Source organism: Candidatus Providencia siddallii (assembly GCF_964026685.1).
GTDB lineage: Bacteria > Pseudomonadota > Gammaproteobacteria > Enterobacterales > Enterobacteriaceae > Providencia_A > Providencia_A siddallii_A.
Genome location: NZ_OZ034688.1, coordinates 692,055 through 749,725 on the forward strand (window position 1 = coordinate 692,055; position 57,671 = coordinate 749,725).

The 57,671-nt window shown below is 21.3% G+C and carries 46 protein-coding genes, 5 tRNA genes and 2 pseudogenes (1 of these 53 only partly in view); 25 read left to right on the top strand and 28 right to left on the bottom strand.

All coding sequences use genetic code 4. From position 1 onward, the window contains the following. Window positions 1–65: 65 nt before the first annotated feature. On the top strand, window positions 66–1,508 hold the full coding sequence (gene pyk, locus AAGD61_RS02995; RefSeq protein WP_341764960.1) for a pyruvate kinase: 1,443 nt from the start codon (window positions 66–68) through the stop codon (window positions 1,506–1,508). A 168-nt stretch (window positions 1,509–1,676) separates the two neighbouring features. Here the strand turns inward: pyk and AAGD61_RS03000 are convergent, their stop codons facing one another. Next, on the bottom strand, window positions 1,677–2,357 hold the full coding sequence (locus AAGD61_RS03000; protein WP_341764961.1) for a metal ABC transporter solute-binding protein, Zn/Mn family: 681 nt from the start codon (window positions 2,355–2,357) through the stop codon (window positions 1,677–1,679). Continuing rightward, the gene (locus AAGD61_RS03005) at window positions 2,329–2,595 is read right to left on the bottom strand and encodes a hypothetical protein (RefSeq protein ID WP_341764962.1); all 267 of its coding nucleotides are present in this window, start codon (window positions 2,593–2,595) and stop codon (window positions 2,329–2,331) included. The genes AAGD61_RS03000 and AAGD61_RS03005 overlap by 29 nt, the downstream gene beginning before the upstream one ends. Before the next feature lie 112 nt (window positions 2,596–2,707). Here AAGD61_RS03005 and znuC point away from each other — a divergent pair, with 112 nt between their 5' ends. Continuing rightward, the gene (znuC, locus tag AAGD61_RS03010; RefSeq protein ID WP_341764963.1) at window positions 2,708–3,418 is read left to right on the top strand and encodes a zinc ABC transporter ATP-binding protein ZnuC; all 711 of its coding nucleotides are present in this window, start codon (window positions 2,708–2,710) and stop codon (window positions 3,416–3,418) included. Between the two features lie 41 nt (window positions 3,419–3,459). Continuing rightward, window positions 3,460–4,251, top strand: coding sequence for a zinc ABC transporter permease subunit ZnuB (gene znuB, locus AAGD61_RS03015; RefSeq protein WP_341765307.1), 792 nt, complete (start codon window positions 3,460–3,462; stop codon window positions 4,249–4,251). A gap of 46 nt (window positions 4,252–4,297) precedes the next feature. On the opposite strand, the gene aspS is transcribed toward znuB, so the two are convergent. Further along, entirely contained in the window at window positions 4,298–6,046 is a 1,749-nt protein-coding gene (gene aspS / locus AAGD61_RS03020; RefSeq protein WP_341764964.1) for an aspartate--tRNA ligase, read from the bottom strand. A 237-nt stretch (window positions 6,047–6,283) separates the two neighbouring features. Here aspS and argS point away from each other — a divergent pair, with 237 nt between their 5' ends. Next, complete coding sequence (argS, locus tag AAGD61_RS03025) at window positions 6,284–8,014, top strand: arginine--tRNA ligase (protein ID WP_341764965.1); 1,731 nt, start codon at window positions 6,284–6,286, stop codon at window positions 8,012–8,014. Window positions 8,015–8,055: 41 nt separating this feature from the next. Here argS and murJ read toward each other — a convergent pair whose 3' ends face one another. Further along, on the bottom strand, window positions 8,056–9,594 hold the full coding sequence (gene murJ / locus AAGD61_RS03030) for a murein biosynthesis integral membrane protein MurJ (RefSeq protein ID WP_341764966.1): 1,539 nt from the start codon (window positions 9,592–9,594) through the stop codon (window positions 8,056–8,058). A gap of 588 nt (window positions 9,595–10,182) precedes the next feature. On the opposite strand from murJ, the gene AAGD61_RS03035 reads away from it, so the two are divergent. Next, window positions 10,183–10,267, top strand: a tRNA-Ser gene (locus AAGD61_RS03035). Between the two features lie 312 nt (window positions 10,268–10,579). Here AAGD61_RS03035 and kdsA read toward each other — a convergent pair. From kdsA to asd, 14 genes are all read right to left on the bottom strand, one after another. After that, window positions 10,580–11,461: a 3-deoxy-8-phosphooctulonate synthase gene (kdsA, locus tag AAGD61_RS03040; RefSeq protein ID WP_341764967.1), complete on the bottom strand. Its 882-nt coding sequence runs from the start codon at window positions 11,459–11,461 to the stop codon at window positions 10,580–10,582. 260 nt (window positions 11,462–11,721) lie between these two features. Further along, entirely contained in the window at window positions 11,722–12,552 is an 831-nt protein-coding gene (gene prmC / locus AAGD61_RS03045; protein WP_341764968.1) for a peptide chain release factor N(5)-glutamine methyltransferase, read from the bottom strand. Next, window positions 12,552–13,631, bottom strand: coding sequence for a peptide chain release factor 1 (gene prfA, locus AAGD61_RS03050; RefSeq protein ID WP_341764969.1), 1,080 nt, complete (start codon window positions 13,629–13,631; stop codon window positions 12,552–12,554). The genes prmC and prfA overlap by 1 nt, the downstream gene beginning before the upstream one ends. Before the next feature lie 363 nt (window positions 13,632–13,994). Continuing rightward, on the bottom strand, window positions 13,995–15,080 hold the full coding sequence (ychF, locus tag AAGD61_RS03055) for a redox-regulated ATPase YchF (RefSeq protein WP_341764970.1): 1,086 nt from the start codon (window positions 15,078–15,080) through the stop codon (window positions 13,995–13,997). 73 nt (window positions 15,081–15,153) lie between these two features. Next, on the bottom strand, window positions 15,154–15,732 hold the full coding sequence (gene pth / locus AAGD61_RS03060) for an aminoacyl-tRNA hydrolase (RefSeq protein ID WP_341764971.1): 579 nt from the start codon (window positions 15,730–15,732) through the stop codon (window positions 15,154–15,156). 120 nt (window positions 15,733–15,852) lie between these two features. After that, on the bottom strand, window positions 15,853–16,800 hold the full coding sequence (locus AAGD61_RS03065; protein WP_341764972.1) for a ribose-phosphate pyrophosphokinase: 948 nt from the start codon (window positions 16,798–16,800) through the stop codon (window positions 15,853–15,855). An 18-nt stretch (window positions 16,801–16,818) separates the two neighbouring features. Further along, entirely contained in the window at window positions 16,819–17,682 is an 864-nt protein-coding gene (ispE, locus tag AAGD61_RS03070; RefSeq protein WP_341764973.1) for a 4-(cytidine 5'-diphospho)-2-C-methyl-D-erythritol kinase, read from the bottom strand. After that, window positions 17,649–18,308, bottom strand: a complete 660-nt coding sequence (gene lolB / locus AAGD61_RS03075) for a lipoprotein insertase outer membrane protein LolB (RefSeq protein WP_341764974.1) — start codon at window positions 18,306–18,308, stop codon at window positions 17,649–17,651. The genes ispE and lolB overlap by 34 nt, the downstream gene beginning before the upstream one ends. Before the next feature lie 743 nt (window positions 18,309–19,051). Next, window positions 19,052–20,251: an enoyl-ACP reductase FabV gene (gene fabV, locus AAGD61_RS03080; RefSeq protein WP_341764975.1), complete on the bottom strand. Its 1,200-nt coding sequence runs from the start codon at window positions 20,249–20,251 to the stop codon at window positions 19,052–19,054. Between the two features lie 395 nt (window positions 20,252–20,646). After that, a tRNA-Leu gene (locus AAGD61_RS03085) sits at window positions 20,647–20,730 on the bottom strand. Between the two features lie 2 nt (window positions 20,731–20,732). Then, window positions 20,733–20,803: transfer RNA gene (locus AAGD61_RS03090), tRNA-Cys, on the bottom strand. 108 nt (window positions 20,804–20,911) lie between these two features. Further along, window positions 20,912–21,451 (bottom strand): CDP-diacylglycerol--glycerol-3-phosphate 3-phosphatidyltransferase, encoded by a 540-nt coding sequence (gene pgsA, locus AAGD61_RS03095; protein WP_341764976.1) that lies wholly within the window; start codon window positions 21,449–21,451, stop codon window positions 20,912–20,914. A 764-nt stretch (window positions 21,452–22,215) separates the two neighbouring features. After that, window positions 22,216–25,545, bottom strand: a complete 3,330-nt coding sequence (gene mscM, locus AAGD61_RS03100; protein WP_341764977.1) for a miniconductance mechanosensitive channel MscM — start codon at window positions 25,543–25,545, stop codon at window positions 22,216–22,218. A 36-nt stretch (window positions 25,546–25,581) separates the two neighbouring features. Continuing rightward, complete coding sequence (asd, locus tag AAGD61_RS03105) at window positions 25,582–26,469, bottom strand: archaetidylserine decarboxylase (RefSeq protein ID WP_341764978.1); 888 nt, start codon at window positions 26,467–26,469, stop codon at window positions 25,582–25,584. Window positions 26,470–26,750: 281 nt separating this feature from the next. Here asd and orn point away from each other — a divergent pair, with 281 nt between their 5' ends. The 11 genes and pseudogenes from orn (at window position 26,751) to rplI (ending at window position 35,970) form a co-directional block, all read left to right on the top strand. Then, entirely contained in the window at window positions 26,751–27,293 is a 543-nt protein-coding gene (gene orn, locus AAGD61_RS03110) for an oligoribonuclease (RefSeq protein ID WP_341765308.1), read from the top strand. A gap of 110 nt (window positions 27,294–27,403) precedes the next feature. Further along, window positions 27,404–27,476: transfer RNA gene (locus tag AAGD61_RS03115), tRNA-Gly, on the top strand. Window positions 27,477–28,457: 981 nt separating this feature from the next. Next, a pseudogene (miaA, locus tag AAGD61_RS03120) lies at window positions 28,458–29,396 on the top strand (tRNA (adenosine(37)-N6)-dimethylallyltransferase MiaA); the annotation flags it as partial. 60 nt (window positions 29,397–29,456) lie between these two features. Then, window positions 29,457–29,681: an RNA chaperone Hfq gene (gene hfq / locus AAGD61_RS03125; RefSeq protein WP_341765309.1), complete on the top strand. Its 225-nt coding sequence runs from the start codon at window positions 29,457–29,459 to the stop codon at window positions 29,679–29,681. A 190-nt stretch (window positions 29,682–29,871) separates the two neighbouring features. Continuing rightward, a complete protein-coding gene (hflK, locus tag AAGD61_RS03130) occupies window positions 29,872–31,050 on the top strand; it encodes an FtsH protease activity modulator HflK (protein ID WP_341764979.1) in 1,179 nt (392 codons plus the stop codon). A gap of 3 nt (window positions 31,051–31,053) precedes the next feature. After that, window positions 31,054–32,046 (top strand): protease modulator HflC, encoded by a 993-nt coding sequence (gene hflC, locus AAGD61_RS03135; protein ID WP_341764980.1) that lies wholly within the window; start codon window positions 31,054–31,056, stop codon window positions 32,044–32,046. A 153-nt stretch (window positions 32,047–32,199) separates the two neighbouring features. Continuing rightward, window positions 32,200–33,507: an adenylosuccinate synthase gene (locus AAGD61_RS03140; protein ID WP_341764981.1), complete on the top strand. Its 1,308-nt coding sequence runs from the start codon at window positions 32,200–32,202 to the stop codon at window positions 33,505–33,507. 275 nt (window positions 33,508–33,782) lie between these two features. After that, window positions 33,783–34,532 carry a 23S rRNA (guanosine(2251)-2'-O)-methyltransferase RlmB gene (rlmB, locus tag AAGD61_RS03145; protein WP_341764982.1) on the top strand — a complete coding sequence of 250 codons (750 nt, stop codon included), beginning with the start codon at window positions 33,783–33,785 and terminating at the stop codon, window positions 34,530–34,532. A gap of 127 nt (window positions 34,533–34,659) precedes the next feature. After that, window positions 34,660–35,040, top strand: a complete 381-nt coding sequence (gene rpsF, locus AAGD61_RS03150) for a 30S ribosomal protein S6 (RefSeq protein WP_341764983.1) — start codon at window positions 34,660–34,662, stop codon at window positions 35,038–35,040. A 233-nt stretch (window positions 35,041–35,273) separates the two neighbouring features. After that, window positions 35,274–35,501: a 30S ribosomal protein S18 gene (gene rpsR / locus AAGD61_RS03155; protein WP_341764984.1), complete on the top strand. Its 228-nt coding sequence runs from the start codon at window positions 35,274–35,276 to the stop codon at window positions 35,499–35,501. A 19-nt stretch (window positions 35,502–35,520) separates the two neighbouring features. Beyond that, window positions 35,521–35,970, top strand: a complete 450-nt coding sequence (rplI, locus tag AAGD61_RS03160; RefSeq protein WP_341764985.1) for a 50S ribosomal protein L9 — start codon at window positions 35,521–35,523, stop codon at window positions 35,968–35,970. 133 nt (window positions 35,971–36,103) lie between these two features. Here the strand turns inward: rplI and AAGD61_RS03165 are convergent, their stop codons facing one another. From AAGD61_RS03165 to rplM, 3 genes are all read right to left on the bottom strand, one after another. Further along, complete coding sequence (locus AAGD61_RS03165; RefSeq protein WP_341764986.1) at window positions 36,104–36,667, bottom strand: LysM-like peptidoglycan-binding domain-containing protein; 564 nt, start codon at window positions 36,665–36,667, stop codon at window positions 36,104–36,106. A gap of 368 nt (window positions 36,668–37,035) precedes the next feature. Further along, window positions 37,036–37,428, bottom strand: a complete 393-nt coding sequence (gene rpsI, locus AAGD61_RS03170) for a 30S ribosomal protein S9 (RefSeq protein WP_341764987.1) — start codon at window positions 37,426–37,428, stop codon at window positions 37,036–37,038. A gap of 14 nt (window positions 37,429–37,442) precedes the next feature. Then, on the bottom strand, window positions 37,443–37,871 hold the full coding sequence (gene rplM, locus AAGD61_RS03175) for a 50S ribosomal protein L13 (protein WP_341764988.1): 429 nt from the start codon (window positions 37,869–37,871) through the stop codon (window positions 37,443–37,445). A gap of 443 nt (window positions 37,872–38,314) precedes the next feature. Between rplM and AAGD61_RS03180 the strand changes: the two genes are divergently transcribed. Both AAGD61_RS03180 and AAGD61_RS03185 read left to right on the top strand, forming a co-directional pair. Further along, window positions 38,315–38,668: a ZapG family protein gene (locus tag AAGD61_RS03180; protein ID WP_341764989.1), complete on the top strand. Its 354-nt coding sequence runs from the start codon at window positions 38,315–38,317 to the stop codon at window positions 38,666–38,668. A 109-nt stretch (window positions 38,669–38,777) separates the two neighbouring features. Beyond that, window positions 38,778–40,163, top strand: a complete 1,386-nt coding sequence (locus AAGD61_RS03185) for a Do family serine endopeptidase (protein ID WP_341764990.1) — start codon at window positions 38,778–38,780, stop codon at window positions 40,161–40,163. Window positions 40,164–40,272: 109 nt separating this feature from the next. On the opposite strand, the gene murA is transcribed toward AAGD61_RS03185, so the two are convergent. The 3 genes from murA to AAGD61_RS03200 all read right to left on the bottom strand — a co-directional run bounded on the left by murA (window position 40,273) and on the right by AAGD61_RS03200 (window position 42,744). Further along, a complete protein-coding gene (gene murA, locus AAGD61_RS03190; protein WP_341764991.1) occupies window positions 40,273–41,535 on the bottom strand; it encodes a UDP-N-acetylglucosamine 1-carboxyvinyltransferase in 1,263 nt (420 codons plus the stop codon). 21 nt (window positions 41,536–41,556) lie between these two features. Next, on the bottom strand, window positions 41,557–41,805 hold the full coding sequence (locus AAGD61_RS03195) for a BolA family protein (protein WP_341764992.1): 249 nt from the start codon (window positions 41,803–41,805) through the stop codon (window positions 41,557–41,559). Window positions 41,806–42,660: 855 nt separating this feature from the next. Next, window positions 42,661–42,744 (bottom strand) — tRNA-Leu (locus AAGD61_RS03200). Window positions 42,745–42,944: 200 nt separating this feature from the next. On the opposite strand from AAGD61_RS03200, the gene ampH reads away from it, so the two are divergent. Next, on the top strand, window positions 42,945–44,141 hold the full coding sequence (ampH, locus tag AAGD61_RS03205; RefSeq protein ID WP_341764993.1) for a D-alanyl-D-alanine-carboxypeptidase/endopeptidase AmpH: 1,197 nt from the start codon (window positions 42,945–42,947) through the stop codon (window positions 44,139–44,141). Between the two features lie 34 nt (window positions 44,142–44,175). On the opposite strand, the gene lptG is transcribed toward ampH, so the two are convergent. Then, entirely contained in the window at window positions 44,176–45,261 is a 1,086-nt protein-coding gene (gene lptG, locus AAGD61_RS03210) for an LPS export ABC transporter permease LptG (RefSeq protein WP_341764994.1), read from the bottom strand. Beyond that, window positions 45,243–46,364 (bottom strand): LPS export ABC transporter permease LptF, encoded by a 1,122-nt coding sequence (lptF, locus tag AAGD61_RS03215; RefSeq protein WP_341764995.1) that lies wholly within the window; start codon window positions 46,362–46,364, stop codon window positions 45,243–45,245. Before lptF ends, lptG begins: the two co-directional genes overlap by 19 nt. Before the next feature lie 803 nt (window positions 46,365–47,167). Here lptF and AAGD61_RS03220 point away from each other — a divergent pair. The 4 genes from AAGD61_RS03220 to fabB all read left to right on the top strand — a co-directional run bounded on the left by AAGD61_RS03220 (window position 47,168) and on the right by fabB (window position 54,004). Next, window positions 47,168–50,083, top strand: coding sequence for a valine--tRNA ligase (locus AAGD61_RS03220; protein WP_341764996.1), 2,916 nt, complete (start codon window positions 47,168–47,170; stop codon window positions 50,081–50,083). Between the two features lie 144 nt (window positions 50,084–50,227). Beyond that, window positions 50,228–51,163: a 50S ribosomal protein L3 N(5)-glutamine methyltransferase gene (gene prmB, locus AAGD61_RS03225; protein WP_341764997.1), complete on the top strand. Its 936-nt coding sequence runs from the start codon at window positions 50,228–50,230 to the stop codon at window positions 51,161–51,163. A 69-nt stretch (window positions 51,164–51,232) separates the two neighbouring features. Then, a complete protein-coding gene (gene aroC, locus AAGD61_RS03230) occupies window positions 51,233–52,309 on the top strand; it encodes a chorismate synthase (RefSeq protein WP_341764998.1) in 1,077 nt (358 codons plus the stop codon). A 477-nt stretch (window positions 52,310–52,786) separates the two neighbouring features. Beyond that, the gene (fabB, locus tag AAGD61_RS03235; protein ID WP_341764999.1) at window positions 52,787–54,004 is read left to right on the top strand and encodes a beta-ketoacyl-ACP synthase I; all 1,218 of its coding nucleotides are present in this window, start codon (window positions 52,787–52,789) and stop codon (window positions 54,002–54,004) included. A 106-nt stretch (window positions 54,005–54,110) separates the two neighbouring features. Here fabB and AAGD61_RS03240 read toward each other — a convergent pair. After that, window positions 54,111–55,253, bottom strand: a pseudogene (locus AAGD61_RS03240) (IscS subfamily cysteine desulfurase); the annotation flags it as partial. Window positions 55,254–55,426: 173 nt separating this feature from the next. Here AAGD61_RS03240 and AAGD61_RS03245 point away from each other — a divergent pair. Beyond that, window positions 55,427–56,212 (top strand): inositol monophosphatase family protein, encoded by a 786-nt coding sequence (locus tag AAGD61_RS03245; protein WP_341765000.1) that lies wholly within the window; start codon window positions 55,427–55,429, stop codon window positions 56,210–56,212. Window positions 56,213–56,254: 42 nt separating this feature from the next. Here AAGD61_RS03245 and AAGD61_RS03250 read toward each other — a convergent pair whose 3' ends face one another. Further along, window positions 56,255–56,896, bottom strand: coding sequence for an IbrB-like domain-containing protein (locus AAGD61_RS03250; protein WP_341765001.1), 642 nt, complete (start codon window positions 56,894–56,896; stop codon window positions 56,255–56,257). A gap of 517 nt (window positions 56,897–57,413) precedes the next feature. Between AAGD61_RS03250 and plsB the strand changes: the two genes are divergently transcribed. Further along, window positions 57,414–57,671, top strand: partial view of a glycerol-3-phosphate 1-O-acyltransferase PlsB gene (plsB, locus tag AAGD61_RS03255; RefSeq protein WP_341765002.1) — the beginning only. 2,175 nt of this gene lie beyond the right edge of the window; 258 of the gene's 2,433 nt are visible here — the first part of the coding sequence; the start codon lies at window positions 57,414–57,416; its stop codon lies beyond the right edge, outside the window.

A 57,671-nucleotide genomic window follows, 5' to 3' on the forward strand; every position in this document is an offset into this window, starting at 1 on the left:
AATATAACTATATTATAAAATATTTTTTATAAAAAAATCAAAATTATCTATAAATGGTATATTACATGTCAAATAGACTTAGAAGAACTAAAATTGTTGCAACACTTGGCCCATCTACTGATGATAACAACAATCTTGAAAAAATTATTAATGCAGGAGCAAATGTTGTTAGACTAAACTTTTCTCATGGAAGTCAAGAAAAACATATTAAACGTGCAAACAAAGTACGTAAAATTGCTAATAAACTAAATAAACATATTGCTATACTTGCTGATTTACAAGGTCCAAAAATCAGAATTTTAAATTTTAAAAAAAATAAAATTTTTCTTAAGATTGGTGATAAATTTATCTTAGATACAAAATTACAAAAAGAAGATGGAGACCAAAAAAAAGTTGGAGTTAATTATAAAAAACTTATTTTTGATGTTTTTCCTAATGATATTTTAATACTCGACGATGGCCATATAAAATTAAAAGTATTAAAAATAAAAAATTTTCAAATTATAACTGAAGTTATAATTGGAGGAAAACTTTCTAATAATAAAGGTATTAATAAATTAGGAGGGGGTATTTCTGCAGATTCATTAACAGAAAAAGATAAATCAGATATAAACGTGGCAGCTAAAATTGATGTTGATTATTTAGCTATTTCGTTTCCTCGTTCAAAAAATGATCTTGATCATACGCGTAATTTAGCACACAACGCTGGTTGTAAATGTCAAATTATAGCAAAATTTGAACGAGCAGAAGCAGTAGCAAATGATACAATCATAGATGAATTAATTTTAGCTTCTGACGCTATTATGGTAGCACGTGGTGATTTAGGTATTGAAATAGGTGATCCAGAATTAATTGCTATACAAAAAAAATTAATTAGACGTTCACGCCAATTAAACAAAGTTGTTATTACAGCAACTCAAATGATGGAATCAATGATTTATAATCATATACCAACAAGAGCTGAAGTAATGGACGTTGCAAATGCAGTTTTAGATGGTACAGATGCTGTTATGCTGTCTGCAGAAACTGCCATAGGGAAATATCCTGTAGAAACTGTAGAAATGATGTCACAAGTATGTTTTGGTGCAGAAAAAATGCCAAATTTAACTACATCTAAATATCGAATAGGTATATCATTTAATAATATAGAAGAAGCTATAGCAATGGCAACTATGTATGCAGCTAATCATCTTAAAAAAGTTAAAGCTATTATATCTATGACAGAATCAGGACATACAGCACGAATGATGTCTAGAATTAGTTCAGGATTGCCTATTTTTGCAATTTCTAGACATAAAAAAACTTTAAATCAATGTTCTCTTTTTAGAGGTGTTACTCCAATTTATTGTGATATTAATTTTAATGGTATTGCAGCTGCTAACAAAGCTATTACACGTTTATATAATGATAATTATTTAAAAAAAGGTGATTTGATATTAATTACTCAAGGTGACTTAATGGGGACTATCGGCAGTACAAATACTTGTCGTATTTTAGAAGTAAAATAAATAAAATTCACAAATTTATTAAATATTTTAATTAATTGCATCTTATAAAAAAATTACAATATATCACTCTAAAAATAAACTAATTTTATATTCGTAATTATAAAACATATATAACTATAAAAAAACAATAGCTATATATGTTTATATAAAATATTAATTTTTATATTTTTAATTTAAACAATTAACATATTGTTTTGATAATCTTATTAAAAATTTCATATAACTATCACGATATATTGGTAAACCTATACCTAGAGGATCTAAAATACCAATATTAATTTTTGTTTTTTTAATAATATTATTAATAACAGCAGAATTAAATTGAGGTTCTAAAAAAATACACTGTACTTTATTTATAATAAATTGATTTTGTATTTGATATATTTTTTTTATACCTGGTTGTATTTCTGGATTTATTGTAAAACAACCTAACGGGGATAATTTATAATATTTTTCAAAATAACTATAAGCATCATGAAAAACAAAATATTTTTTTTTTCTAGATGAATTTAAAATATTATTAACTAATATATCATTCTGCTTTATATTTTTTTTGAACTCATAAAAATTTAATCTTAATTTTTCTTTTTTTTCTGGATAAATTTTTATTAAATTATTACAAATACTTTGTGCAATAATACATGCAATTTTAGGTGAAAGCCAAACATGCATATTATATTGGTAATTAATACGATATTTATTATTTTTATCTTTATCTTTATTATTAAAATAATTATTTTTACTATAAAAATCAGTTATTAATAACGATTTAATACTATTTAATTCTGTTACTGCAATATGTTTATTTTTTGACAATCGACTAATAGGCTTTTGTAAAAACTTTTCCATGTCAGGCCCTATCCAAATAACTAAATCAGCTTGTTTTATTTTTTTTAAAATCACTAGGTTTTAGTGAATAATCATGCGGTGAAAAACCATCAGGAAGTAAAATTTGAATTGGCATGATTCCATCAACAACTCCAGCGGCAATAAAAGCTAAAGGTCTAATAGAAGTAATTATATTTGCAAAAACCAAAGAAGATGGTGAAAATATCATAAAACATATAATAGTATAAAAAATAAACATATAAAAAATATATTTTAATTTGTATATCATATATAGTCTCCTAATTGTTTTAATTTATTAAATAATATAACATTTTATTATACATATTATATAAAAAAAAAAAAAAAATAAAATGCAACAATTAATCAGTTTAAATAAAATTTCTATGTTTTTTAAAAATAAAGAAATACTTAGCAATATAACATTTAATTTAAAAAAAGGAGAAATTATTACACTTTTAGGACCAAATGGTGCTGGTAAAACAACAATTATACGAATCGTTCTTGGATTATTAAAACCTTCTTCTGGATCAATAAAAAAAAAGACTAATATATCTATAGGTTATGTTCCACAAAAATTATATTTAAACTCAACGTTACCTTTAACAGTTAAACGTTTTATAATGCTAAAAAATAACACATGCATTAAAAAAATAATATTAGCATTAAAAAAAGTTAATTCTTTAAATTTAATTAATAAACAAATGCAAGATCTATCAAATGGTGAAATACAACGTGTATTACTTTCACGAGCATTATTAAATAAACCAGATTTATTAGTTCTTGATGAACCAGCTCAAGGAGTTGATATTGCTGGCCAAATAAATTTATATAATTTAATTTATCAATTAAAAACAGAATTATTCTGTACCATTTTAATGGTTTCTCATGATTTACATTTCGTAATGGCTAAATCAGACAAAGTATTATGTATTAATAAACATATATGTTGTTCAGGAAAACCTAACACTATATATAAACATCCAGAATTTATTTCAATGTTTAAATATAATAATATTCATCAGCTTGGTATTTATAATCACAAACATAACAATTCTAACTAAAAAATAGATAATAAAATTATTAATAAGGTTATATTATGAATATAATAGAATTATTATTTCCAGGATGGTTAGCTGGAATATTATTGTCAATAATAATTGGACCATTAGGTTCATTTATTATTTGGAATCGAATGTCTTATTTTGGTGATACAATTGCACATTCATCTATATTAGGTATAGCATTTGGATTGCTTCTAAATATAAATCCGTTTTATACTACAATAGTAGTATTATTGATATTAACATTTATTTTAGTTTTTATTGAAAAACAATCTAAATTTAATATTGATACATTCCTTGGAATTATTGCTCATTCTTCATTATCATTCGGTCTTGTTATAATCAGTTTTATAAAAAATATTCGTATTGATTTTATGTCTTGTTTATTTGGCGATTTATTATCAATAAATTATAATGATATATTAATAATTAGTATTATGGTTTTTATTATTTCTATGTTAATTTTTATAAATTGGAATAAATTATTATCAATAACAACAAATTATGAATTAGCATTTGTAGAAAAAATAAACATTAAAAAAATTCGTTTATTATTATTATTAATGATTGCTATAACAATTGGTATAACTATGAAATTTATTGGAATATTAATTATTAATTCATTGTTAATTATTCCAGCAGCAATAGCAAGATTTTTTTCTAAAACCCCTGAAGAAATGGCAATTATATCTATAATAATCAGTATTATTTCAATTACAACTGGATTATTTTTTTCAACTTATTATGACACCCCAACTGGTCCGTCAATTGTTCTTTGTTCTACAATTTTATTTATTTTAAGTTTTATTATAAAAATTAAAAATATTAATTAAAATTCAAAATTAAAACAATTAAATTATTTTATTTTATTAAAAAATATTAAAATTTAAATAAATCAGATAACATATTTTTATTTATATCACTTGGTGCATTAACCATTAAACACGATGCTGAAGTCGTTTTCGGAAAAGCTATAACATCACGAATATTATCAGTATCAGTTAACAACATTACTATACGATCTAAACCAAATGCTATACCTGCATGTGGTGGGGCGCCATATTTTAAAGCATCAAGTAAAAATTTAAATTTTAAATTTTGTTCTTTTTTAGAAATTCCTAATATATCAAAAACTATTTCTTGCATTTTAGTATTATTTATACGAACAGAACCTCCACCAATTTCGTATCCATTTATAATTAAATCATAAGATTCTGAAATTACACTTTCTGGTTTTTTTATTAAATCTTTTAATGTTATTTTTTTTGGAGCAGTAAAAGGGTGATGCACAGATGTAAAAGTATTTTTTATATCATTTTTAAACATTGGAAAATCAACAATCCATAATGGACGCCAACTATCTGTTTTAATTAATTTTAAATTATATCCTATTTTTTGACGAATCATACTCATTAAATATGATACTTCATTATATTCACCAATACTAAAAAAAAGTATATCTCCATTTATTGCAGATGTACAATTTATTATTGTTTTTAAAAAATCAATATTTAAAAATTTAAAAACTGAACTTTGAATACCCTTTAATCCTTTACTACAATCATTTATTTTTATCCATCCAAATATATCAACATTATCAACAAAAATAACTTTAATAAAATCATTAAGTTGTTTATTAGTTAATAAAAAACTACCAGAAATTTTTAATGCTACACCACATTTTTCAATATTATTTTTTAATTTCAAAAACGTTGTATGTTCAAAATATTTTATAGAATCATATATATCAATTAATTCAATAGGATTACGTAAATCTGGTTTATCTGTACCGTAACGCTTCATAACTTCAGCATATGTCATCACTGGGAATACACCTAAATCAATATTTTTAAATTTAAACCATAAACTACAAATCATATATTCCATTATTTTAATAATATTTTTTGATGTAATAAAAGATGCTTCAACATCAATTTGAGTAAATTCAGGTTGACGATCAGAACGTAAATCTTCATCGCGAAAACATTTTGCAATCTGATAATAACGATCAACACCAGAAATCATTAATATTTGTTTTAATATTTGAGGTGATTGTGGTAATGCATAAAATTTACCTTTATATATACGACTAGGCACTATATAATCTCTAGCTCCTTCTGGGGTTGATTTACTAAGTATTGGTGTTTCAATATTTAAAAAACCATTTTCATCCATAAACTTATGTATAAAATTAGTAATTTTTGAACGAATATATAATCGTTTAAACATTTCTGGACGACGAAGATCTAAATATCTATATTTTAAACGATTTTCTTCCATATTGATTTGATTATTATCTAACGGTAAAGGATCTGATTTATTAAATACTTCAATATTTTCAGCAAATATTTCAATTTCTCCTGTATTAGTATTTTTATTTTGTTGATGTTTTTTACGAATACGTACAGTACCAATAATTTTTATACAAAATTCATTACGTAAGTCAACAGCTTTTTTAAATAATTCATTATTTTTTGAATCAAAAAAAACTTGTACTATACCTTCTCGATCACGTAAATTAATAAAAATTAACTTGCCTAAATTACGATAAGAATCTACCCATCCACAAACTATAACTTTTTGACCATCATTATTTATATTTAAATGTCCACAATAATTAGTACGCATTTATTTTCCTATAAATATTTTTTAAAAAATCAAAAAAAATTTTATATATAATTAAAAAATATTTTTTTATTTAACTTAAATAAATAAAATAAAATTATTCTTAAAAATATAATTTTACAAAATTTTATTATAAAAATATATTAAACACAAAAATTTTATAAAAATTTTTATATAAAAAATAAAATTAATGTTTTATAATAGAATTATTTATACATGTTAATTTTATATAAAATTTAAATGAATATTCATTATATACTTTCAAATAAAATAACCAAAGCATTACATTCTTTTGGAGCTCCAAAAGAATGTAATGCTTTGGTTGTTCGTCAAATATCAAAAAAACATATTGATTATCAAGCAAATGGTATTATAAACGCAGCAAAAAAAATGAATATATGCCCACAAGAATTAGCTAAAAAAGTTATTAGCAAATTAAATCTAAAAGATATTGTAAGTAAAATAGAAATTAGCGGAAAAGGATTCATAAATATAAAACTTAATTCATTTTGGATAGCTAAACAAGCTGAAAAAGCATTAATTAATAATAAACTTGGAATATCAAAAATAAAACCAGAAATTATAATTATAGATTATTCATCTCCTAACATAGCAAAACAAATGCACGTAGGTCATTTACGTTCAACTATTATTGGTGATGCAATGGCGCGTACTTTAGAATTTATAGGCCATAAAGTTATTCGTGCTAATCATATTGGCGATTGGGGTACTCATTTTGGTATGTTAATAGCATATCTTGAAAAATTACAAAATAAAAATTACAATAATTTTTTACTTACTAATCTTGACGAATTTTATAAAAAAGCAAAAAAAAAATACGATGAAGATGAAAACTTTGCAAAAAAATCTCGTATGTACGTAGTAAAACTTCAATCTGGTGATAAATATTGCATTGAAATGTGGCAAAAACTAGTAAATATTACAATTGAACAAAATCAAAAAATTTATTATAGACTTAATATAACATTAACTAAAAATGATATAATGGGTGAAAGTTTATATAAAGACATGCTACCTGAAATTATCTCGGATTTAAAATCTAAAGGAATAGCAATTGAAAATAATGGTGCAATAGTTGTTTTTCTTGATGATTTTAAAAATAAACACGGAAAAACTATGGGTGTTATTATTCAAAAAAAAGACGGAGCTTTTTTATATACAACAACTGATATTGCTTGTATAAAATACAGATACGAAAAATTACATGCAAATCGATTATTATATTATATAGATTCACGTCAACATCAACATCTAATTCAAGCTTGGACAATAGCAAAAAAAGCTAATTATATTCCTGATTCAATAAAACTTGAACATCATATGTTCGGAATGATTTTAAACAAAGATAAAAAACCATTTAAAACAAGATCAGGAACAACAATTTCTTTAACTAGTTTATTGGATGAAGCAATTAAACGAGCAAAAAATATAATTTATAAAAAAAAACCAAATATAAACAAAAGAAATTTATCATATCTATCTAACATTATAGGTATTGGGGCTATCAAATATTCTGATTTATCAAAAAATCGAATAACAAATTATATTTTTAATTGGGATAATATGCTTTCTTTTAATGGAAATACCGCACCATATATGCAATATGCATATACTCGCATTGCATCAATTTTTAAAAAAGGTAATATTAAAAAAAAAGAACTAACCTTACCTATTTTTTTAAATTCATCGTATGAAATTGCTTTAGCAACACGTTTAATCCAATTTGAAGAAACTATTTTTTTAGTTGCAAATGAAGGAACACCTCATATTATGTGTTCATATTTATATGATATAGCAGGATTATTTTCAAAATTTTATGAAAATTGTCCTATTTTATCAGAAAAAAATAAAAATCAACGTCAAAGCAGATTAAAACTTGCACTTTTAACACAAAAAACATTAAAAATTGGATTAGATACACTAGGCATTAAAACTGTAAACAATATGTAATTTATAATAAAATATATATAAATTTTATTATAAAATATCAATTATTTTATATTAAGTTTTATAAAACTTAAAAATCTAAAACCTAATATAAACAATGTAATAAAATAACTTATTCCACCAATAAAAATTACTAAAAATAAATAAAACATTCTTATTAACATACCTTTTTCATATATAAAAGGTATACAATCTATCATAATAGATAAAACAGATCCCATAACAAATAAAGCTATTAATAATTTTAAAAAAAATATTTTCCATCCAAATAAAGGTTTATATATTTTTTGTTTTAATAATTGCCAATACAAAAGACCAGCATTAAAACATGCTGCTACACCTGTAGAAAGAGCAAGGCCAACATGTTGTAATTTTATAACAAATATTAAATTCATCAATTGAGTTAAAATTAATGTAAAAATAGCTATTTTTACAGGAGTAACTGTATCCTGCCTAGAATAAAAACCAGGAGCTAATATTTTAACTAAAATAATTCCTGTTAATCCTATACAATATGCAATTAAAGCATATTGCGTCATTAATGAATCATAAGCAGTAAAATTACTATATTGAAATAATGATATAATTAATATTTTAGATAAAATAGCTAAACCTAATGCGCACGGCAAAGTTAATAATAAACATAAACGCAAACTCCAATCTATTAATTGATGATATTCAATTTTATTATTATTAATAAAACTTTTAGTTAATAAAGGTAATAAAATAGTACTAATCGCAACACCTAAAATACCTGAAGGTAATTCCATTAATCTATCTGCATAATACATCCATGAAATTGAACCAGGTTGTAAAAATGAAGCAAATATTGTATTTATAATTAATGAAATTTGCGCAACAGATACCCCAATAATAGCTGGCCACATCATTTTTATAACCCTAAAAACACCTTGATTTTTAAATGAAAAACGTGGTAAAACTAACATACCAATTTTTTTAAGATAAGGTAATTGATATAAAAATTGTAATAAACCTCCAAATAATACTGACCATCCCAACGCTATAATTGGTGGATTAAAAAATGATGTTGCAAAAATAGAAAATACAATCATACAAATATTTAATAATGTTGGGGTAAAAGCTGGCACTAAAAAACGATTCCAAATATTAAGAATTGCACCAACAAGAGCACTTAACGAAATAAAAAAAATATAAGGAAATGTAATACGTAATAATTTTATTGTTAATTCATATTTATTTAAATATTTACTAATACCTGGCGCTGCAAGATAAATTATTCAAGGAGCACTAATAAATCCAATAAAAGTTACAATTGAAAGAACTAAAGTTAACATTCCAGCAATATAAGAAATAAAAATACGAGTAGCTTCCTTTCCTTTTTTATTTTTATATTCAGTAAGTATTGGGATAAATGCTTGAGAAAAAGCCCCTTCAGCAAAAATTCTACGTAATAAATTAGGAAGTTTGAATGCTATAAAAAAAGCATCCGCTGCCTCCCCAGCACCAAATATTCTAGCAATTATAGCATCACGAATAAATCCAAAAATTCTAGACATTATCGTCATAAAACTAATTTTTGTTAATATTTTAAATAAATTCATAATTTATAATTCTAAAAATTAATATATCAAATAATAAATAGTTATTTATATTAAATAAATAAAACAAAATATTAAAAATAAAAAAAATATACTAAATATTTTTTTTAAAATTAATTAAATTAATTTTTAATAATTATATTTTCTTTAAAAAAAATAATTTTACATTTATTTTTTAAAACATAATTAATTATTATATTTTATATTTTTGTAATTTTTACAATATTTTATTAATTAATAATATAATATATTTTTATTTAATTATTTAACTATTAAATTTTAATTCTTTTAAAAAAAATATTATAAATATAATACTATTAATAAAATAAAATTATTTAAATATATAAATAACTTTAATTTATACTATTTTAAAAAAATATAATATATTATCTATAAAAATTAAAACTTTTTAAAAAAATTACTACTTAAATTATAAATTTTGTTTATCTTTTTATTTTATATAATATTATTTATTTAATATTTTTATTAAATTAATACTTAACTCATATAACTAAATATTAATTGTATAAAAACTAAACATAATATATATTATAAAAATTAAATATATATTATATTTTACTTTAAATATATGGTGAGATGTCCGAGAGGATGAAGGAGCACGTTTGGAAAATGTGTATACTAAAATGTATCGAGGGTTCAAATCCCTCTCTCACCGCATGAAATAAAATTAATTTTTTTAAAAATAAAAAAAACAAAAAATATTTTTATAAAAAATAAAATATTACAAATTATTATTAATAATATTCATTATATGTATATATTATAAATTATTATATAAATATAAATAAAATAAACATAAATAATATTTTATTATAAAAAATTTTAATATATTAAATATTTCCTATTAAAATTATATTAACAATAAATATAATTTTATAAAAAAATACTTTTTTACAAAATTATCTATTTTTATAAAACAAATATAAAAAATAATAGATTTTTAAAAATCTAAAAATAAAAATAAAATTTAAAATAAAAAAAATAAATATAAAAATCAATTATTAATATCTATTTTAGAAAAACTTTTTACCAATTCATCTATCGCTTTTATTTGTATTAAAAAAGGTTCTAACTTATCTAATGGTAATGCAGAAAAACCATCACATTTTGCATCATCAGGATTTGGGTGAGATTCTAAAAACAAACCAGCTAAACCAATTGCTATACCAGATCTAGCTAATTCTAATACTTGGGAACGACGACCACCAGAAACAAAAGAAAATGGTTCACGATATTGCAATGAGTGTGTTACATCAAAAATTACAGGATACCCATTAGAAACTTTCTTCATAACATTAAAGCCTAACATATCAACTAACAAATTGTCATATCCAAAACTTGTACCACGTTCACATAAAATAATTTTATCATTACCATTTTTAATAAATTTTTCAATAATATTTCCAATTTGATTAGGATTAATAAATTGTGGTTTTTTTATATTAACAACAACATTTGTTTTTGCTATAGATTTTATTAAATCAGTTTGACGTGCTAAAAAAGCAGGTAATTGAATTACATCAACCACTTCAGAAACAATTTTTGCTTGTTTTGGCTCATGTATATCTGTAATAATTTTTACATTAAACGTTTGTTTTAATTCTTGAAATATCTTTAAACTTTCTTCTAATCCTAAACCACGATAAGAATATATTGATGTTCTATTTGCTTTATCAAAAGAAGCTTTAAATACATAAAAAACATTTAATTTAAAAGTAACATTAACATAATGTTCACACACTCTCATTGCAATATCACGAGATTCAAGCACATTCATCCCGCCAAAAAGAACAAAAGGCAAATCATTTGCTACACTAATATTACCAATATTAATTATTTTATGTTGCATATTTAATTTATCAATTTTTAAAAAATATTAAAAAACAAAAAAACTTAATTTAATAAAACTATTAATATTTAATTAATATAATTATATTATTTTAATTATAAATTACTTAATTAATAAAATAATTATTTTATAAAAAAATATACTAATTTTAGTTAAAAATACTATTTATTAAATAATTAATAATTAAGTTCAATTTTTTATAAAATATTTGCTATATTTTAAAAATAAATATTTTACCCAAAAAAATCTTAACTGTTTTATTATATATATTGAGCTAATGAAACTCTATCGCATTTACTATAATCAACACATGTTTTAATATTACTATATCCATAAAACTTAAATAAATTACGTACAGACAAACCTTGCTTATAACCATGTTCAAGAATTACCCATCCATATTTTTTTAAATATTTTTTAGATTGTTTAATAATATAAGCTAAATTTGACATACCATTATCATATGCTACTAATGCAATAATAGGTTCAAATCTTAAATCACCTTTTTTTAAATGAATATCATTTATTTTAATATAAGGCGGGTTACTAACGATCATATCAAATCGCTGATATAACAAAGAAGAAAACCAATTACTTTTTAAAAAACATACATTAAATATATTTAATCTAAATTGATTCTTTTTCGCTAAATTAATTATTTCATAATTAATATCAACACCAATTATTAAACATTTTGGCAATTCAAAAGCAATTGATAAAGCTATAATACCTGTCCCAGTTCCTAAATCTAATATTTTATAACGTTTATTACTTAATCTAATTAAAGCTTGTTCAACTAAACATTCAGTATCCGAACGAGGTATAAGTGTAACCGGTGACACATAAAATGATAAAGACCAAAATTCATATTCTCCAATAATATAAGCAATTGGTTCTCCCTTTTCTCTTCTTTGTAAGAATAACTCAAGAGTTTTATATTCATTTATTGTCAATTTTATTTCATTAAAAGCAAAAATATAAGCATAATTATAATTAGTTACATATTTCAAAAGAATTTCAACATCTTTTATTGCAGTATTACTAAAACTTAACCTTATTGTTGCTTGTTTTATCCAATCTATACATTTCATTAATTTTCTAACAATTCCATTAATTTATCTGTTTGATATTCATCAATGATAGGACTAATTAATAAATCTAATTTTCCAGACATAATCTCATTTAAAGAATATAATGTTAAATTAATACGATGATCAGTAATTCGCCCTTGATGAAAATTATACGTACGAATACGATCTGAACGCGAACCTGATCCTAATAAATTACGCCGTTCAGAATCTTTAATTAATTGTCTTTTATCTTTTTCTGCTTGATAAATACGTGCAGCTAATACAGACATAGCTTTAGATTTGTTTTTATGTTGAGAGCGTTCATCTTGACATTCAACAACAATACCACTTGGCATATGTGTAATACGTATCGCAGAATCTGTAGTATTAACATGTTGACCACCTGCTCCAGATGATCTAAACGTATCTATACGTAAATCAGATAAATTAATTTTTGGAGACTCTATTTCTGATAGCTCAGGTAAAATTGCCACAGTACATGTAGAAGTATGAATTCTACCTTGAGATTCAGTTTCCGGAACTCGTTGAACTCTATGTCCACCTGATTCAAATTTTAATTTACCATAAACATTATCTCCTAAAATTTTTATTATAACTTCCTTAAAACCACCATGTTCTCCATGTTGAAAACTCATTAATTCAATTTTCCAATTTTTGTTTTCAGCAAAACGAGTATACATACGAAATAAATCACCAGCAAAAATAGCAGCTTCAGATCCTCCTGAACAAGCTCTGATTTCTAAAAAACAATTGTTTTCATCATTTATATCATTTGACGTTAAAAATAACTTAAGTTGTTTTTCGATATTTTTATTTTTTATTTTTAATTCTATTAATTCTTCTTGTGCAATTGTTTTTAATTCAAAATCATTTAACATTGTTTCTACTACTTTTATGTCTTCCTGTAAACTATTCCACCTCTTAATATATCTTATTATATTAGATATTTTAGAATACTCCATTGATAATTCACGAAAACGATATTGATCTGATATAATATTAGTATCAATAAGTTTTTTTTCAATTATATTATATCGTTCTTGAAGCACTTTTAATTTTTCTTTTATAGAAAATTTCATTAGTTATACAAAACCCACAAGAATAAATTATTATATAACAATAGTAATTTATTATAAATAATAATATAATCAATACAATTATATAAACTTATAATTATTTATAAAAAAAATAAATCTAATAATTATTAATAATATCTTTATTTATTTAAATTTTATATTGAATTATATATTTATTTTGAGTAAAATAAAATCAAAATTACTATTAAATATACAAAAAATATAATTTAAAAATATTAAACATAAAAAAACTGAATTATTTTTAATAATTATTAAAAAATAAAAAAATATATTAATTAATATATAAATTATATGTAATCATTTTAATTAATATATAATAAAAACAATATGCATATTTTAAGATAATTATACATTAAATAAAAATTTTAAAATATCACCATCTTTAACAATATAATTTTTACCTTCCAATCGCATTTTTCCTGCATTTTTTGCTCCATTTTCTCCAGAAAACTTAACAAAATCATTAAATGCAATAACTTGTACACGTATAAAACCTTTTACAAAATCACTGTGAATTTTACTAGCTGCTTGTAAAGCAGTCGAACCGACACATATTGTCCATGCACGTACTTCATTTTTTCCAACAGTAAAATAAGTTTGTAAATTTAATAATTTATATCCTGCACTTATAATTTTATCTAAATCTTCTTTAACATAAAAATCAAAAAAATTTTTTTTATTTTCTTTTTCGTTAAAATTGACTATATTTTTTTTTATTGAAGCACATATAGGTATTACAACAGAATTTTCAAGATTAGCAATATTATAAATTTCATCTAAATATTTTTTTTTAAAATAATTCTTATCAATATTAGCAATATACATTGTTGGTTTTAATGTTAAAAAATTTAAATAATTAATAATTAATTTATTTTCTAAAGACAAATTGATCGTACGTAAAAGTTTATTTTTTTCTAAATGAAACAAACATTTCATTAATACATCTAATTCAATTTCTATATTTTTTTTATTATTTTTTTTATTATTTTTTATACGATTAATTGCACGTTCACAAATATTAATATCTTCTAATATTAACTCTGTATTTACTATATTAATATCATTTAATGGATTTATACAACCATTAATATGAATTATATTATTATCATCAAAACATCTAACAACATGAATGATCGCTTCAGTTGTTCTAATATGAGATAAAAAATAATTACCAAGCCCTTCACCTTTAGATGCATTTTTTACTAAACCGGCTATATCTACAAATTCCATAGTAGTTGATATAATACGTTTTGACTTTACAATTTTAGCTAATTTAATAAGACGAGGTTCTGAAACAAATACAACACCATTGTTTGGTTCAATTGTAGAAAAAGGAAAATTAGCAACTTCAATCGATGATTTAGTTAATGCATTAAATAATGTAGATTTTCCAACATTAGGAAGACCAATAATACCACATTTAAATCCCATATCATTTTACCTTTATTGATAAATTAATATTTATTTTATATTTTTAAATAACACAAATTTAATACTACAAGTATTATAATGCTTTAAAAATACGTGAACAATTAACTAATTCATTAGATAAAAAAATTTTTGTATAATCAATTACTTTTTTCATTACAATTTTAATTAAATCATTCTCATATTTTGTAGGATTATTTAATACAAAATTAACAATATTATTTTTATCTATAGGCCTACCAATTCCAATACGTAATCTATAAAAATTTACACTATTATTAAAATTACTTTTAATGCTTTTTAATCCATTATGTCCAGCGAGACTTCCTCCAAATTTTAATTTTATAATTCCAGGTAATAAATCAAGTTCATCATGTGCTATTAAAATTTCATTTATATTAATAGAATAAAAATTAGCTAATGATATAACAGATATTCCACTTAAATTAACAAAAGTTGTTGGAACCAATAAAAAAACTTTTTTATCACATACATTTATACACGAAGTAAATCCAAAAAATTTTTTTTCTTGCTTTAATTTTACATTAAAACTATCTGCCAATAAATTTACGTATAAAGATCCAATATTATGTCTAGTTTTAATATACTTTAATCCAGGATTTGCAAGTCCTACAATTAATTTTATGTTATTCATTTTTATTAAAGTAACATTTTTTAAAAAATCTATATTTATATAATAAATTAACTCAACATTAAATTAATATTTTTAAAATTTTTATATAAAAATCATATTATTAATAATTTTTAAAATAATTTAATACTTAAACATTGCAGAAATTGATTCTTCATTACTAATTCTACGTAATGCCTCAGCAATCATACCAGATAACGATAATATACGCACATTATTAAGCATTTTTATTTCTTTAGAAAGAGGTATTGTGTCACAAACAACAACTTCATCGATAATCGAATTTTTAATATTTTTCGCAGCATATCCTGAAAATACTGGATGAGTAGCATATGCAAAAACACGTTTTGCCCCACGACCTTTTAAGGCTTTAGCAGCATTACATAATGTACTAGCGGTATCAATCATATCATCAATTAAAATACAATCACGATCATAAACATCACCAATAACATGCATAACTTGTGAAATATTTGCACGAGGTCTACGTTTATCAATTATAGCCATATCAGTATCATTTAAAAGTTTAGCAATTGCTCTAGCTCGAATTACTCCTCCGATATCAGGAGATACTATAATTGGATTTTTTAATTTTTTTCGAAAAATATCATCAATTAAAATAGAACTTCCAAAAACATTATCTACAGGAACATCAAAAAAACCCTGAATTTGTTCTGCATGAAGATCAACAGTAAAAATACGATCAACTCCAACATTAGATAAAAAATCAGCTACAATCTTAGCTGTTATTGGAACACGAGCAGAACGAACACGACGATCTTGTCTAGCATAACCAAAATATGGAATTACTGCTGTTATTCTACCAGCAGAAGCTCTACGTAATGCATCAACCATAACAATTAATTCCATTAAATTATCATTGGTAGGAGCACAAGTCGATTGTATTACAAAAACATCACTACCACGAACATTTTCATTAACTTGAACACTAATTTCTCCATCACTAAAACGACCAACAAATACATCCCCAAGATTAATATTCAAATTATTAACAACACGTTGAGCTAATTCTGGGATTGCATTACCAGTAAAAACCTTTATTTCAGACACATAAAACCCTTTATTATATTATATTATATTAGTTATTTTAGAACGAAACTCATGTAATGATGACTTATTTATTCCTTTTACTAAAAAACTTTTTATTCATGTTGGAAGATGATTTAATAAATTTAAAGCATCAGAACGTGTTTTAAATTCAGAAAAAATACAAGAACCTGTTCCTGTTAATCTAAAAGTTGCATATTTTAATAACCAAGAAATAAGTTTATCAATTTTATAAAAACGTTTTCTTACAATATTTTCACAATCATTTGTATAAGGATTAATTAATAACGTAGATAATTGTTGTTTTGGAGAATCTCTATCTAATAAAGGATCTAAAAAAATTTCTTTAGTTGATATTTTTATTTTATTATTAATAATTAAATACCAATTTTCTTTTAAAAAAACAGGAGTTAAAACATCACCTATTCCTTCAGCAAACGAAGACTTACCTTTTACAAAAAAAGGTATATCAGCTCCAATAGTTTTACCTAATTCTGCCAAAACATCATCAGAAACTTTTGTAGACCAATGTTCATTAAGAGCTATTAATGTTGTAGCAGCATTTGAAGAACCACCACCTAATCCTCCACCAATTGGCAATCTTTTTTCACAACTTATATCTGCACCTAATGCCTTAGTATATTTTAAAACATTATGACAATAATTCTGTAATAATTTTGCTGCACATAAAATTATATTATTTTTTACTCCAGGTATTTTATTAAGTATATTAATTTTATTATCTAATCTAGTAGATATAGTTATTTTATCACCATAATTAAAAAAATGAATTAAAGTTTGTAATTCATGATAACCATCTTTTCTATAGCCATTTATATATAAAAATAAATTTAATTTGCCAGGAGATGGCCATGTCAGAATCATTTTTTTAATACCCAATCATCTATTTTAAATTTTATAAAATTATTACCTTGACGTAATTCAAAAACACTTGGTAAATATGGAATTTTTATAATATTATATTTTATATAATTTATTTCTATTTGTTTATTATTTTTTTTAAATCTCATAGTTTTTAACAAATTATTTTCATTAAAAATAAAATCAATTGAACTACCAGGTAAACCTATTAACCATAAAACAAATTCATTAAACGGTATACTTATTCCTATTAACTTAATTAACATATAATCTACATCATCACCAACGTAAACTCCTTTGTTTTTTATATTTAAAAATGAAAAATTATCTTCAAATTTAAATTCTATTTCAACATTACCAATTGGATTCATTAAAAATAATTGATATTTTTCAGGATAAAATTGTCGTTGAAAAAAAAATTTAGAATATATTTTATTTTTATCATTTGAATATATTAAAGACCCACGAACTTGATAATTATGCAACTTTAATAAATTTTGTTTATGAATATCCCATTTTATATTTTTTTTATAAAAAACATTTTTATTAAAAACTGATGTACAACTTAATAGTAATAAACAAATAATTTTTAAAAAAATAAATTTATTACTAATAATAGTAGATATCATATATTTTATATATTAAATATTTGATAATACATAGTTAAACATTTCATTGTTGAAATAAAATAATTTTATTTACAAAATAATACTATTAATAAAAATAAAATACATAATTTTTATAACATAATGTAAATAATTATAAAAGTTATTATTTTATTTTCAAATAAATGTAATTATATATAAAGAATATTATGTAATCAATTAATTTAATTAATAAAAAATATTTTATCTTAAATTAAAATTAAAATTAATATTAATTTTAATTTATATATGATATACATATTAAAATACATAAAAAATTACATTTTTTTATATACTAATTTAAAAATAACGTATTAAATAATAATATATAATACAAAAATATTTTTTTTTAAAAAATTAATAAAAAAACATTAACTAATTATATTTAACTAAAATTATTTTAAAAAATTAATTTTAAAATTTCAAATAAATGTAAAAGTATGTTTTATTAACTATAAAACATTATATTTTATATAAAAATATAAATATAATTATATTTAAAATATTAAGTTCTATAAAAAAATAAATAAATTTATCTTAAATTTATACTATATATATTATAAAAATTAATTTTTATATAAAATATTATATTTATCTTATAAAATCATATATTTATATCAAAAAATATAAAACAAATGATATTAAATTAATAAAAATATTATTAACTTAAAAAATAAATAAATTATATTTTTATAATAAATTTAATTTTTTTATAAACATTAAATTTACTATAATAAATTATTTACTGCAAATTGTTTTTTTATAATCACATCAACATTATAATCAATATTTTCAAAACCAAATCCAAATAATTGCAAAAATTCTTTTTTATAACCTATATAATCAGTAAATTCACCAAAATTATCATTACTTATTTTATTCCAAATATCACGACAACTATTTTGTACATCATCGCGTAATTCTAAATCATCTAAACGCAATCGATTTTTATTATCAGTTATTAATAATTTATTACTATATAATTTAGTTGAAAACAAACGTTGTATTTGTTCAATACAACCTTCATTAATATATTTTTCTTTCATAATTTTAAGAATAATAGACATGTATAAAGGCATTACAGGAATAGCTGACGAAGCTTGCGTAACAACTGATTTTAACACAACTATATATGCAGAACCTTTTTTTGATTTTAATTTTATATCAATAACATTTGCTGCTCGTTCTAAATCTTTTTTAGCTTTTCCTATTGTACCATGCAAATAAATAGGCCATGTAATTTCACTTCCTATATAAGAATAAGCAATTGTTTTAACATTATTTGATAATAAATTTGCATTATTTAAAACATCTATCCATAACTCCCAATCTTCACCACCCATAACACTAATAGTATCAACAATTTCTTGTTTATTAGCTGGTTTTATATCAATTTTAAATAACATATTTTTATTAGTATCTAAAGCAATTGTTTTATAAGATTTACCAATTGGTTTCAAAGTTGATCGAACAATTTTACCAGTTTTAGGAATTTTACGTTGTGATGATGCTATTGAATAAACTATTAAATCTAATTTAATTGACTCCTTTTTACATAAATCAATAACACTTTTTTTACATTCATCAGAAAAAGCATCCCCATTGATATTTTTTACATATAATCCTTCTTTTTTAGCAGCATGACTAAAACTAGCTGAATTATACCAACCAGCAGAAGCTGTTTTATTCATACCTCCTTGTTTTTCAAAAAAAACACCTATCGTATTAGTTTTAGCACCAAACGCTAAACTAATACGAGAAGAAAGACCATAACCAGTTGATGATCCAATTATTAATGCATTCTTAGGGCCGTCTTTAAATTCACCGCAAGATTTTACATAAGAAATTTGATTAAGTACGTTAACTTCACATCCAATAGGATGCGAAGTTGTACAAATATATCCACGAATTTTAGGTTTTATAATCATATTTTTATTAATCAATGTAATTTAAAATTAAAATATTTTTATAATTATTTTAATATTTTTTAATAATTTTATATCTATATGTATAAAATTATCAATAAACAAATTATTAATTATCATTTTATTTTCTATAAAATTAATTTTAAAAAATTATTTATTTGTTCTAACAAAAATAATATAAATTTACTAAATTAATAAAAAATATACAAAATTAAAATTATAAAAACTTTTTAAAATTTTTAATAATTATGTTTTAATAAAATTATTTTAATATTAAAATATATAAAATATTACTATTTATCAAAAAAATAATATTTTTTTTAAATTTTAAAAAAAATACTCTTTATAATTACAATATAAATAACTTTTTCTTTGCTTTAATATTAATTATAATCTATTGCCCAGAGCGGGATTTGAACCCGCACAGACTAAAGTCTAAGGGATTTTAAGTCCCTTGTGTCTACCAATTTCACCATCTGGGCTTAGGCGCGTCCCGGAATCGAACCGGGCTATACGGATTTGCAATCCGACACATAACCACTCTGCTAACGCGCCATAAAACAAATTTAAAATTATTTTACTATATTATAAGAAATACATATTAAGTCAATAAATTTAATTTAAAAAATAATATTATTTATAAATTTTAAATAATTCTATTATCTATGAATTAGACAAAAAAATTTTTAAATATCTATACATTGACCAAAACGTTAATATAGTAGCAACATACATTAAAAATATCGAAAAGTTTTCAATAAATAAATTTGGTTTCCATAATAAACCAATTAATGATATCATTTGAACTGTAGTTTTAATTTTACCAATAAATGAAACAGAAATAAAATGTCGTTTGCCTACTTCAGCCATCCATTCCCTAAGAGAAGATACTACAATTTCTCTACCAATCATTGTTAATGCTGGTAAAGTAACATACCATACACTATAACTTTCAGTTAATAAAATTAAAGCCGTTAAAACAATAATTTTGTCAGCAACTGGATCTAAAAAAGCACCAAATTTAGTAGTTTGATTTAATTGTCTAGCCAAAAAACCATCAAACCAATCAGTAATACTTGAAATAATAAAAATAAATAAACATATAAATATCCCAAATCGACTAGAAAGATAAAAAAACAAAATAAAAAATGGTATTAAAATAACACGAAATAATGTTAACCATGTTGAGATATTTAATTTCATATAACTTTCAAGATATTAAATAATAATTTTCAATAGCATATTTATTTTTATATATTTTAAAATACATAAAAACAAATATACTATTGAAAATAAATATACTAATAAATAGTACACATATTATTTACTAAATAACAAATAAAATAAAATAATTATTAATAACGAATATATTTATATTAAATATTTATAACTATAAAATCATAACCTTTTATATTTTTTTATAAATAAACTTAAATTTATTTATTTTATAAAAAATAAAATCTTATATTTTTATAAATACATATAATAAAATTTACAAAATTATATATTTAATATACAAAACAAAATTAATTTTAAAAAAATTTTATGTAATTACTTTTTATTAAAAATCAATTGTTTTAAAATATATAAAATATTTCATATAAAAAAATATTAAATTATTTTTTAAAAAAATAATTCATAAAATATATTAAAAAACTAATATTTTAAAAAAATAACAAATTCAATTTTATTTATAAATAAAATTGATATTTATATTATGTAATATAAACAATAATTATTAATATATTAAAATAAATTAAATAATAAACATAAATAATATTTTATCATATAGATATATATTTTAAAAAAAAATTAAAAAATAAACAAAAATAAATACATTAAATAGTAAATCTATTATATTTTTACTTCATATAAAATATATATAATAATAAAATTATTAAAATATTTTTATTCAATATACAATATTTAATTATTTATTTTTTAAAAAAATAATTTTTTTATTTTTTTTATAAATCATTTGTTTTATAAACAAATTCACTATAATTTTTTTCATTTTTAAAAGAAAAATCAAATATATTAACTTTTGCTTGAAATGGTGGAAAAGGTAAATCAATATTTTGCTTTTTAAAAAAAATTAATATATTTTGATGTATTTCATGTCTAGCTGGCAAACGATGTCCAATTTCAGAAACATAAACACGCAACTCAAAAATTTGAATACCTTGTTGTAAATCAACTAAATAAACTTCAGATATTGGATTTTTTAAAACCAAAGTACAATGTTCTACTGCTTGCAAAATTGTATTTGTTACTAATTTACTATTTACATGTATAGGAGCGCACACAATCATAACAATGCGAGTTATTGTATCAGATAAAGACCAATTTATAAATTGTTCAGTAATAAAAGCTTTATTTGGTACTATAATTTCTTTTTTATCCCAATCTGTTAATATAGTAGCACGTGTTTTAATTTTTGTAACGTTTCCAGTTAAATTACGAATAGTTATTGTATCATTAATTCGAATAGGTTTTTCAAATAAAATTATTAATCCTGAAATAATATTAACAAAAATTTCTTGCAAACCAAAACCTAATCCAACACCCATAGCAGCTACAAGCCATTGTAATTTTGACCAATCAATACCTAATATTGAAAAAGCAATAATAATACCAATAATAGTAATTGTATATTTAGTTAAAGTACTAATAGCATATCCAGTACCAGGTGTTAAATCTAAATGTTGTAATATTGCTAATTCAAGTAAAGCAGGAAGATTACGAACTAGTTGAGTGGTAATAATAATAACTAATATAACAATAAATATAGATTTTATATTAATTGTTTTAATAGTATCAACCCCATTAACCATAGAAGTTACATCCCATAAATGAATATTTTCAAGAAATGCAAATGCAATATGTAATTCAGACCATAACAAAATTAGAGAGACCAAAGCAATCATAGTTAAAATAGAACGAACTAAACCAAGCGATTGAATACTAATCACATCTAAATCAATTAATTGTTCTTCTATATCAACACTTCCTTCGTTACTATTTACTAACTGATTGTCATCCTCATATTTAGCACGCATAGCTAAAATCTCTGCTCTACGTTGTTTAGCTCTATCAAAAGCTAATTTTCGTCGTTGTATTAACATCCAGCGACGAATTGTATAATATATAATTAAAATAACAAACCAAATAACAAGTGAAGTTTCTAAACGTATTAAAAGTATTTGAGAAGTTGATAAATAACCTAATATAGAAAAAAATAAAGCAACTATAGGAGACAATAAAATCACCAACCATAATATATGATTAATAATATTTTCTTTTGATCCATTTTTATCAATATATAATGGAATTTGTAAACTATATAAATGTTTTTTAATTACACTTAATGCAATACATAATATTATAAAACAAAAACGACCAATACCAGGGACAAACTCTCTATTACCATAATGTTCAAAAGTAATAATTAACATAATTAATGGTACAACAACAAAAATAGCAGTTCGATAATATCTCATTGCACGTTTAACATAATTTTTATCCCATCCAAAATGAGCAATAAATAAACCAGTTTGACGAGAAAATATTTCACTAATCATAAACAACCATAATAATGGAGTTGTTGAACTAACACCATAACCTATAGCTGCTACCATAGAATATTGCCAAGAATTTTTTAAACCATAACCAATAGCTGACCACATTATAGGTAATGGTAAAGCAACAATAATAGACCAAAAAATAATACGAATAGTCAAATAAAAATGATCTTGTGTAACTTTACCAATTCGTAAACTAGAACGATTAAGAAAAGATTGATAATGTTTTCTAGTATTAATACTAAAAATAACTAAAAAAATAGAACCTAATAAACACAAAAATGTATCTTGAGTTGTTAACATTAATTTAAAAGATTTAGCAACTTGAGATAATGTATTTAACGATAATAATTTAATAATATCAGAAGCTAAAATCATAAGATATTTAACATTAATAGGAGCAACATCTGCAATCCAAAAAAGATAACGATTTGATGCATCTTTAACATCTTTTAATACATCTGTTAATTGATTAGTAGCAACGTTTAATTTTGTTAACTCAAGAATCTCTGTATCTAAATCAGAAATTATGGATAATAATAATTCTTTACGTGTTTTTATTAATAATAAATACATCTGATTTTGTTCTGTTGTTAACTTATTTATTTTTTTTTGTTTTGAAAAATTTAAATTATTTAAATGTTCCAAAATATCTTTATAATTCAAGCGTTGAACACGTAAATATGCTATTTTATGATCTAATTGTTGACTTTTAGGAATATCAGGTAATCTTGAAAGTTGCGTTCTTAATACTTCCCCTAATATGCTAGAACTACTAATCCATTGTGATTGCTCATTAATAGTAGCTAAAGCTTGACGAGCTTCTCCAATGCTTATAGAAATTTTTAATTGTGTTGATGTAATTGAATTCATTCTATTAGCTTGTTTTGTTAATTCTTGTGATATTCTATGATTTATATTAAGTTGTTCTTTTAAAAAAGGGATTAATTCACCTTGTTTAGCTAACATTCTAGTATATTTTAAAGCTAAAAAAGCTTTTTGTTGTCTTTTGGTATTTTGAAAATCACGTAAATTTTGTAATTCAAGTTCAAAAAGATGATATTTTTTTTTATATAATTCTAATTTAATACGAGAAATTTCTTGACGATTATTAGCAGATAATTGTTCAAGTTCTAATTCATTTACTATAGATTTTCGCGCATTAACTTCTGATTGACATAAAATGTATTTTGCTTCTGATAATTTTGTTGAAGATCTTTCTATAAAATTAAAATGTTTTATAGCTTCATTAAGTAAACGTCTTGCATCAGATATTTTTTGAGGTAAAATATTTAACGATTCAGTAATTTCTATAATTTTATCCTGTTCTTGTTGAATTAAATGACCTTGATCAAGTATTTGACTACTTAATTGAACAATACGTTGTTCTAACTCATTTAAATTAACATCAATTTTTATAGAATTTATTTGATTATTTTCATTTAAAAAATTTTTTTTTATCTCTTTTATTATTTTAGGATAATTATTTATTATTTTTTGATAATATTTACATCTTGAATTTGAATTATTAAATTCAGAAATCCATTTTAATGTTGACTCTAATACTTTTATTATTTCAATATCTTTTGAATTTTTATTTGATTCTAATTTTCTAAGTTCTTGTTTTATTTGTAATTCATCTTCAATTATATTTTGTATTGCAAATAACGAAGAATTAATAAACAAGCTAAATAAAAAACCAACAATTAAACGCACAATAAAATCCTAATAAAGATTATAATTATAGTTATATTAATTTTTAGGTAAATAAGATAATTCATTAGAAAATGATTCTGCTAATAAATCACCAACACGTGTTATACAACCAAGATGTAAAGAATTATTAAAAAAAATTTTATTTGGTTCAAATAAATTTATAACAGTTGATCCTAACTTAAACATACCCATTTCTTCCCCTTTTTTTAAAAATATAGAACCTTTTAAATTAAAATCTGGATATATAAAATGATTAATTTTATTTTTTCTATAAGAATTAACACATCCAAACCATACAGTACTTATACTACCTACAATTATAGCGCCAACTAAAATTTGAATCATTAAACCAATATCTGTTTTAAATACACAAATTAAACGTTCATTACGTGAAAATAAATTAGGTATTTTTTTAACAGAAAATAAATTAACAGAAAATAAATCACCGGGTACATAAATCATTTCCTTTAATAAACCATCACATGGCATATGAACACGATGATAATCACTTGGAGATAAATAAATAGTAATAAAATTTCCATTTTTAAATTTATCAATTAAATAATGTTTTTTTACTAACAAATTATTTAAAGTATAAAAATTTTTTTTTGCTTGAAAAAGATAAATATCATTAATAGAACCAAATTGACTAATAGTGCCGTCAACAGGATATGCTACTTGATATTTTTTTGAAACAATTTTACGTGCATTCTTTTTTAAAGAACGAACAAAAAAATCATTAAATGTTGCATAATCTTTTAAATTAGTATATTTCGCTTCATTTATATTAATTTTATAAATTTTTACAAAAAACTTTATCATAAAAAAAGTTATATATTTAATTTTTTTATTAGCAAACCATCCAAAAAATTGAGTTATCCATAATTTAATTATATATTTTGTAAATATTTTACTTTTTAACATGTATTTTCCTTTTTTTTTACAAAAAAATATGTTTTACTTATTTTTTACTTTTTTAATATATCTAAATAAAATTATTATATTTTATCAATTAAAAACTTTAAAAATTAAAATCAATAATTTTTAAAATTTTATAAAAAAATAAATTAAAATTTTAATTTTTTATAATATAAAATTATTTTTTTAAAATATTAAAATTATATATTTTATATATCTATATAAAATATTTTTAATAATATTAAAATTTCATTTATGACGTTTTTTTAAAAAACATATATATATTTATTATGAAAAAAAACAATAATTTAATTTGGATTGATCTTGAAATGACAGGTCTTCATCCAATTCGTAATCGTATTATTGAAATAGCAACTATTATAACTGACAAAAATATTAATATTTTAGCAAAAGGACCTGTTATTCCAATTTATCAAACAGAAAAACAACTTAATTTAATGGACAAATGGAATATCACAACACATGTTACTCATGGTTTAATAGAACGTGTTAGAAAAAGTTCTTTTAACGAACGAGATGCTGAACTAATAACAATTAATTTTTTAAAACAATGGGTTAAAAAAGGAAGCTCTCCTATCTGTGGTAATACCATTGGGTTAGATAGACAATTTTTATTTAATTATATGCCTGAACTAGAAAACTTTTTTCATTATCGCTATATTGATGTTAGTACAATAAAAGAATTAGCTTTACGTTGAAAACCATCGATTTTAAATAAATTTACTAAAAAAAATACACATCAAGCTTCAAACGATATTATAGAATCTATAAATGAATTATTATTTTATAAAAAATATTTTTTTAAATAAAAATATTTTTTATAAATAAACAATATTTATTTAAAAAAAATATTTTTTATATATTGATAATTTTTATATTTTTGTTATAATAGAAACAATTTTTATAAAAAATTAATTTTGCGGGAATAGCTCAATTGGTAGAGCACGACCTTGCCAAGGTCGGGGTTGCGAGTTCAAGTCTCGTTTTCCGCTTAATATATATCAAATATTTTATTTATTAATATAAAAATATTTATATTTTAAAAAAACAAAAATTAAAAATGTATTTTTAATTTAAATAATATCATTATATAAAATTATAAATACATAAACATAAATATATATTATAAATATTTTATCTAATATTTTTATAAACGTAAAAATATAAAACATTTTTTAAAAAAAATAATATAAGAATATTATTAAAATCAATAAAATATTATATATTTATAATTTCTTAACAAAAAAAATTCATATTTAATTTTTAATTACATTTTATAAAAAAAATAATAAAAAACTAAATTAGTTAATAATAATTTAATTATTAATTAACAAAAATCTATTTTAACTGTTAAATATATAATAAAATAAAATCAAACTTTTATATAAATTAATAATTTATTATAATTTAACATTCAGTATTATATGATATATTAATTTCGTTAATCAAATATTTCTAATAATTTTATTATTAATCTATTTAAAATAAATAATTTTAAATATTTTATTTTATCAATAAAAAAAATAACAAAGAAATATTTTAATTATACAAATTTTATTTAAAAAATAAAATACTAAAATTTTTAATTAACCAATTTATTATTTTTAATATAAATATTTATATATTTTATATAAACTAAAATATATCTTAGAAATATTAATATCACAATGATTATAACATTTTTTTTAAAATACATAAAAACTTTTAAAAACAATTAATAACTTTTTAGAATATTATTCTAATTAATAAACTAATTATTAAAACTAAAATATATTGTATCTTTTAAAGATATATATTTATTATTAAAAATATATTAAATAAAAAATAACGAAATATTTTAACAAAACTATCTTAAAAATAAAAAACAAATATAATAAAAATATAAAATTACTAAAAATTTTAAAAAATATCATAAAATTTTTAAATTAGTGTTAAATACATTTTTAATCGATTAATTTATAACAATAATATCTATGTTAAAAATAAATAAATTATTACAAAAAAAACCAATTATAATATTTTTAATGGGTCCAACTGCCGTTGGAAAAACATCTTTATCAATTGAAATACAAAAATATTTACCTTTAGAAATAATTAGTGTAGATTCAGGATTAATTTATAGAGGAATGGATATTGGAACTTCTAAACCTAATTATAAAGAACTTGCAAAAATCCCACATCACTTAATTGATATTATAAATCCTAATGAATATTACTCAACAGCTAATTTTTGTCAAGACGCATTAAATATAATAAATAAAATATCTAAAAAAAATAAAATTTCATTATTGGTTGGCGGAACAATGTTTTATTTTAAATCATTACTTGAAGGTTTATCACCATTGCCTCCTCCAGATTTTAATCTCCGTGATGAAATAAAACAAATGATACAAAAAAAAGGATTATCTGAAATATATTATCGATTAAAAAAAATCGATTATATTGCTGCATCTAAAATACATCCTAACGATTCACAAAGATTAATTAGAGCATTAGAAATATGTATTATTTCAAAAAAAACATTAACTGAAATACAACAATTGCCAAAAAAAAAATTACCATACAACGTATTACAATTTGCTATTTTACCATTAAATCGTAAACTTTTACATGAACGTATAAAACAACGTTTTTATCTAATGTTAGAAAAAGGTTTTGAAGAAGAAGCGAAAAAACTTTTTAAACAATATAACTTAAATATAAATTTACCTTCAATTCGTTGTGTAGGATATAAACAAATGTGGTTATATTTAAATGGAGAAATTAATTATAATGAAATGATTAATAAAGGAATTTGTGCGACACGACAATTAGCAAAACATCAAATTACATGGTTGAAAAAATGGAATAACATTCATTTATTAAAAAATGAAAACACTAAGCATAATATTAACTTAATCATAAAAACTATATTTAATTTTTGATTATTACAAAATTGCAAAAACAAAATAATAAAATTAAGGAAATATATAATGACTAAGAATCAATCACTACACAATCCATTTTTAAATACATTACATCGTGAAAAAACACCAGTATTTATCTATCTTGTTAATAAAATAAAATTACAAGGACAAATAGAATCTTTTGATAAATTTGTTATTTTATTAAAAAATAATATTAATCAGATAATTTACAAACATGCTATATCTACAATTGTTCCTACTAAATTTATTTCTCATAATAATTTAAAATAAATACTATGTAAAATTAATAATTAATAAAATATTTTATATAAAATTTTAAAAAAATATTTAACAAATCAAAAATATTTCTTAAAAATACTTAATTTAAAACAGATAAAAATACAAAATCATTATAAATAAATTTATATATTTATATATAATATATATAATTACTAATAATAATAAAAAAATGGAGTTTAATATGGTATGGTATAAGTCAATATTCAACAAACAAAATATTATTTTTTTTAAAAAAAATAATATTATAAAAAACAACTTATACAAAAATATAAAAAAAAGGGTAACTTATAATTTATTTTTTTTTCTACATAAAATAATCATCAAATTTAATAAAAATTATAAAATTAACAATATTAAACAACAATTAAATAACAATAAACGATTAGGTTTTTTAATTTTTATAATTATTACTTCGATATGGATAATATCTGGTTTTTATACAATAAAAGAAAGTGATCGTGGTATAGTGTTACGTTTTGGAAAATATAATGGCATTGTAAGTTCTGGTTTAAATTGGAAACCAACATTTATTGATAAAATAATACCTATTAATGTAGAAACTGTACGAGAACAAGCTACAAACGGTATTATGCTAACATCTGATGAAAATGTAATCAAAGTAGAAATGAATGTTCAATATCGTATCACAGATCCTGAAAAATATCTATTTAATGTCATTAATCCAGACAATAGTTTACGTCAAGCCTTAGATAGTACAGTACGTGGAGTAATAGGTCAATCTGCTATGGAACAAGTACTTACAACAAATCGTTCATTTATTCGTGATATAACACAAAAAGAACTTGAAACTGCAATATCACCATATAAAATGGGGATTACTATATTAGATGTAAATTTTCAAGCTGCAAGGCCGCCTGAAGATGTTAAAGCAGCGTTTGATGATGTAATAGCAGCAAGAGAAGAAGAACAAAAAACTATACGTGAAGCGTATGCTTATAGAAATGAAGTTTTACCATTAGCAAAAGGTAATGCACAAAAAATTGTTAAAGAAGCAGAAGCCTATAAAGCAAGTATAATTTTAAAATCTGAAGGAGAAGTTGCAAGTTTTATTAAAATATTACCTGAATATCATTTAGCTCCAGAAATAACAAAAGAACGTCTTTATATAGATACAATGGAACATATATTATCTAATACAAATAAAATAATTATAAACGATAAAAATAATAATTTACTACTGTTACCTATCAAAGAACTTATGAATAATAATAAATCTAAAATTTTACATGAATTTACAAATTCAAAAAAATCATCAATAAAAAACAATAAAACATTATACAATTCATCATCACAAATAAATAATACTATTCGTAATAATTCAATTAGAAATGGGAGATAAATAATGCGTAATTCATTTATTTTTATAATTATTGCAAATTTATTTCTTATGTACACATCTATTTTTATTATACCACAAACTGAACGTGGAATTATATTACGTTTTGGAAAAGTATTACGTAATTACGAAAATAAACCAATAATTTACAAACCAGGTTTACATTTTAAAATACCAATTATAGAAACAGTAAAAATGTTAGATGCACGAATCCAAACATTAGAAATTCAAGCAGATCGATATTTAACAAGTGAAAATAAAGATCTAATGGTTGATTCATATCTAAAATGGCGAATCAATGACTTCAGTCGTTATTATGTTGCTACTGGTGGCGGAAAATCTTATCAAGCAGAAACCCTATTAAAACGAAAATTTAGTGATCGCTTACGATCTGAATTTGGACGTTTAAGTGTAAATGATATAATAACGGATTCACGAGGTCGTTTAACTGTTGATATTCGCGATTCATTAAATAAAGGTACATCAACTAATGAATTAAATAAAAAATATAATTCTAATACAACAACAAAAACAAAAAAAATTTTTAATATAAAACATTTTATAATTAATGCAAATAGCATGACTGCATTAGGAATTGAAGTTGTTGATGTACGAATAAAAAAAATTGAACTTCCTAATGAAATTTTTGAAGCAATATACGCTCGTATGAGAGCAGAACGCGAAGCAGTAGCTCGTCAACATCGTTCAAGAGGACAAGAAGAAGCAACAAAAATTCGTGCAACTGCAGATAAAACAGTTACTGAAATTTTATCTGAAGCAGAACGTACATCTTTAATTTTAAAAGGTGAAGGAGATGCTACAGCAGCAAAAATATTCGCTAATGCATTTAATCAAGATCCAGGATTTTATACTTTTATTCGTAGTTTACGTGCTTATAAAGAGAGTTTTAAAACAAATGGGGATATAATAATTATGTCACCACACGATGATTTTTTTAATTTTATGAAAGCTCCAACTAAACTTCATAAAAAAAATTAATTCTTTATTATTTTATAATAAACAATTATTATATTTAACAAAAAAATAATATTATATTATTATAAATAATATAATATATTTAAAAAATAATTATAAATTTTAAAAAATATTATTTTTTAAAATTTATTTTTTTACAATAGAGTATATTTAAAAATGATTAAAAATGTTGTTATAATAGGAGCTCAATGGGGTGATGAAGGAAAAGGAAAAATCATTGACTTACTAGCAAAAAAAGCAAAATATGTTGTACGTTATCAAGGTGGTAATAATGCTGGACACACAATTATTGTTGATGGTAAAAAAACAATTCTTCATTTAATTCCATCTGGTATTCTTCATAAAAATACATATAATATTATTGGTAATGGTGTAGTTGTTTCACCTAATGCTTTAATTAAAGAAATAACAGAATTAAAAAAATCTAATATTAATGTTAAAAATCATTTATTTTTATCTGGTGCTTGTTCATTAGTATTACCTTATCATATTGCTTTAGATAATGCACGTGAAAAATCTCTTGGGATAAATGCTATAGGAACAACTAAACGAGGTATAGGACCTGCTTATGAAGACAAAGTAGCACGCCGTGGATTACGAATAATAGATTTACTTGATAAAAAATTTTTTGCTGAAAAATTAAAAAATAATGTCGAATATTATAATTTTCAATTAGTAAACTTTTATAAAAATTCTCCAGTTGATTATAATATAATATATAATGATATAATGGAAGTTTCAAATATATTAATAAAAATGATAACTGATGTTCCATTTTTACTTTATAACGCATATAAAAAAAATAAATTTGTAATTTTTGAAGGTGCCCAAGGTACTTTTTTAGATATCGACCATGGTACATATCCATATGTAACATCTTCGAATACTATTGCTGGAACAGTTTCAGCTGGTTCAGGCCTTGGATTTCTTTATATAAATTATGTTTTAGGTGTAATAAAAGCTTATACAACACGTGTTGGTAGTGGCCCTTTTCCAACAGAACTATTCGATAAAACAGGAGAATTTTTATGTCAAAAAGGAAATGAATTTGGCACAACAACTGGTCGTAAACGACGAATAGGCTGGTTAGATATTGTATCTATTAATCGAGCAATACAAATTAATTCAATATCTAGTTTTTGTATAACAAAATTAGATGTATTAGATGATTTAGATGAAATCAAAATCTGCATAGCTTATCGTAATAATGATGGAAAAATATTACAAACAACACCATTAATGATTAATGATTGGAAAAAATTAAAACCAATTTATAAAACAATACCAGGTTGAAAAAAAAATACTTCTGGGATAAAAAAAATAGATGAAATGCCAAAAGCTGCATTAAACTATATTAAATGTATTGAAGATTTAACAGGTGTTTCAATAGATATTATTTCTACTGGTCCAAGTCGTTCAGAAGCAATATTTTTACATAACACATTCGATATAAAAAATAATTAATTTTTTAAAAAAATAAAATATTTTTAATTTTTTATTATTTTAAATAACTTTAAATAAAATTTATTTATATTTAAAAAATTTATTTATTTTAATTTTTTTAAATATTTTTCATTAATAATTTTAAATATACTATTTTTAATAAAAATTAAAAATCAAAAAAATAAACATCAAATAAAAAAACTAAAAAAAATGTGTTTTTTTATAAAAAAATAAAATAACTATAAAAATTATATATCATCAATTTTAATATTTTATTCAAAAAAACTAAAATAAATATGACTGAACTAATTTATGGTTTTCATGCAATTAATGCAATACTTGAAAAATCACCAAAACGTATTAAAGAATTTTATTATTCAAATGAAAAAAAAAATTATAAAGTTATATCTATTTTAAAAAAAATAAAAACATTAAACATAACAGTAATAAAAACTAACCGTAAATGGATAAATGAACAAATAAAAAAAACAAGTAATCAAGGATGTTTTGTTAAAGTAACAAAAAATAAAGAACAAAAAGAAAGTGATTTAATTAAAATAATTAAAAACACAAAAACACCATTTTTATTAGCACTTGATTGTATCACAGATCCTTATAATTTAGGAGCATGTCTACGTAGTGCTAATGCAGCAGGAATTAATGCAGTTATTATACCAAAAGATAAATCAGCTAAATTAAATTCAACAGTAAAAAAAGTAGCTTGTGGAGCAGTAGAAAACACACCAATATTTCGTGTAACAAATCTAGTTAGAACTTTATGTTTACTAAAAAATAATAATATACGAATTATTGGTACTACTGTAGAAAAAACTAAAAATACTATTTATCAATGTAAACTAACAGATTCAATAATTTTAGTTATGGGATCTGAAAATAAAGGCCTACGACATTTAACAAAAAAACATTGCAATGAATTAATTAATATACCAACAATTGGATCTATTTCTTCATTAAATGTTTCCGTTGCTACTGGAATATGCTTATTTGAAGCAATTAGACAACGGTTATTCATAAAAAACAAATAAAATTTTTATTGAATTTTTATAAAAAAAGTATAATATAAAAAAAATAAGATTATCAAAATTTTAATATTATTTTTAATAGTTTTATATTAAAAATATAAAAACTAATAATCAATAAGGATAATTGTTAATGCGTCACTATGAAATTATTTTAATAATTCATCCTGATCAAAGTGATCAGGTAGAATCCATGATTAACCGTTATAAAACAACTATAATAAATACAAACGGGTATATTCATCGACAAGAAAATTGGGGTAGACGACAACTAGCATACCCAATTAACAAATTACATAAAGCTCATTATATACTTCTTAATATTGAAGTTAATCAAAAAACAATTAATGAATTAGAAAAAAATTTCCGATTTAATGATGCAATCATTCGTAATATTATTATACGAGTTAAATCTGCTATAACAAATCCTTCTTTAATACTTAAATCTAAAGATGAACGTCGTAATACTAATACTATTAATGATTTTCAAAATGAAGAAAAAATAAAATATTAATTAATTATTTTATTTTTTATATGTTTTATAAAATACTATTTTTAATAAATAAACATATAAAATATATTATTTAAAATATTTTTTATTCTAAATTTTTTTTAATTAAATTACAAAAAAATAAAAATATATTTTTTATGTTTTAATAATTTATTAATTACATAAATAATATAATAAAATATATTTTTATTAATTTTAAAAAAATAACTTTACTAAAAATATTTTGGAGAAAAAATATGGCACGTTATTTCAGACGTAGAAAATTTTGTAAATTTAAAGCAGAAGGTATTCAAGAAATTGATTATAAAGATATTTTAACTTTAAAAAGCTTTATTACTGAAAGTGGTAAAATTGTACCAAGTCGTATTACAGGAACATCTTCTAAATATCAACGACAATTATCTAATTCTATTAAATTAGCTAGATATTTATCTTTATTACCATACACTGATTATCATAAATAAAATTTTTAGGAGATATTAAATGCAAGTTATTTTACTTGATAAAGTAACTAATCTTGGAAATCTAGGTGATGTTGTTAACGTTAAATCTGGTTATGCACGTAACTATTTAATTCCTTATAAAAAAGCTGTTCTTGCAACTAAAAAAAATATAAATTTTTTTGAATCACAACAAAATAAATTAAAAACTGAATTAACTAATATTTTAACATTAGCAAAAAACCGAGCTTCAATTTTAAATCAAATAGGTTCTATTAAAATATATGCAAAAGCTGGTAATGAAGGAAAGCTATTTGGTTCTATAGGTATAAGAGATATTGTAAAATCAATTACAGACATTGGGGTTGAAATTAAAAAAAATGAAATAAAATTACCAAATGGCATTTTGCGTACTATTGGTAATCATGAGATAGGTTTACAATTACATAATGACGTATTTATAAAATTTATAGTTATTATTATTGCTGAATAACAAAACAATAGTGTAATAGATTTATTAAAATATTTTTATTACACTAAATAATTTTTTTTAAAAAACTATATTTTTCTAAAAAAATCAATAAATATTAAAAAATATTTTAAAATTTAATTTACTATAAACAAAATTACGGAGTTCTGTAATAACTATTATTTTTTTTAAAAAAACTATATTTTTTTCCAGTTAAATCAATTGTTTCTAATAATTGAACTTCTCCTTTTTTATTAACTTTTAAACGTATTTTTTGACCTTCATATAAATTACTTAATATTTTTTTTTCTTTTTCAATTTTTGCCATATTAAAAGCATTATCAACTTTTAAACTATTATCACGAAATAATTTAGCAAGAGTATTTCCTTTTTGTACATTAAAATACTTCCAATCATTATTTTTAATATTTTCTTTTAAAAATATTAATTCTTGTAATTTATTATTCTTTTGGTTTTCTTTATTTTTATTATTCAAATTTATATTAATTGATAAAATATCATTAAATTTTGTATCAAAATTTCTTAATTTAATAAATTTTCTATTATAATTATCTATTGTTAAAGATTTTATAATTATTAACTGTAACTTATCTTGAAATTTAATAATATAATTAATACATTTTGGCCAAAACAATAATAAGATAACAATAAAAAACAAAAATATTATAGAATAAAGATGAAATTTTGAAAGTTTTAACACAATTATCCTTAAATTTTAATTTAAAATATTTTATCAAAAACTTTTATGTATTAAAAAACAAAAAAAAAACAAAAAAATTAACTTTTTAAATACACAAAAATATAATATTACGTAATTATATTTTACATATAACAAAATATTTTTAAATTTAAAAAATAAAAATTATTATATTAATTTTAATAAACATTAATAATAACTATAAAATTTAAAATAAAATAAATAATTTTCATATAAAATAATTTTAAATTATATATAAAAATTAAAAAAACATATTTTTAAAAAAACTTTTAAAAATTAATATAAAAATCTTTTGCAAAAAATGTCTACTTCGACAAGTTTTGCAAAATAAATTTTATACAAAATAAAAATTAACGTTTAGAAAATTGCGGACGTTTACGAGCTTTTCTTAATCCAACTTTTTTTCTTTCAACGGAACGAGCATCACGAGTAACAAAACCTACTTTACGTAAACATGTTCGAAAAGAAGAATTATATTTAAGTAATGCACGAGTAATACCATGACGAATCGCACCAACTTGACCAGATACACCACCACCTTTTACAGTAATATATAAATCAAATTTTTCTAACATATCAACTAATTTTAAAGGCTGACGAATTACCATTCTAACTATTTCATAGCTAAAATATTGTTCTAATGTACAACGATTTATTATAATATTTCCTATACCTTTTTTTATAAAAACACGAGCAGAAGAACATTTACGTCTTCCAGTTCCATAATATTGATTTTCAATCATTCTTTTTATCCGAATTAAATGTCAATAAATTTAGGTTGTTGTGCAACATGTTTATGTTTATCATCTGAATAAACTTTTAATTTACGATACATAGAACGACCAAGAGGTCCTTTAGGTAACATTCCTTTAACAGCAATCTCAATTACTTTTTTAGGATTACAATCAATCATTTCTTTAAAAGATCTTTTTTTTATACCTCCTATATAACCTGTGTGACGATAATATATTTTATTTTTATATTTATTTCCAGTAACACATATTTTTTTTGCATTTAAAACAATAACATAATCTCCTATATCCATATTAGAAGTATACTCTTCTTTATGTTTACCTTTTAAAATATGAGCTAATTTTGTAGCTAATCTACCTAAAGTTTTACCTGTTGAATCTACAATATACCATTCTCTTTTTATTTTTTCTTGTTTAGCTATAAAAGTTTTCATTAATATATCCAACATTAATAACACATTAATAATTAAATCTATTTTTTTTTATTATAATAATTATTTAACAATATAAAATAATTAACTTAATAAAATTTTATAATATATATTATCATTTATAAAAAAATTATATTTAAATTGATTTTAAATATTTTTTGTAAAATATATAATTAAATTTAAAATTTGATAATTTTTATTAAATATTTATTAAAAAAATATTTAATAAAAATTATCAAATTTATTTTATTTTAAATAAATAAAATATATAAAAATTCAATAAGATGTTTTAAAATAAATATGCGCATATTTATATCAATAAATAAATTCTTAAGTATAATAATAAAATATAATATCGTTTTTTTTAAAAAAATTCTAGCATTTTTATAATTTTAATAGTTTACATTTAAATTTTAAAAAAATTAATATTTACAAAAGGAAATATTATGATAGTTATATATGTATCATTAGGATTAGTTATCGGTTTTATTATTGGATTTTTAATTTTTTATGTTATTCAAAAATTTCATCAACAAAAAAATATAAAAAATAAATTGAATAAAAAAAATATAAAAATTGAAGAATATCATAAAAAAAATATAGAAAATTTTAATAATATAACAAAATTATTAGATAATATAACATATAATTATTGTGAACTTTATCAATATATAATAAATATTTATTCTGATTCTATTCCGGAATTCACTATAAAAAATAAATATTTTTTTCAATTTTTAAAACAATTTAAAAAAAATAACGAAGAATTATTATATAAAACTCAACCAAAAGATTATTAATATATATATATAAAAATTATTTAAAATTAATATTTTTTATATTTCATAAATAAACCAATAAAATTATTTGTTAAATATAAATATTTTATTTTAAGAGAATATACAAATTATGAATAAAAAAATTTTTATTCTTATTACTATTATTATTAGTATTATTATAACGACATTATTGATTACAACTACACATAGCAAAACATTACCAACAACATTGTCTATATCTCAAGAAAATACAAAAATACCAAGTTTAGCACCTATGCTAGAAAAAGTTTTACCAGCCGTTGTAAATATTTATGTTTCTGGAACTCATACACAAAATCAACAAATCCCAGAAGAATTTAAATTCTTTTTTGGACCAAATATTCAACAACAAAACACAAAACCATTTGAAGGATTAGGATCAGGAGTTATTATAAATGCAATACAAGGTTATATATTAACAAATAATCATGTTATAGATGGAGCTGATAAAATCCAAATTCAATTAAATGACGGACGTGAAATAGATGTAAAACTAATTGGAAAAGACCAACAAACTGATATTGCATTATTAAAAATTTTAAATGATAAAGATATTAAAAATCTTATTTCAATTAATATGAGTGATTCAGATAAATTACGTATTGGAGATTTTGCAGTAGCCATTGGAAATCCATTTGGTTTAGGTCAAACAGCAACATCAGGAATTATTTCTGCTCTTAGTCGAAGTGGATTAAATGTTGAAGGTTTAGAAAATTTTATACAAACTGATGCATCTATTAATCGTGGAAATTCAGGAGGAGCACTAGTAAATCTAAATGGAGAATTAATCGGAATTAATACAGCAATTTTAACTCCTGGTGGTGGTAATATTGGAATTGGATTTGCAATACCTAGTAATATGGCAAAAAATCTTAGCGAACAATTAATTAAATATGGTGAAGTAAAAAGAGGAGTATTAGGAATTAAAGGAACAGAAATGAATTCTGATATTGCTAAAGCATTTAATATTGAAACACAACAAGGTGCTTTTGTAAGTGAAGTTATTCCAAAATCTTCGGCTGCTAAAGCAGGTATAAAATCAGGTGATATACTTATTTCAATTGATGAAAAACCAATAAATAAATTTTCAGAATTAAGAGCAAAAATTGGAACTACTCAAATTGGAAAACAAATTTCTATAGGATTAATACGTTCAGGTAAATTTAAAAAAGTAAAAGTAATTATAGAAAGTGATGAAAAAACAATTAAAACAGAAAAAAACAATGAATATTTATTTGGAGCAACAATTTCTAATGCAATAATTAATAATACAAAAGGTGTTAAAATAGATAGCATATCTATTAATTCACAAGCAGCTTCAATTGGTTTAATAAAAAATGATTTAATTTTTAGTGTAAATGAAACACGTGTCGAAAATATAGAGCAATTCCGTAAAATTTTAAATGAAAAACCACCTATACTAGTAATGAAAGTATTACGCGAAAATGAAATCTTATATTTATTAATGAAAAATTAACTTTTTTAACTATTTGTATACTAAACATAATTAATTTATTTTTTATATTTAGTATACAATTTTTTTAGATATTATTAATTATTAATTGATAATATCTAAAAAAATTAAATTATTCATTATAATGTATACGTTGAATATCTGCTCCTAAACTACGTAATTTATCTTCAATATGTTCATAACCACGATCAATATGATAAATTCGATCAATTATTGTTGTTCCTTCAGCTATACAACCTGCAATAACTAAACTTATAGATGCACGCAAATCTGTTGCCATAACTTGCGCACCAGTAAGTTTTTCTACTCCATAACAAATAATACTATTACGATCAATTTTAACTTTTGCCCCCATACGAACAAGTTCTGGAATATGCATAAAACGATTTTCAAAAATTGTTTCTGTAATTTTACTAGAACCTTCTCCAATTATATTTAATAAACTAAATTGTGCTTGCATATCTGTCGGAAAACCTGGATACGGTGCAGTATGAAAAGTTACTGCTTTTGGTCTTTTACCTTGCATATCAAGAGATATCCAATCATAACCAATTTCTATTTTAGCTCCAGATTCGCTTAATTTCATTAAAACTTTATGTAAAATATTAGGTCTAGTTTTACGACAAATTATTTTACCTTTTGAAACAGCAGCAGCAATTAAAAATGTACCAGTTTCAATACGATCTGGTAAGACGCGATACACGCCACCCTTTAAACGTTCAACACCTTTTATTACGATACAACTTGTACCTGCACCAAAAATTTTTGCACCAATAGAATTTAAAAAATTTGCAGTATCTTCTATTTCAGGTTCACGAGCTGCATTTTTAATTGTAGTAACACCTTTAGCTAAAGTTGCAGCAGTCATAACACTTACTGTTGCACCAACGCTAATTTTATCCATTAAAATAAATGCTCCTTTTAATCTACCATTAACTGTTGCTTTTATATAACCATCTTTTAATATTATATTTGCACCAAGTTTTTCTAAAGCAGAAATATGTAGATCTACTGGACGAGCTCCAATAGCGCAACCGCCTGGCAAAGAAACTTCACCATGACCTAATCTAGCAACCAATGGGGCAAGTGCCCAAATTGAAGCTCGCATTGTTTTTACTAACTCATAAGATGTACAATGTTGTTTTATATTATTAGATGTAACATATACTGAACCGTTTCGTTTAATTTTTGTTCCTAATTTATTAAGAAGTTTTATAGTTGTATCAATATCCATTAAATCAGGAACATTTTGAATTTCTACAGATTCCTCTGTTAAAAGAGTAGCAAACAAAATTGGTAAAACGGCATTTTTTGATGCAGATATAATAATTTCACCATTTAAGCAAGTTGATCCTTTAACTAAAAACTTATCCATCTAATTCTTTTCTCATTTAAATTATTTAAATTTATGGTTATTATTCCATTCTTCAATTGTGTAAGTTTTAATTGATACAGAATGAATAATATTATTTTTAATATAATCTATTAAAGGAAAATAAATTATTTGTTGTCTTTTTACATTATTCATATTTTTAAATATATCACTTATAGCAATAATTTTAAAATGATTAAAATCACAAGTAACAATTACATCATTTAATGATATTTTTTTCATTAAAATTTGTTTAATTTCATCTGGTTTCATATTAACTCAATTATTTTCTTAAAATAAAATTATCATAATCTTAATATTATTAATTTAATATTTTTTTATAAAACTAAAATATTTCAAATAATAAATATATATAATATTTATTATTTGATATTAAAAATATATTTTTATAAAAAATTACTATTTTTAATATTTTAAAATATTTTTTATTATAAAAAAAATATATATATTATTATAATTAAAAGTAACAATATATAACATACTTAATATTTGATAAAATATTGATTTTTTTTTAAAATAAATCAATATTTTATCAAATAAAATCAATTAATAATAATTATCATAAATTTTATTTTATTAAAAATAAACACATTTATTTTTTTATAAAATATTTTATATATTTTTATATAAAAATAATACAAATTATATATATATATTTTTAAATAAAATTTAATAAAAAAATATAAATATATATTTAAAAACATTAATTTTTATTAATAAAATATTTTATATTTTTGACATATTTTTTTTAATTATTAAATATCAATATAATAAAAATATAATTTTAAAAAATTAATTTTATATATTATAAATTCAATTATTATTTAAAAAATATTAATTAAACTTTTTAAAATACTACTAATAAAATAATTTTATATAAAAATATACAATTAAATTTTAAATTTTATAAAATATAAATATTTTAAAATTTATAATTTTATATACTAAATATTTTTTTAACAATAAAATATAAACAAAATGATTGTATCAATATATAAAATTATTCTTTTATATATAAATATATATAATTATATTATCATAAAATATTCAAATAAATTTTATATAATAAAATTTATTTGAATATTTAGTTAATATTAAAATCAATAATACCGAAGATCGGATTCGAACCGACATTCCTTTAAAGGAGATTAATTTTGAGTTAATTGCGTCTACCTATTTCGCCACTTCGGTATATTATATATAAAATACTACAAATAACTATATTATATTTATATATATTAATTTTTTCAATATTTATTTTACTATCAAAATTAAAAAATATTTTTATAATTATCATTTGATTTTTTTATTAAAAAATATTTTTTATAGAAAATAAAAATAATAAATATGAAAATATTTTTTTTATCTAATAAAAAAGACTAATTTTAAATATGAAGATATTTTTTTTAAAAACAATATTTATACTAATTTTATCGATTATATTAACATTTTGTTCCACTTCTATAGAAAAACAATCAAAATTTTTACAAAATAATACAAATTTATATTGGTTTTCTTTAAATACAAACAAAAAAAAAATAAATGAAAATATCGATTATTATGCAAACCGCATTTTTAATGAATGCAACGCTCGTGGTATGATTATGATTGTTATTAATAAAAATCATATAATAGATCGATATTATGGAGAAACATCACCAGGTAATTATCAAAAACCCAATCAAAATTCATTAATTCGAATCGCATCAATTAGCAAATTAATGACTAGTGAAATACTAATTAAACTTGAACAAGATAAAAAATTATCAATTACTGATACACTTCAACAACATAATTATAACAATGTTAAAATACCATGTATTTATAATACACCAATACGATTATATCATTTAGCTAGTCATACAAGCGGATTACCACGAGAACAACCAGGTGGTAAATATGGCAGACCAGTATTTACTTGGCCTACTAAAGACAATAGATGGAACTGGTTAAAAACTGTTAAATTACATTCAATACCAGGAAAAAAAGCATCATATTCTAATTTAGCTTATGATTTATTAGCTGATGCAATGGTACAAGCGTCTAAAAAACCATATTCTCAATTATTTAAAGATTATATAACATCTCCCTCAAATATGAAAGATACAACATACACACCAACAAAAGAACAATGTTCTCGTTTAATGAAAGGCACAAGATCAAGTTCATGCAATAATACATTAGCAGCAGCAGGAAGTGGTGGGGTTTATTCAACATCAACAGACATAAAAAAATGGATGAAAAATCTTTTATTAAAAGATAAAAAAATAAAAAACACTATATCAAGAAAACAAAATATTTATTTTTTAAGGAAAAATTTATTAGAAGTAAAAGGAATGGATATAGCTGGATATGCTGATGAAATTGGACTTGGATGGATTTACATGAAACCGCAAAATAAAATTCCAGGAATTTATCAAAAAACAGGTGGTGGAGGTGGATTTAATACATATATAGCTATAATTCCAGAAGAAAGTATTGGAATTTTTGTTGCTATCACTCGCAAAGATAATACAAAATTTAACAAATTAATAATTTTCGTTAATAAATTAGCCACTTTAATATCTTATAAAAATAAAAATATATAAAATATAAAAAATAATAAATTTTTAATATTAAATATTATTTAAAAATATTTTTTCTATAAAAAAATATTGCTAATAATAAAAAAAACATACTTGGTATTAAAACTGCAATAATAGGTGAAATTGAATAAAATAAACCCCATTTAGTAATTAATTGATTAAATATATAAAATAAAAAACCACATAAAATACCTAAAATAATACGTATTCCAGCTGATATAACTTTTAATTGACCAAAAATAAAAGAAATTGACATTAATATCATAACAGAAGTAGAAAATGGTATTAATATTTTTTTCCACATAGTAATTTCATACATTACTGAATTTTGTTTATTTTCCTTTAAATAAAGTATATATTTATATATACCTCTTATTGATAATGAATCAATATTTAATTTAATAATATTTAATTTTTCTGGAGTTAAAGTAGTATTCCAATCAAAAAAAACATATTTTAAATTTATAATTTTTTTTTCGTCAGTTATTATAGATTTATTAATATTGGATAATAACCATAAATTTCTATTTTCATCGTATATTCCATTTGACGCAAACAATAATGACTGTAATTGATGCTGTTTATTAAAAAAATATATTGAAATATTTTCAATTGATATAGAATTTTTTATATGTTGAATATGAACAAAATTACAACCATCTTTTATCCAAATACCTTCATCTGTAACAATAAGTGAATTTTTTGAAATTTTTTCTGCACGATATTTTCTTGCTAATTGCTCAGAAACAGGAGATATCCATTCTCCGATAAACATTATAACAATTATAAGTGGAATAGCAATTTTAAATGTTGATAATACAATTTTCAATTTTGTAAATCCAGAAGCTTGCATTACAACTAATTCACTATTTGATGCCAAAGACCCTAAACCATTTAAAGTACCAAGCATTGAAGCCATTGGTAAAAAAAAAATAATATCTTTTGGAATAGTTAACAATGTAAATACTACAGCAGTAAAAACTATATAATCACCTTCACCAACCTTTCTAAACTGTTCAACAAATTTAATGATACTAGAAATAGAAACTAATAAAAAAAGCATAGTTAAAATAGAAAATAAAACAATTCTACCAATGTATTTATCTAAAATAGAAAAAATCAAAACAAACCTCTAATAAATTTTAAACGAATACGACGAAAAGACAATGTATTCCATAAATTAAGAAAAATAGCCAATATTAAATAAAGAAAATTAATCATCCATGTAATATATATACAATTAAAATCATGTTTATTAACAAAATTTCTTAATATATTATGTAACAAAAAAAATATTAAATATAACAACATTGTTGGTAACATACTTACTAAACGTCCTTGACGTAAATTAACTTCGCATAATGGAACTGCAATTAAAGCCATAATAAAAATAGAAAAAATAACAGTTAAACGCCAATGAAATTCTGAATTCGCTTTTAATGTATTATCATTCCATAATTGAAACATACTTTTTTGTTCAATTTTATTAATATAATTTTCATTTGTTTTATATTCAACAATAGCCTTATAATTTACAAATTTAGTAATATTAAAATTACTTAAAAAAGGAATACCTTCATATCTTACACCTTTATTAAGAACAATAATTTGTTTACCATCAAAACATTCTTTTATATATCCAGAATTAGCTACAACAAATGACGAATGTTTTATATTAGTGTCACGTAACTGCACAAAAAAAATATTTTTAAATATACTATTTTTTATAGAATCAACATATAAAGCAAAATTACCATTTTTAGTAATTTTAAATTGTCCTTCGGCAATAGATAATAATAAAGGATTAACTTTTGATTTAAAGATTATCTGTTCTTGGTATTTATATGATAAAGGTAATATCCATATTATATTACAAATAGAAAAAAATGATATTATAATAGATAACATTAAAACAGCTTTAATTATAATATTTTTACCAAAACAACAAGCATACATTACTATAAATTCATTTTCATAACAAAATTTACTGCATCTTATTAATAAGCCAAGAAAAAGACTTAAAGGCAACATAAGATAAACCATTTCTGGAATAGCTGATATTAATAATGGTATAATTAAATTTAAAGGTATATCACCATGAACAACATCACCAAAAATATCTATAAATTTTTGACTGAAAAATATTAACATTAATACAAAAAAAACTGCTAATTGACTTTTTAAGTTTTCTCGTACCAAATATCTAAAAACAATATTTATATACATAATATTTTTTAAACAAAAAATAATTCTATACAAAATATATATAAAATTATTTTAACAAAAATAAACTTTTATAATAATTATTTAAAATAATTTAATCAAATTGTAATTATATTAATATATTATTATATTAATATAATTTTTTTTAAAAATTAATATTTTTAAATATATCTTACAATATTAATTATATTAATTAATATTTTATTTCTAATAAAAAAATAAATATTATAAATATAAAACATAAAAAATATAACTATAAAAATATTATTTTTGAATACAAAATATAATTATTAGTCATAACATAATTATATTTAATAATTATTTTTATCGAAAATAATATAAAATACTTATATAAAACAATATTTTTATATTTTTAAAAAATATATTTTACGTTAATATAATTTTAATCATATTATAATAATCATATCATTTTATAATTTAATTTTTAATTAAAATTATTAATATTTTTAATTAAAAAAATAGAATCTTATTTTAAAATTATATATAATAAATTACATATAATATTACTAATAAATTATATTAAAAAATATAAATTAAAAAATAAAAAACATACATATAAATCTTTAAAATAAAAATAAATAAATATATTAAAAATATTTTTAAATAAATAGTTATCAAAATATATAATGCAATCAACAAAAATATAATTTTATAAATATATAAATATTTTTTTTAAAAAAAATCATAATTACTATTAATATTATAAAATAATTAATATATAAATAACATATCAATCATAATAACATAAAATTTAATTTAACTATAAAATATTAATTTACAAAAAAATGAAAAAAAAAATAGAAGACTTATTAAATAATTTATCTAAAAACAAAACATATAATATGGAAATAGAAAAAAATATATATAATTTTTGGGAAAAAAATGGATTTTTTAAATATAATAAAAACATTAATCAAAACAATTTTTGTATAGCAATCCCACCTCCAAATATAACTGGTAGTTTACATATGGGACATGCTTTTCAACAAACTATTATGGATATAATAATTCGTTATCAACGAATGCAAGGTAAAAATACATTATGGCAAACAGGTACTGATCATGCTGGAATAGCAACACAAATAATAATTGAAAACAAAATTTTATCAGAAGAAGGTAAAATAAGAAAAGATTACAATAAAAAAGATTATATCAATAAAATTTGGAAATGAAAAAAAGAATCAAATAAAATAATTTCACAACAAATGAGACGTTTAGGTAATTCTGTTAATTGGAAACGTGAACGTTTTACAATGGATGAAAAATTTTCTAAATCAGTAAAAGAAGCTTTTATTCGTTTATATAAAGATAATTTAATCTATCGTGGGAAACGTTTAGTAAATTGGGATACTGAATTACATACAGCTATTTCAGACTTAGAAGTTAAAAATCGCAAAAAAAAAGTACATATTTGGTATATAAAATATCAATTAGCTAATGACGAAAAAACATTAGATGGGAAAAATTATTTAATCATTGCAACAACAAGACCTGAAACTATATTAGGAGATACAGCTGTTGCTGTTAATCCTGAAGATCTACGATATAAAAATTTAATTGGTAAAAAAATTATTTCGCCAATAATTAATCGTTATATTCCAATTATCGGTGATAAATATGCTGATATTCACAAAAATACAGGTTGTGTAAAAATTACACCAGCACATGATTTTAATGATTATAAAATAGGAAAACAACATCAACTAATTATGATAAATATAATGGATTTAAATGGAAATATACTTAATAAATTAGAATTTTTTGATTCTAATGGAAAACTATTAAATATTCATAATTGTGAAATTCCTAAAAAATATCATGGTATTAATAGATTTATAGCACGTAAATTAATAGTATCTGAACTCGAAAAAATAGGAGCATTAATAAAAGTAAAACTTTATGAAACTAATATACCTTATAACGAACGAAATGGTATAATAATCGAACCAATGTTAACAAATCAATGGTATATTCGTGCTAAATTTTTAGCTAAAAATGCTATTAAAGCGGTTGAAGATGGTCGTATAAATTTTATTCCTCAACAATATAAAAATATGTATTATTCTTGGATGAATAATATTCAAGATTGGTGTATTTCTCGCCAATTATGGTGGGGGCATAGAATACCTGCTTGGTATGATAAAAATGGAAATATTTATGTAAATTATAACGAAGACAAAATTCGCATTGAAAACAACTTTGATACAAATTTTGTATTAAATCAAGATAAAGACGTATTAGATACATGGTTTTCATCAGGATTATGGACATTTTCAACATTAGGCTGGCCTAAAAAAACTAATGCATTAAAAATGTTTCATCCAACTGATATATTAGTTAGTGGTTTTGATATTATTTTTTTTTGGATCGCCCGTATGATCATGTTAACGATGTATTTTATTAAAGATAAAAAAAATAAACCACAAATACCATTTAAAACAGTATATATAACTGGTCTTATTCGTGATGAAGAAGGACAAAAAATGTCAAAATCTAAAGGAAATGTTATAGATCCATTAGACATAATTAATGGTATATCTCTAGAAGATTTATTAAAAAAACGAACCACCAATATGTTACAACCACAATTATCCAAAAAAATTTTAAAAAATACAAAAAAAGAATTTCCTGAAGGAATTAAAGCTTATGGAGCTGACGCTTTACGTTTTACTTTAACAGCTTTAGCTTCAACAGGACGAGATATTATTTTTGATATGAAACGTTTATTAGGTTATCGCAATTTTTGTAATAAATTATGGAACGCAAGTCGTTTTGTTTTAATAAACACAAAAAATCAAGATTGTGGTCAAAACGGGGGAAAAATTAATTTTTCATTATCAGATTATTGGATTTTAACAAAACTTAATAATACAATTAAAAATTATAGTGAAGCACTTGACAAAAATAGATATGATATTGCTGCAAATATTATTTATGATTTTACATGGAATGATTTTTGTGATTGGTATATAACAATATCTAAAATTTTAATTAATAAAAACGATAAAGTACAAATAAGAAGTATTCGTTATACACTAATCGAAGTACTTGAAAAAATATTACGACTTGCACATCCTATTATACCTTTTATTACAGAAAATATTTGGCAAAACATCAAATCTATAAAAAATATACATGATCTTACAATTATGTTACAACCATTTCCTAAATTTGATGAATCAAAAATTAATAAAATTGCTTTTGAAAAAATAGAATGGATTAAAAAACTTATAATTGCTATACGAAATATTCGTACAGAAATAAATATTGAACCAAATAAATTACTACATATATTTTTTAAAAGTGAATCTAAAAATATAATAACATTAGTAAAAAAAAATCAAATTATTATTAAATCTATAGCATTACTAAAAGAAATAACTTTTTTATCAAAAAATGAAACTCCTCCTGTTTCAATTACAAAATTAATAAATAATGCTGAATTAAATTTTCCAATAGAAAATACAATAAATATAAAAAATGAATTACATAGACTTGATAAAATACTATTAAAACTACAAAAAGAAAAAAAAATAATAGAAATGAAATTAGCAAATGAAAAATTTATTAGTCATGCTCCTTTAAATTTAATTGAAAAAGAAAAAAATCGTTTAATTGAAAATATTAAAACTAAAACAAAAATTGAAACTCAAAAAATAACAATTCTTTCTTTTTATTTAAAAAATAAAAAAAATAATTAATTATTACATACAAATTATTTTAAAAAATAAAAAAATAAAATATTTTAATAATAAATAATAATTTTAAATAAATAAAATATCATTTAATTATTTCAAAATGATAATTAATTTATTTTTATTAATAAAAAATCGGAGATATTTTTTTTGAAAAAAAAATATATAGAAGAAGTAGAAGATCTTTATACAATAAAAGATATTTTACGTTGAACAATAAGCAATTTTAACAAAGCTAATATATATTATGGCCATGGCACAAACAATGCATTTGATGAAGCTTTGCAATTAATATTAACAAGTCTTTATTTGCCATTAAATATTCCTTCTAACTTATTAACATCCAGAATAACAAAAATAGAAAAAAAACATATAATAAATCTTATTTCTCAACGTATAAAAAAAAAAATACCAACAGCTTATCTTATTAATCGTTCATGGTTTTGTGGACATGAATTTTATATAGATAAACGAGTTTTAATTCCTAGAACACCAATAAAAGAACTAATTAATAATCGTTTTACAAATATAATATCCAACGAACCTAAATCCATTTTAGATTTATGTACTGGTAGTGGATGCATTGCAATTTCATGCGCTTATAAATTTCCTAATACAAAAATTATAGATGCAGTTGATATTTCTTCAGATGCATTAATTGTTGCAGAAAGAAATATAATTAATCATAAATTACAAAATTCAATTATTCTAATATTATCTGATTTATTTAAAAATATGCCAGAAGTGAAATATGATATGATAATTACAAACCCACCATATGTAAATAAAAAAGACATAAATATGTTACCAAAAGAATTTCTTATTGAACCAAAAATAGCTTTATTTGCTGATGATGATGGATTAAATTTAATATATCGTATTTTAGCTAATTCACCAAGATTTCTAACAAACAATGGTATATTAATATGCGAAGTCGGTAATAATATGATTAATTTAATAAAAAAATATCCTGAAATAAAATTTAACTGGTTAAAATTTAAATATGGAGGTAATGGTGTATTTAGTATAACTTATAAAGAACTTATTAAGCATAACAAAACATTTAGTTTATATATCGATTCATAAAATCATTTTTTATAAAAATAAAAAACTATAAAAAATATAAAAAAATATAACTAAAAAAAGGAATTAATTATGGCTGGAAATTCAATTGGACAACTTTTTCGCTTAACTACATTTGGAGAATCCCATGGTATTGCATTAGGTTGTATAATAGATGGTGTTCCACCTGGATTATTACTTAATGAAGTAGATTTACAAAAAGATTTAGACAGAAGAAGACCTGGGTTTTCTTTTTATACTAGTAAACGATGCGAATATGATAAAATTAAAATTCTTTCTGGAGTTTTTAATGGTGTAACTACAGGCACAAGTATTGGATTAATAATAAAAAATAACGATTATCGTTCTGAAGATTACATTAATATCAAAAATATTTTTAGACCTGGACATGCAGATTATACATATAAAAAAAAATATGGTATATATGATTATAGAGGTGGTGGAAGATCATCTGCTAGAGAAACAACAATGCGAGTGTCTGCAGGCGCAATTGCTAAAAAATATTTAAAAGAAAAATTAAATATTAAAATTTATGGTTGTATAACACAAATAGGACATATAAAATGCAAAATTAAAAATTTAACCGCAGCGGAAAAAAATCCATTTTTTTGTCCAGATCCTAATAAAATAAATAAATTACATAATTTTTTAAAAACAATAAAAAAAGAAGGTGATTCAATTGGTGCTAAAATTACAATAATAGTTAAAAATATCCCAATTGGAATTGGTGAACCAGTGTTTGATCGTTTAGATGCAGATCTTGCACATGCAATTATGAGCATAAACGCAGTAAAAGGTATCGAAATCGGTGATGGGTTTAACGCAATAAATCTAAAAGGAAGTCAAACACGTGATGAACTAACCAATAATGGATTTAAAACTAACCATGCTGGAGGAGTTTTAGGAGGAATTAGTAATGGTCAATATATTATATTAAATATTGCTATAAAAGCTACAACAAGTATTCAAAAACCTATAAAAACATTAAATTACGACGGCAATGAAACAATAATAACTACAAAAGGACGTCATGACTGCTGTGCTGGTATCCGTGCTGTACCAATTGCAGAAGCAATGACTGCTATTGTATTAATGGATCATTATTTACGTTATCGTGGGCAATGTTTTGATGTTATCAATAATACATAATCCTATTATTAATATTAAAATTAAATTAATTTTTTTAAAAAATTAATTTAATTTTACATAAATATCTTTTATTTCTATATAAAAAATAACATTTATTTATATTTTAAATATTTTAAAGTTTTAAAGTATATTTTTTTATAAAAATAAATAAATTTATTTTAAAATTTTTTTTACTATTTAATATAATAATATTTTATTTATTATTTATTAATTAATAAACATAAAATTTACTTTTTAATAAAATTAAAATATAAAAAATTATTTTTCAATAAATTTAAATTTTTAAAATATATAACATATATATATTATATTTTTTTATAATCATTAATATAATTTTAATAAAAAGTTATTTTTTTATATTTTTTATAAAATAAAACATAATATTTGATATAATTATACTTGTTCAGCTTACAAGTGTAAGCTAAAGTTATGCCTTATAATCACGCAATCATATAATTATAAAACATGAGGTAACAAATGAAGCGTGCAGTAATAACAGGCTTAGGAATTATATCTAGTCTTGGAAATAACATAAAAGAAGTTCTCCATTCTTTAAAAAATGGTCATACTGGTGTAACTTTTTCAGAAGAATTTAAAAAAGCTGGTCTACGTAGCCATGTATGGGGAAATATTAAAAATTTAGAACTAACAAAATTAATAGATCGCAAATTTTATCGTTTCATGAGCGATTGTTCTGCTTATTCATACTTATCTATGGAACAAGCAATTAAAGATTCAAAATTAACACCTGATCAAATCTCAAATTTTCGTACTGGTATTGTAGTTGGTTCAGGAGGAGGCTCACCACGTAATCAAGTCCGTGGATCTGACGGTATGAGAGCAAAAGGCTTAAGAGGTGTTGGGCCTTACATGGTAACAAAAGCTATGGCATCAGGTATTTCAGCATGTTTAGCAATTCCTTTTAAAATAAAAGGTATTAATTATTCAATAAGTTCAGCATGTGCAACTTCTGCTCATTGTATTGGTCATGCTGTTGAATTAATAAAATTAAATAAACAAGATTTAATATTTGCTGGAGGAGGCGAAGAGTTAAGTTGGGAACTGTCGTGTGAATTTGACGCAATGGGGGCGTTATCAACAAAATATAATAAAACCCCAGAAAAAGCTTCAAGAGCTTATGATCAAACAAGAGATGGTTTTGTTATATCTGGAGGAGGTGGTGTTATAGTTGTTGAAGAATTAGAACACGCTTTAAAACGAAAAGCATACATATATGCAGAAATAATAGGATATGGAGCAACATCTGACGGTATTGATATGGTTGCACCATCTGGTGAGGGAGCAATACGTTGTATGAAAATAGCAACTAAAAATATAACAAATAAAATTGATTACATTAATACTCATGGAACATCAACACAAATCGGTGATATACGAGAACTTGAAGCAATTAAACAAGTATTTAATAATGAAAATCCAGCAATTTCATCTACTAAATCTATGAGTGGCCATTCTTTAGGTGCTGCAGGTGTACATGAAATAATTTATACTTTATTAATGTTGAAACATAATTTCATTGCTCCAAGTATTAATATTCAAAATTTGGATAAAAAAGCAATTGATTTTAATATCATAAAAGAACCAATAAAAAAAACATTAAATACAGTTATGTCAAACAGTTTTGGATTTGGTGGGACTAATGCAACACTCGTAATGTGTAAATATAAAAAATAATCTATCATAATAAATTAGCGGGGACTTATCAGGTTCTCGTTTTTTATAAAAATAAATTATCTTAAAATACATATTAATATAATTCTAATTAACATAAAAATTAAAATTTAATTTTTTCAATAACATCATTAATTAATTTTATAGCATAATTGATTTCTTTTTTTTTAGTAAAACGACCTATAGAAAAACGAATTGAATTATGAGCTAATTTATTACTTATACCTAAAGATCTTAATACATATGATGATTCTAAGTTATTAGAATTACATGCAGAACCAGAAGAAACTGCTAAATCTTTTAATAAAATTAAAAGTAATTCATTTTCTACGTTCTCAAAACTTATATTTAAAATATGTGGAGCACTATGTTTAAAATCAGTATTAATAAATATTCCTTTTATATCTTTTATTCCTTTTAATAAACGTAAACGCAAATTATTCAAACGTTTATATTCTTTTAAAATTTCCTTTTTTAGGATATTGCAAGCTTCTCCAATTCCTACAATTTGATGAACTGCTAACGTACCAGAACGCATACCATATTCATGTCCGCCACCATGTTGTTGTGCACAAATATAAACAGATGGATTACGTCTAACATATAATACACCTATACCCATAGGACCATAAATTTTATGAGCAGAAAATGACATTAAATCTATTTTTAATAATTTAATATCAACAGGTATTTTACCAATGCTTTGAGTAGCATCAACATGAAAAATAATTCCATTATTACGACATATTTTACCAATTTCTTCTATATTTTGAATTATTCCAATTTCATTATTTACATGCATAATTGAAATCAAAATTGTATTTTTTTTAATTGCATTTTCAATTTTTTTTATAGGAATAATTCCATTATATTCAGTAGATAAATAAGTAATTTCAAAACCTTCATTTTCTAATTGTAGACAAGTATCTAAAACAGACTTATGCTCAATTTTATTTGTTATAATATGTATACCTTTTTTTTGATAAAATTTAGCCGCACCTTTAATTGCTAAATTATTTGATTCGGTTGCTCCAGAAGTAAAAATAATTTCAGATGAATCTGAATTAATTAATTCAGCAACTTGATTACGAGCAATATCTACAGCTTCTTCTGCTTCTCATCCAAAACGATGAGAACGAGATGATGGATTCCCAAAAATTCCATCTATTGTTAAATACTTCATCATTTTTTTAGCTACTCGTGAATCAACAGGAGTTGTAGCTGAATAATCAAAATAAATAGGTAACTTCATTTTTTTTAAAAATTTTTTTATTATTTCATTTAGTTAATATTAAACATTTTATATTATTTTTTATAATAAGTAAATTTTATTAAAAAACTAAAAATATTTTTAATAAAAATTGATAATTTTAATATATTATATATAATATATATTTTAAATATTTACTTAAATATTTTTATAAAATGCATCCATTACTTAATATAGCTTTACGTGCTATACGAAAATCCGGAGATTATATAGCAAAAAGCTATGAATTTTTTCAAACAATTACAACAAATCAAAAAAATAATAACATTTTAACAAAAATAATATATGAAGCTGAAAAAATTGCAATAAATATCATTAATAAATCATATCCATATCATACAATTATAACTAAAAAACACGATAAAATTTTAAGTAAAACAAATGAAGTCCAATGGATAATTAATGTATTAAATGGAACTAATAATTTTATAAAATGTTTTCCATATTTTTCTACATCAATAGCTATTTATTTTAAAAATAAAATAGAAAAAAAAAAATATATAAAAGTTTCTGTAGTTTATGCACCAATGCACAACGAATTATTTACTGCAGTTCGAGGACAAGGAGCACAATTAAACGGGTATCGTCTTCGTATTACAGAAAAACAAACATTAGATAAATCAATTATTGCTATAAAATTTCCTTCGAAAAACAATTCAAAATTTTTTTTAAATATATTAAATTCAATATTTGAACGTTGTAATGATTTTCGTAGCACAGGAGATAAAATTCTAGATTTATGCTATATAGCAAATAATCGTATTGATGCCTTTTATCAAATAAAATCAAATTATATCGATTTTTCTGGAAGTGAATTAATTATACTAGAAGCTGGTGGTATTATAAATCGTTTTTTTTATAAAAAAGACAATCATATTATAATTGGTAACCAACATATAATTAAAGATATTTTAACTATTATAAAAAACAAACATAATTAAATTTTTTTATATTAATTTTTTTGATTTTTTTCAAAAAAATATTTATTTTATCGTTCAAGCATCTGAAAATTCTCTATCTGAAAATAATTCAGTTAAACCGCTAATTTGTTTTAATCTTAATACTTCATCTTTAGACATTCCTAATTCTTTACTTATCTTATAATCATTCCAACCTAATCGTGATAAATCTCTAACAATATCAGACATAGCAGATATCTTATGTTGCCCGCGAGCACGATTATGACGAATAGTTGCTGCCATTTGATTTGATATATCATCAATTTTTTTATTAAGTAATGTTACTGGAATATAATTATTAAGACGTTTTTTTAATATATTTTTTTTACTTAATAAATAACGATGATAACCATCAACAACTTGCCAAGTCAACTGATCCTTTTTATTTGGTAACATCGGCAATACTACAATTGGCTGAGTATAACCATCTTTTATAAGTGAAGTTTCTAATAATTTTTTTTCTGTTGGAGACATAACATTAGGATTATAATCATTTGCTAAAACTTGATTTCTTTTTACCCAAATAACATAATCAATAGGTTCGTTTTTAAATGGACTAATATTATGTAAATGCAATTTTATATTATTTAATACTAAAATTTTTTCTTCTTCGTCTAATTTAATTATTTTTTTTTCTAATAAAGAAAATTCTTTTGTAATATCCATATATTCTAAAATATATATTTAAAATTAAAATTAAAAAAATTATTTACTAATTTTATATTATATTATTCAAATTTATTATAATATTTTATTAATTCAATATAAAATTAATTATTTAAAACAACTCTGATCATTATAAAAAAATCAAAAATATTTTATAATATTTATTTTAAAATATTAAAAAAATATTTTTTAATATAAATATTACAGATAATTTATTATTTTTTATTAAAAATAAGAAAAAAATTTTAATAAAATATCTATATAATTAAAATATTTAAAATATACTTTAAAATAAACAAAACTTTTTACTAATAAAACATTTATTAAATAGCAATAATAATATTATTTAATTTTTATTAAAATTTTCAAAAATAAAAATAAAATGTTATTTTATAAAATTATTAATAAATTTAATATATTATTTTATATAAACATATACTACAATATATATTGTAAAATATATATTAAAAATTAAATTTATATACCTATAAATAATACAAAAACATAGGATCGTTGTATGTTTATTTTTCAAAAATTATATTTTAATATTTTAAATTTATTAATAAAAATATTAATAAAAGTAAAAAATATTCCATTAAACCCAATTAAAACTTTTCGTATTGATGTTAATAAACCAATATTATATATACTACCATATTATTCTAAATTTAATCTATTTATTTTACAACATCAATGTAAAATTATAGGACTGCAAGATCCATTTCATAATAATACAATAAATAAAATAAAATTACCTGCACATATTTTTATATAT